Source organism: Pseudaeromonas pectinilytica (assembly GCF_054780855.1).
On the sequence record NZ_BAAGVN010000034.1, the window covers coordinates 1 to 57671 of the forward strand.

General features: G+C 51.3%; 48 protein-coding genes (1 of these 48 running past the window's edge). 38 read left to right on the plus strand and 10 right to left on the minus strand.

Annotation, left to right across the window (positions count from 1 at the left end):
* Positions 1 to 114 precede the first annotated feature (114 nt).
* Complete coding sequence (locus tag ACYVG7_RS03295) at positions 115 to 2025, minus strand: oxidoreductase (protein ID WP_460881822.1); 1911 nt, start codon at positions 2023 to 2025, stop codon at positions 115 to 117.
* 277 nt (positions 2026 to 2302) lie between these two features.
* Between ACYVG7_RS03295 and ndk the strand changes: the two genes are divergently transcribed.
* The 11 genes from ndk (at position 2303) to purL (ending at position 16701) form a co-directional block, all read left to right on the plus strand.
* Positions 2303 to 2734, plus strand: coding sequence for a nucleoside-diphosphate kinase (gene ndk / locus ACYVG7_RS03300; protein WP_460881823.1), 432 nt, complete (start codon positions 2303 to 2305; stop codon positions 2732 to 2734).
* A gap of 233 nt (positions 2735 to 2967) precedes the next feature.
* Positions 2968 to 4086: a dual-specificity RNA methyltransferase RlmN gene (rlmN, locus tag ACYVG7_RS03305; protein ID WP_460881824.1), complete on the plus strand. Its 1119-nt coding sequence runs from the start codon at positions 2968 to 2970 to the stop codon at positions 4084 to 4086.
* A gap of 26 nt (positions 4087 to 4112) precedes the next feature.
* Positions 4113 to 4895, plus strand: coding sequence for a type IV pilus biogenesis/stability protein PilW (gene pilW, locus ACYVG7_RS03310; RefSeq protein ID WP_460881825.1), 783 nt, complete (start codon positions 4113 to 4115; stop codon positions 4893 to 4895).
* Positions 4885 to 5895 carry a cytoskeleton protein RodZ gene (gene rodZ / locus ACYVG7_RS03315; protein WP_460881826.1) on the plus strand — a complete coding sequence of 337 codons (1011 nt, stop codon included), beginning with the start codon at positions 4885 to 4887 and terminating at the stop codon, positions 5893 to 5895. The genes pilW and rodZ overlap by 11 nt, the downstream gene beginning before the upstream one ends.
* A gap of 4 nt (positions 5896 to 5899) precedes the next feature.
* Complete coding sequence (gene ispG, locus ACYVG7_RS03320; protein ID WP_460881827.1) at positions 5900 to 7015, plus strand: flavodoxin-dependent (E)-4-hydroxy-3-methylbut-2-enyl-diphosphate synthase; 1116 nt, start codon at positions 5900 to 5902, stop codon at positions 7013 to 7015.
* Between the two features lie 111 nt (positions 7016 to 7126).
* Positions 7127 to 8404: a histidine--tRNA ligase gene (gene hisS / locus ACYVG7_RS03325; protein WP_460881828.1), complete on the plus strand. Its 1278-nt coding sequence runs from the start codon at positions 7127 to 7129 to the stop codon at positions 8402 to 8404.
* A 3-nt stretch (positions 8405 to 8407) separates the two neighbouring features.
* Positions 8408 to 9064, plus strand: coding sequence for a YfgM family protein (locus tag ACYVG7_RS03330; protein ID WP_460881829.1), 657 nt, complete (start codon positions 8408 to 8410; stop codon positions 9062 to 9064).
* Positions 9057 to 10241, plus strand: a complete 1185-nt coding sequence (gene bamB, locus ACYVG7_RS03335) for an outer membrane protein assembly factor BamB (protein WP_460881830.1) — start codon at positions 9057 to 9059, stop codon at positions 10239 to 10241. The genes ACYVG7_RS03330 and bamB overlap by 8 nt, the downstream gene beginning before the upstream one ends.
* Before the next feature lie 74 nt (positions 10242 to 10315).
* On the plus strand, positions 10316 to 11809 hold the full coding sequence (gene der / locus ACYVG7_RS03340; RefSeq protein ID WP_460881831.1) for a ribosome biogenesis GTPase Der: 1494 nt from the start codon (positions 10316 to 10318) through the stop codon (positions 11807 to 11809).
* 46 nt (positions 11810 to 11855) lie between these two features.
* Positions 11856 to 12089: a zinc ribbon domain-containing protein gene (locus ACYVG7_RS03345; protein WP_460881832.1), complete on the plus strand. Its 234-nt coding sequence runs from the start codon at positions 11856 to 11858 to the stop codon at positions 12087 to 12089.
* A gap of 721 nt (positions 12090 to 12810) precedes the next feature.
* Complete coding sequence (gene purL / locus ACYVG7_RS03350) at positions 12811 to 16701, plus strand: phosphoribosylformylglycinamidine synthase (protein WP_460881833.1); 3891 nt, start codon at positions 12811 to 12813, stop codon at positions 16699 to 16701.
* 166 nt (positions 16702 to 16867) lie between these two features.
* On the opposite strand, the gene ACYVG7_RS03355 is transcribed toward purL, so the two are convergent.
* Together ACYVG7_RS03355 and ACYVG7_RS03360 are read right to left on the minus strand one after the other, a co-directional pair.
* Positions 16868 to 17368 (minus strand): NlpC/P60 family protein, encoded by a 501-nt coding sequence (locus tag ACYVG7_RS03355; protein WP_460881834.1) that lies wholly within the window; start codon positions 17366 to 17368, stop codon positions 16868 to 16870.
* A gap of 72 nt (positions 17369 to 17440) precedes the next feature.
* Entirely contained in the window at positions 17441 to 17983 is a 543-nt protein-coding gene (locus ACYVG7_RS03360; protein ID WP_460881835.1) for a DUF1439 domain-containing protein, read from the minus strand.
* Positions 17984 to 18082: 99 nt separating this feature from the next.
* Between ACYVG7_RS03360 and cls the strand changes: the two genes are divergently transcribed.
* Complete coding sequence (gene cls / locus ACYVG7_RS03365; RefSeq protein WP_460881836.1) at positions 18083 to 19558, plus strand: cardiolipin synthase; 1476 nt, start codon at positions 18083 to 18085, stop codon at positions 19556 to 19558.
* A gap of 146 nt (positions 19559 to 19704) precedes the next feature.
* Complete coding sequence (locus ACYVG7_RS03370; RefSeq protein ID WP_460881837.1) at positions 19705 to 20997, plus strand: DUF945 family protein; 1293 nt, start codon at positions 19705 to 19707, stop codon at positions 20995 to 20997.
* 89 nt (positions 20998 to 21086) lie between these two features.
* Here ACYVG7_RS03370 and ACYVG7_RS03375 read toward each other — a convergent pair whose 3' ends face one another.
* From ACYVG7_RS03375 to tnpA, 3 genes are all read right to left on the minus strand, one after another.
* A complete protein-coding gene (locus tag ACYVG7_RS03375; protein WP_460881838.1) occupies positions 21087 to 21806 on the minus strand; it encodes an SIMPL domain-containing protein in 720 nt (239 codons plus the stop codon).
* A 143-nt stretch (positions 21807 to 21949) separates the two neighbouring features.
* Positions 21950 to 22786: a formyltetrahydrofolate deformylase gene (gene purU / locus ACYVG7_RS03380; protein WP_460881839.1), complete on the minus strand. Its 837-nt coding sequence runs from the start codon at positions 22784 to 22786 to the stop codon at positions 21950 to 21952.
* A gap of 106 nt (positions 22787 to 22892) precedes the next feature.
* Complete coding sequence (gene tnpA / locus ACYVG7_RS03385; protein ID WP_460881840.1) at positions 22893 to 23297, minus strand: IS200/IS605 family transposase; 405 nt, start codon at positions 23295 to 23297, stop codon at positions 22893 to 22895.
* 58 nt (positions 23298 to 23355) lie between these two features.
* Between tnpA and ACYVG7_RS03390 the strand changes: the two genes are divergently transcribed.
* On the plus strand, positions 23356 to 24321 hold the full coding sequence (locus ACYVG7_RS03390; RefSeq protein ID WP_460881841.1) for an RNA-guided endonuclease InsQ/TnpB family protein: 966 nt from the start codon (positions 23356 to 23358) through the stop codon (positions 24319 to 24321).
* A gap of 12 nt (positions 24322 to 24333) precedes the next feature.
* A complete protein-coding gene (locus ACYVG7_RS03395; RefSeq protein WP_460881842.1) occupies positions 24334 to 24582 on the plus strand; it encodes a zinc ribbon domain-containing protein in 249 nt (82 codons plus the stop codon).
* 156 nt (positions 24583 to 24738) lie between these two features.
* Here the strand turns inward: ACYVG7_RS03395 and ACYVG7_RS03400 are convergent, their stop codons facing one another.
* The 4 genes from ACYVG7_RS03400 to ACYVG7_RS03415 form a co-directional block, all read right to left on the minus strand.
* Positions 24739 to 25704: an ABC transporter permease gene (locus ACYVG7_RS03400; RefSeq protein WP_460881843.1), complete on the minus strand. Its 966-nt coding sequence runs from the start codon at positions 25702 to 25704 to the stop codon at positions 24739 to 24741.
* A gap of 2 nt (positions 25705 to 25706) precedes the next feature.
* Positions 25707 to 26810, minus strand: coding sequence for an ABC transporter permease (locus tag ACYVG7_RS03405; protein WP_460881844.1), 1104 nt, complete (start codon positions 26808 to 26810; stop codon positions 25707 to 25709).
* Positions 26807 to 28375, minus strand: coding sequence for an ABC transporter ATP-binding protein (locus ACYVG7_RS03410; RefSeq protein WP_460881845.1), 1569 nt, complete (start codon positions 28373 to 28375; stop codon positions 26807 to 26809). Before ACYVG7_RS03410 ends, ACYVG7_RS03405 begins: the two co-directional genes overlap by 4 nt.
* A gap of 90 nt (positions 28376 to 28465) precedes the next feature.
* Complete coding sequence (locus ACYVG7_RS03415) at positions 28466 to 29464, minus strand: BMP family lipoprotein (RefSeq protein WP_460881846.1); 999 nt, start codon at positions 29462 to 29464, stop codon at positions 28466 to 28468.
* A gap of 806 nt (positions 29465 to 30270) precedes the next feature.
* Between ACYVG7_RS03415 and ACYVG7_RS03420 the strand changes: the two genes are divergently transcribed.
* From ACYVG7_RS03420 to ACYVG7_RS03530, 23 genes are all read left to right on the plus strand, one after another.
* Complete coding sequence (locus ACYVG7_RS03420) at positions 30271 to 31599, plus strand: capsule assembly Wzi family protein (protein ID WP_460881847.1); 1329 nt, start codon at positions 30271 to 30273, stop codon at positions 31597 to 31599.
* An 83-nt stretch (positions 31600 to 31682) separates the two neighbouring features.
* Positions 31683 to 34307 carry an SLBB domain-containing protein gene (locus ACYVG7_RS03425; protein ID WP_460881848.1) on the plus strand — a complete coding sequence of 875 codons (2625 nt, stop codon included), beginning with the start codon at positions 31683 to 31685 and terminating at the stop codon, positions 34305 to 34307.
* A 57-nt stretch (positions 34308 to 34364) separates the two neighbouring features.
* Positions 34365 to 35366, plus strand: coding sequence for a Wzz/FepE/Etk N-terminal domain-containing protein (locus tag ACYVG7_RS03430; protein ID WP_460881849.1), 1002 nt, complete (start codon positions 34365 to 34367; stop codon positions 35364 to 35366).
* Between the two features lie 426 nt (positions 35367 to 35792).
* A complete protein-coding gene (locus tag ACYVG7_RS03435; protein ID WP_460881850.1) occupies positions 35793 to 36011 on the plus strand; it encodes a hypothetical protein in 219 nt (72 codons plus the stop codon).
* A 220-nt stretch (positions 36012 to 36231) separates the two neighbouring features.
* Positions 36232 to 36804, plus strand: a complete 573-nt coding sequence (locus ACYVG7_RS03440) for a YjbF family lipoprotein (RefSeq protein WP_460881851.1) — start codon at positions 36232 to 36234, stop codon at positions 36802 to 36804.
* Positions 36805 to 36815: 11 nt separating this feature from the next.
* Complete coding sequence (locus ACYVG7_RS03445) at positions 36816 to 37568, plus strand: capsule biosynthesis GfcC family protein (protein WP_460881852.1); 753 nt, start codon at positions 36816 to 36818, stop codon at positions 37566 to 37568.
* A complete protein-coding gene (locus ACYVG7_RS03450; protein WP_460881853.1) occupies positions 37565 to 39673 on the plus strand; it encodes a YjbH domain-containing protein in 2109 nt (702 codons plus the stop codon). The genes ACYVG7_RS03445 and ACYVG7_RS03450 overlap by 4 nt, the downstream gene beginning before the upstream one ends.
* A gap of 71 nt (positions 39674 to 39744) precedes the next feature.
* The gene (locus tag ACYVG7_RS03455) at positions 39745 to 41154 is read left to right on the plus strand and encodes an undecaprenyl-phosphate glucose phosphotransferase (protein WP_460881854.1); all 1410 of its coding nucleotides are present in this window, start codon (positions 39745 to 39747) and stop codon (positions 41152 to 41154) included.
* Positions 41155 to 41203: 49 nt separating this feature from the next.
* Complete coding sequence (locus tag ACYVG7_RS03460; RefSeq protein ID WP_460881855.1) at positions 41204 to 42205, plus strand: 2Fe-2S iron-sulfur cluster-binding protein; 1002 nt, start codon at positions 41204 to 41206, stop codon at positions 42203 to 42205.
* Between the two features lie 4 nt (positions 42206 to 42209).
* Positions 42210 to 42983 (plus strand): glucose-1-phosphate cytidylyltransferase, encoded by a 774-nt coding sequence (gene rfbF / locus ACYVG7_RS03465; RefSeq protein WP_460881856.1) that lies wholly within the window; start codon positions 42210 to 42212, stop codon positions 42981 to 42983.
* A gap of 5 nt (positions 42984 to 42988) precedes the next feature.
* Positions 42989 to 44068 (plus strand): CDP-glucose 4,6-dehydratase, encoded by a 1080-nt coding sequence (gene rfbG, locus ACYVG7_RS03470; RefSeq protein WP_460881857.1) that lies wholly within the window; start codon positions 42989 to 42991, stop codon positions 44066 to 44068.
* A gap of 114 nt (positions 44069 to 44182) precedes the next feature.
* Positions 44183 to 45496, plus strand: a complete 1314-nt coding sequence (gene rfbH, locus ACYVG7_RS03475; RefSeq protein WP_460881858.1) for a lipopolysaccharide biosynthesis protein RfbH — start codon at positions 44183 to 44185, stop codon at positions 45494 to 45496.
* Between the two features lie 15 nt (positions 45497 to 45511).
* Positions 45512 to 46381 (plus strand): NAD-dependent epimerase/dehydratase family protein, encoded by an 870-nt coding sequence (locus ACYVG7_RS03480; RefSeq protein ID WP_460881859.1) that lies wholly within the window; start codon positions 45512 to 45514, stop codon positions 46379 to 46381.
* Entirely contained in the window at positions 46378 to 47394 is a 1017-nt protein-coding gene (locus ACYVG7_RS03485) for an NAD-dependent epimerase/dehydratase family protein (RefSeq protein ID WP_460881860.1), read from the plus strand. The genes ACYVG7_RS03480 and ACYVG7_RS03485 overlap by 4 nt, the downstream gene beginning before the upstream one ends.
* Positions 47394 to 48725 carry a lipopolysaccharide biosynthesis protein gene (locus tag ACYVG7_RS03490; protein ID WP_460881861.1) on the plus strand — a complete coding sequence of 444 codons (1332 nt, stop codon included), beginning with the start codon at positions 47394 to 47396 and terminating at the stop codon, positions 48723 to 48725. Before ACYVG7_RS03485 ends, ACYVG7_RS03490 begins: the two co-directional genes overlap by 1 nt.
* Positions 48694 to 49728: a glycosyltransferase family 2 protein gene (locus tag ACYVG7_RS03495; protein WP_460881862.1), complete on the plus strand. Its 1035-nt coding sequence runs from the start codon at positions 48694 to 48696 to the stop codon at positions 49726 to 49728. Before ACYVG7_RS03490 ends, ACYVG7_RS03495 begins: the two co-directional genes overlap by 32 nt.
* On the plus strand, positions 49721 to 50830 hold the full coding sequence (locus ACYVG7_RS03500; RefSeq protein ID WP_460881863.1) for a glycosyltransferase WbsX family protein: 1110 nt from the start codon (positions 49721 to 49723) through the stop codon (positions 50828 to 50830). Before ACYVG7_RS03495 ends, ACYVG7_RS03500 begins: the two co-directional genes overlap by 8 nt.
* 84 nt (positions 50831 to 50914) lie before the next feature.
* The gene (locus ACYVG7_RS03505) at positions 50915 to 52204 is read left to right on the plus strand and encodes a hypothetical protein (protein ID WP_460881864.1); all 1290 of its coding nucleotides are present in this window, start codon (positions 50915 to 50917) and stop codon (positions 52202 to 52204) included.
* Positions 52204 to 52863, plus strand: a complete 660-nt coding sequence (locus ACYVG7_RS03510) for an acyltransferase (RefSeq protein WP_460881865.1) — start codon at positions 52204 to 52206, stop codon at positions 52861 to 52863. Before ACYVG7_RS03505 ends, ACYVG7_RS03510 begins: the two co-directional genes overlap by 1 nt.
* A 1-nt stretch (position 52864) precedes the next feature.
* On the plus strand, positions 52865 to 53692 hold the full coding sequence (locus tag ACYVG7_RS03515; RefSeq protein WP_460881866.1) for a glycosyltransferase family protein: 828 nt from the start codon (positions 52865 to 52867) through the stop codon (positions 53690 to 53692).
* Positions 53692 to 54807 (plus strand): glycosyltransferase family 4 protein, encoded by a 1116-nt coding sequence (locus tag ACYVG7_RS03520; protein WP_460881867.1) that lies wholly within the window; start codon positions 53692 to 53694, stop codon positions 54805 to 54807. Before ACYVG7_RS03515 ends, ACYVG7_RS03520 begins: the two co-directional genes overlap by 1 nt.
* Complete coding sequence (locus tag ACYVG7_RS03525) at positions 54804 to 55901, plus strand: DUF1972 domain-containing protein (protein WP_460881868.1); 1098 nt, start codon at positions 54804 to 54806, stop codon at positions 55899 to 55901. The genes ACYVG7_RS03520 and ACYVG7_RS03525 overlap by 4 nt, the downstream gene beginning before the upstream one ends.
* Before the next feature lie 104 nt (positions 55902 to 56005).
* Positions 56006 to 57671: the 5' portion of a PglL family O-oligosaccharyltransferase gene (locus ACYVG7_RS03530; RefSeq protein ID WP_460881869.1), read on the plus strand. Its footprint extends 29 nt past the window's final position; only the first 1666 of its 1695 coding nucleotides appear in the window; it begins with the start codon at positions 56006 to 56008; the stop codon falls past the right edge of the window.

The window sequence follows — 57671 nt, forward strand, 5'->3', positions numbered from 1 at the left end:
TTAACATGAACCGCCGTATGCGGAACCGCATGTACGGTGGTGTGAGAGGACGGAGGCCGCGAGGCCTCCTCCTACTCGATGGACAACACGATAGACGGCCGAGCGCTGGCGCTATCAGCTGGCACTAAACGGTGGTAGATCATCATCGTCCGCCGCAGGGTCTTCGACCCGCAAACGTGGCAGCGGATCCGGAGTGCGTGCCGACAGGCTCGGTGACTCATCGGTAAAGAGTCCTGCCGAACCCGGACCTGAACTCAGTGGCCGAGTGGAGGGGGGGATGCTAAAGGCGCTGAACTTGGGCTCTTTGCGCTCATCCTCGGTATCAATCTCGGGCAATGGCCCACCCAAGCTTGGTGCCGGATGGGGATCCGATGTATCGACCTGGATGGTGACCCGGCTCTCGGCTCGGGGTGAAAAGGGTGCTGTGGACGTGGTCGCGGGCGTGCTGGTCACAGGGGGTGTTCGTAGCGGCGAGCTCACGCTTGCATGATGGGGCGATGGGCGGCGCGATGGCTCCACTGATGTGGCCGTGGTTGTAGGTGTCACCGATAGTGATGCGGCGGTGCGATTAGCTTCTTTTTGCAGTTGCCAGCGATCCAGGGGCGTTGGACTGCGGAAATTCCCCGCGTTTGTACGCGAGGTTGGTGTGGTACCGACTGTGGAGCGAGCGAGAGCATCCTGCGCAGCTGTCGTCGGGCGCTGGATGGGGCGGGTGGAGATAGGGCCCGACGCGGTGGGCAATGGACTCGGTCTGGGGGTGATACCAGGCGCAGGGTTGGCGGGGCGCGGTGCTGGATTGAGCCCAGTTGCCGAGCTGGGCGTCGAGGCGCGAATGTCGGATCTCGAGCCAGTTACGGGGGCGCTGGGTAACGGTTCGGCCGCTTGGGTGACGGTCAGTGGTCGGGTGTTCAGCGGCATGGCCAGAGGGGCGGCATGAGAGGTCTGGTGACGACCCGCCTGTTGTACCACGGAATCAATATGCTGTTGCCCAACCGGCAAGCGACGACCTTCCCGGTTACTGCGCAGACCCAGCTCTATGAGTTCCATGACAGTCACCACGCCTTCCGGATCGACGGGGACTGGTGTGCCGCGCTGGATGGCATCACACATCTGTTGATAGAAGGCGCGGTAGTCACCGGTTTGATTGACGATGCTCTGCTGGCGTTGTCCTTGTGAGGAGGGCGTGCTCAACAGGCCTGGCCGCGGATCACAGCCAAAACCTGAATCTAAGGGAGAGCGGCCCGCTTTGAGTTGCTCCTCTTGCACATCCAGCCCGAACTTGTGATAGCTGCCGAGACTGCCATGCACCGTGAAGCGTGGCCCTTGGGCTGCCACCTGGGTGCTGGCATGCAAAATGACCCGCCGTGGGCCGTATTGCAGTACGGCATGAAAGAAATCATCGGTCTTGGCACCTGGACGTTGCTGGGCCATATCCAGCCATAAGGTCTCCGGTGCACCGAAGAGTTGAACGGTCTGATCGAGCAAGTGCGCGCCCAAATCGTACCAGAGGCCGCTACCGGGAACTGCTTGTTCCCGCCAGCGATCCCGTACCTCGGGACGAAAGCGATCAAAATGCGATTCCAGATGCAGAATATCGCCCAGACTTCCCGATCGAATCAGCTGCTGTAGGGTCAGAAAATCCGCATCCCAGCGTCGGTTATGAAACACGGATAGCTGCAGGTCATGTTCTTGAGCCAGCGCGATCAGCTCCCGCGCTTCGCGGCTATCCAGGGTAAACGGCTTGTCGAGGACCACATGCTTACCCGCCAGCAGAGCGGCTTTGGCCAGCGGATAATGGGTGTCATTGGGCGTGGCGATGACGACCAGATCGATACTCGGATCCGCCAGCAGCAGCTCACTGGTTGCGACGTGCTCCACGCTGGGCCAGTCGTTCTTGACCTTGGCTCCATCGCGGGAAACTATGCTCTTGAGTCGGATACCGGCAATACTGTTCAACAGCGGAGCATGCAGTGTTTGGCCGGCATAACCGTAGCCAATCAAGCCTGCGTGGATATATTCGAGCATCGCTTCCTCCATGGAATCTGGATCAGGGAATTCAAGATGAATGCTGGGGTGGGTGACAAGGGTAGCAAACCCCATCGGGGGGTGAAAGCGACTTGCAAGCGCGGCAAGCGCAACCTCCAGATCGTGGCGTCGGTGCCGGTTTCTGCCGTTGGGGATCCCTTGTTTGAGAGTTGGTTAAAAGTTTTAACAAAAAGTAACATAAAGCCATGACCTACTGCAGGCTTGCCATATAATCGGGCTGCAAATCGACAATTATCTCGGTCTTAAGGATCTCTCTATGGCTACAGAACGCACCTTTTCCATCATCAAACCCGATGCGGTTGGCCGTAATCTGATCGGCGATATCTATCACCGTTTTGAAAATGCCGGTCTGCGCATCATTGCCGCCAAGATGCTGCACCTGACTCGCGAACAAGCCGAAGGATTTTACGCCGAACACAAGGGCAAGCCATTCTACGATCCCCTGATCAAGTTCATGACCTCGGGCCCGGTCATGGTTCAGGTTCTCGAAGGAGAGGATGCCATTCGTCGGCACCGTGAAGTCATTGGTGCGACCGACCCGAAAAAGGCTCAAGCGGGAACCATTCGCGCCGATTACGCCACCTCGGTAGATCAAAATACCGTTCATGGCTCCGATAGTATCCCCTCGTCTGAACGCGAAATTGCTTATTTTTTCAGCGATGATGAAATCTGTCCCCGCACACGCTAATCTCCGCTTTTAGATAGCTCTATGTTTAATACTTTCGTAGGGAGCTTCGGCTCCCTACATCATTTTTAAGCCCTACACTGCGTCAGTGGAAACCGAACGGTAAAATTTGTACAATGCGCGCCCGTTTTCGGGCTTTGTCCGCAGGATAAGGCCGTCGTGGGTCGTTTGGCGTATTCGTTCGCGGCCGATTCACTGTCACTTCCTTGGTACTATTGGTTATTCCGGAGCCTTTCATGAGCGACACTAAAATCAACCTGCTGGATCTGGATCGCAAGGCGATGCGTGCCTTGTTTGCCGAGATGGGTGAAAAACCATTTCGTGCCGATCAGATCATGAAGTGGATCTATCACTTCGGGTGTGATGATTTCGCCCAGATGACCAATGTGAACAAGCAACTACGTGAGAAGTTGTCGTTGATCGCCGAGATCCGGGCTCCCGAGATCAGCCGCGAGCAGCGCTCGGTCGATGGCACCATCAAATGGGCCATGCAGGTCGGCGATCAGGAAGTAGAAACTGTCTATATCCCGGAGGATGATCGAGCCACGCTGTGTGTTTCTTCCCAAGTGGGCTGTGCGCTGGAATGCAAATTTTGTTCGACGGCCCAGCAAGGCTTTAACCGCAACTTGCGGGTCTCCGAGATCATTGGCCAGGTATGGCGTGCCGCCCAGGTGGTGGGTTTTGTCAAAGATACCGGCAAGCGTCCGATCACCAATGTGGTCATGATGGGTATGGGCGAGCCCTTGTTGAATATGGCCAACCTGCTGCCCGCGCTCGAGCTGATGCTGGATGATCTGGGATTTGGGCTCTCCAAACGTCGGGTTACGGTTTCGACTTCCGGGGTCGTACCGGCATTGGACAAGCTGGGCGATGAAATCGATGTGGCTCTGGCAATTTCCCTGCACGCTCCGAATGACAAACTGCGCTCGGAGATCATGCCGATCAACGATAAGTATGATATCCAGACTCTGCTGGATGGCGTGCGTCGCTATATGACCAAGTCCAATGCCAATAAAGGCCAGGTGACGGTGGAGTATGTGCTGCTCGATCATATCAACGATGATATGCAACAAGCCCATGAGTTGGCCGAGCTGCTCAAGGATACGCCGTGCAAGATTAACCTGATCCCGTTCAACCCGTTCCCGGGCAATCCGTATGGCAAACCCAGCAATAGCCGCATCGATCGTTTCTCGAAAGTTCTGCTGGAACATGGCTATACCGTCATTGTTCGCAAGACCCGTGGCGACGATATTGATGCCGCTTGTGGACAGCTGGTAGGTGACGTCATCGACAGAACCAAACGTACCATGAAAAAACGGATGCAAGAGGAGGGGATTTCCGTCAAAATGCTTTGAAATCCAGTCCGTTATTGCAGCATGTCATGAACAAACGCATGAAAAAAAGCATATTGTTTGTCGCAGCACTTTTGTTGGGGCTGCCTGGATGTGTGACGGAAACGACTTTTGTCGGTAAAGATACGGTACGCAGCGAAGTGGATCGTCAGACCGCAGCCAAGACCCGGCTCAATCTGGGAATGGGATATCTGGACAAAGGGGACATGACCCAGGCCAAATTCAATCTGGAAAAGGCTTACCAGTTTGACCCGCATAACCCGGATATTCACTTGGCAAAGGCTTATTACTACCAAAAAGTTGGTGATTACAAATCAGCTGAAGCCAGTTATTTGTCGCTTATTGAATTAAATGGTGACAATCCAGATGCCCATAACAACTATGGGGTTTTTCTCTGCGGGCAGAAACGCTACGCCGAGGCGGATAGACACTTTCAGTTGGCGCTAGCGCAACCCGAATACATCCGCATGGATGATACCTATGAAAATGGCGCCGTTTGTGCGATACAGGCGGGGAACAAAGCCAAGGCTGCTGAATATTACGATTTGGCACTCGGCTATAGTCCGAGCCGCGGTAAGCTGTTATTGGAAGCCGCAGATTTGGCACTGAGCATGAATAATACGGGTAAGGCTGCGGGTTACCTGCAGCGTTACAGCAAGGGCGGTAAAAATACGCCGCAAAGCCTCTGGCTGCACCTCGAATTGGCTCAAACTCAGGGCGAATTGGCCGAATTGCATAAATTTGGCAATGAACTGGTGCAACAATTTCCGAAATCCGATCAGGCAAAAAGATATTTAAACAATGACTACTGAACAATACGACCAACCCCGTCCCGAGACGGCAACACCCGATAGTCCAGGCCAGCTATTGCGTATGGCGCGTGAAGCCCGTGGACTGACTCAGGCAGAAGTGGCTTCTCGCCTCAATCTTCGTGTGTCGCTGGTTCGGGATATTGAAGAGGATCGCTTTGATCAGCGGACGGCCAGTACCTTCACCCGTGGTTATTTGAAAACTTATGCCAAGCTGGTCGGGGCTTCGGAAGAGCGGGTGGTGGCCGCCTATGAGCGACTGGGTCTGTCAGAAGTCAAATATGCAGAAATGCATAGTTTTTCGGGCCGTACGCGGCTGGAAGCCAATGAGAACCGGATGCGTCTGGGCTCCTGGCTGCTCTTCTTTGCCCTCGGTGCCGGTGCTCTGTACTGGATCCTGGGCCGCCCGGCTGAGAAGCCGGCTGTGGTGACCATGGATGAGCAAACCCTGCTCGAAGCGGCGGGTCAGTCCGTCACCGAAACGTCCAATGCCAATCCGGTCGGTGAGCGCAATGAATTGGCGATTGCTCCGGTACAGAATGATAGCGCCAGCGTGCAACCTGCAGCATCTGCCGCTGCGGTGGCGGTCGCCGTCTCTGCTGCTCAGGCGGTGCCGCCTGCCGTTCAAGCCGCGGTGACTGCACCAGCGACTACTCCAAACGATGCTGCTCAGGCTGCGATTACGGCTACTGATGCGGTTCCTGATAGTGCTGTGAGTGCTGCGGTTGCTCCGGTCGAGGCAACGCCACCAGTCGAAGCGGATGCCTTAGTGATCAGTTATAGCGGCGACTGCTGGCTGGAAGTTACCGATGCATCCGGCAAGAAGGTGTTGTCGGCTACTCGTCATGCCGGTCAGCGCGACGTATTGAAGGGCAAGGCTCCGTTCAAGTTGAACATTGGCGCACCGAAGTACGTGTCCGTCAGTTTTATGGGACAAGCGGTCGATATGAAACGATTCCCGGTTGGCCGTCCTGCTCGTTTTGAGTTGCCGTTGAAGAATTGAGTCTATGAGTCAATCCAGCTCCCCGATTAAACGTCGCTTATCCAAACAGATCATGGTTGGCAAGGTACCGGTCGGGGGCGATGCTCCCATCTCGGTTCAGACCATGACCAATACCCGCACTACAGATGTCGAGGCGACCGTTGCGCAAATTCGTGCCGTAGAGCGCGCCGGAGCCGATATCGTCCGTGTTTCTGTGCCGACCATGGATGCCGCCGAGGCGTTTCGTCTCATCAAGCAACAGGTGTCCATTCCTATCGTTGCCGACATCCATTTTGATTTTCGTATTGCCCTTAAAGTCGCCGAATATGGCGCCGACTGCCTGCGGATCAATCCGGGCAATATCGGTAACGAAAGCCGGGTGCGTTCCGTGGTGGATTGTGCTCGCGATCTGGGCATTCCGATCCGTATTGGGGTCAATGGTGGCTCGCTGGAAAAAGATCTGATGGATCGCTATGGCGAGCCCACTGCCGAGGCCTTGGTGGAATCGGCCATGCGGCATGTGGATATTCTGGACCGTCTGAATTTTGATCAGTTCAAGGTCAGCGTCAAAGCTTCGGATGTCTTTCTGGCCGTTGGCGCCTATCGTCTGCTGGCGCAGAAGATTGAGCAGCCCCTGCACCTGGGGATCACCGAGGCCGGTGGTTTCCGCGCCGGAGCCGTCAAGTCAGCCATTGGTCTGGGGATGTTATTGGCCGATGGTATTGGCGACACGTTGCGTATCTCGTTGGCAGCGGATCCCGTGGAAGAGGTCAAAGTCGGCTTCGATATTCTCAAATCCCTGCGTATCCGTTCTCGTGGCATCAACTTCATCGCCTGTCCGTCCTGTTCCCGTCAGGAGTTTGATGTGATTGGCACCGTGAATGCCCTGGAGCAGCGGTTGGAAGATATTACAACCCCTATCGATGTGTCGATCATCGGCTGTGTGGTGAATGGTCCGGGCGAGGCCCTGGTCTCCGATCTGGGACTGGCGGGCGCCAACAAGAAGAGCGCCTTCTATGAACAGGGCGAGCGGGTTGATCGGCTGGACAATGATACCCTGATCGATACCCTGGAGGCGCGGATCCGAGCCCGGGCGTCCCGGTTGGATGCGGAAAAGCGTATTCCGATCGATGAAGTGTGAGAGCCAAGGCGACCAGGGGTCGCCTTTAGCCCCTTTATTTTACCTGGCTGATGAAAGTTCCTATAATGCGGCCAACTTTTCCCCTGCTTTCTAACGCATTCGAGACTTAACGTGGCTAAACAGATCCAAGCTATTCGCGGTATGAATGATTGTCTTCCTGAGCAAAGCCCGCTCTGGCAGATGGTGGAATCCACTTTACGTCAGGTCGTCGCCTCTTATGGTTATGCCGAAATGCGCATGCCTATCGTCGAGATGACCAGCCTGTTTCAACGGGCGATTGGTGAGGTCACCGACGTCGTCGAGAAGGAGATGTACACCTTCGAGGACCGCAACGGCGATAGTTTGACTTTGCGTCCGGAAGGTACCGCAGGTTGCGTGCGTGCCTGTATCGAACAGGGGCTCATCTACAATCAGGAACGCCGGGTATGGTATATCGGCCCCATGTTCCGTCATGAACGGCCACAGAAAGGACGTTATCGCCAATTCCATCAGTTTGGGGTTGAGGTATTCGGCCTGAATGGTCCGGATGTGGATGCCGAGCTGATCCTGTTGACCGCACGGTTGTGGAAGGCATTTGGCATCAGTGAACATCTGAGTCTGCAACTCAACACCCTGGGCTCTTCCGAAGAGCGGGCCCGTTATCGGGATGCTCTGGTCGCCTTCCTCGAACAGCATCAAGATCAGCTCGATGAAGACTGCAAACGCCGTATGTATACCAATCCATTACGGGTGTTGGATACCAAGGATCAGGGGATCCAGCAGCTGCTGGCAAATGCTCCCCGTCTGGCGGACTACTTCACCGCCGAGACTCAGGCCCATTTTGCCGGGTTAAAGGCGTTGCTGGACGACGCGGGTATCCAATACGAAGTGAATGAACGTCTGGTCCGGGGCCTGGATTATTACAACTACACCGTCTTCGAATGGGTGACCAGTAGTCTGGGATCCCAGGGCACCGTCTGCGGCGGTGGCCGTTATGATGGTCTGGTGGAGCAGTTGGGGGGGCAAGCCACACCCGCAGTCGGTTTTGCCATGGGGATGGAGCGACTGGTGTTACTGCTGGAAACCTTGGGGCGTACCGAAGGTGTTGCCGCGCCGGTGGATATTTATTTGTGCATGGTCGGTGAGGGTACCCTGTCGGCCGGTCTGAAATTGGCTGAGCAACTGCGTGACGCCCTGCCTTCATTGCGACTGATGAGTCATTGTGGTGGCGGTAACTTCAAGAAACAGGTAAAACGTGCCGACAAGGTTGGCGCTAAGATCGCTCTTATTTTAGGGGAAGCCGAGCTGGCCAATGGCGAGGTAGGCATCAAATATCTGCGTGAGCAAGGCGACCAGCAGACACTGAAGTTGGATCAACTCATCCAACTGCTGGCCAGCAAAGGAGAATAACAAGTGGAAATTTACAACAGCGACGAGCAGCAGGCCGAGGCAATTAAGGAGTGGTGGAAAGAGAATGGTAAAGCCATTCTGATCGGTGCCGCTCTGGGTCTGGTCGGCATGTTTGGCTGGCGCTATTTCAACGAATATCGTCAGCAGCAGATGGAAGCGGGCGCTATCGCCTATGATGCCATGGTGAAGCAACTGGCGACCGAAAATGAAAAGGCATTTGCTGCTGCCCAAGCATTTGTCAAAGATCACTCTGGCGATAGTTATGGTGATTTGGCCGCACTGCAACTGGCTGCGGCAGCCGTGAAGGCTGGCAAGCTGGATCTGGCTGTGGAGCAGCTGCAGCAAGTCGCTGATCAAGGAAACAGCGATACCGTCAAGCCACTGGCTGCGATTCGCCTGGCTCGCGTTCTGATCGAGCAGGGGAAGTTTGATGATGCAGCCAAGCGTCTGGACGGCATCAAGCTGCCAGCTTACGAGGCGATTACGGCGGAGGTTCGTGGTGATCTCTTCAGCAAGCAAGGCGATCACGCTAAAGCGTTAGCGGCCTATCAGCAAGCGGCCAAGATCAACGGTGATAAGGTTGGTCCAGAGCTGCAAATGAAGCTTGATGAACTGGCGATCCCAAAGTCTCCTGTAACAGAAGAGAAACCGAATGCATAACTGGTTGAAAAACCTGGCTATGACTCTGATGGCAGGGATAGCACTACAAGGCTGCTCCCTGTTTAATTCAGAGGAAGATGTGGTGAAGATGGCGCCGGTTCCACAAGTGGAATCGCGCTTCGATCCTGAAGTCTTGTGGAGTAAATCGGTAGGTAGTGGCGTCGGCAAGTTCTATTCGCAGCTGAGCCCTGTCGTCGCCGATGATCAGGTTTTCGCCGCCGCACGTGATGGCGATGTGATGGCATTTGACAAGCAAAGTGGCGATCGAAAGTGGACCATCGACTTGTCCGATCAGCCTGAAAATGCCGAAAAGCGCAGTGCCCGTCTCTCCGGTGGCCTGACCGCATTCTATGGCAAGTTGTTCCTGGGTTCTGAAAATGGCTATGTCTATGCCATCGATCAGACGGATGGTTCCTTGTTGTGGAGCAAGCAGGTTCCCGGTGAAGTGCTGGCGGCTCCGGTTGCCGATGCTGGACGTATCGTGGTTGTTACCAGTTCTGGCAAGCTGGTCGCGCTGGATGCCGAGAAAGGGGACATACTGTGGAGCACCGGTGACGATCAGCCCAAGCTGACATTACGCGGTCAGTCGACGCCGGTATTGGCGGCGGGTGGCGTGGTCTATGGCCGTGCCGATGGCCGTATCGGTGTTGTACTGCTCGACAGCGGCATGCTGGCCAATGTCTCCCGCGTCGCTTCACCGCGCGGGGCGACCGAGCTGGATCGGATGGTCGATGTGGATGCGCAGCCGGTGATCATCGGTGATGAACTCTATGCCGTGGCCTATAACGGTCAATTGATGGCGCGCAAGCTCATCAGTGGGGAAGAGTTGTGGAAACGCAAATATTCCTCGTACCAGAATATGGGTGTCGGTCCGATGGAGCTGGTCTTGACCGATGCCAAGAGCCATGTCTATGCGGTGGACCGCAGCAATGGCAGCGAGAAGTGGGCCAATACCCAGCTTTCCTACCGCAACCTGACGGCTCCTGTCACCTTCGGTGATTATGTGGTGGTCGGGGACGGTGAGGGCTATCTCTACTGGCTGGATGATGCCAGTGGCCGGATTGTAGCCATGCAAGAACTGGATAGCGACGGCTTGTATGTCGCGCCGGTTGCCGATGGCGATATCCTCTATGTGCAGACACGGAGTGGCGACTTGGTGGCACTCAAACGCCCCTGAGCCCGGTCAACCAGTAATTTTTTGGCTCCTGATCCGGGATCAGGAGCCTTTGTCATTTAAAAACGAGGTCGTTTATGACTCCAGTTGTAGCCCTGGTGGGCCGCCCGAATGTGGGCAAGTCCACACTATTTAACCGCCTGACCCGAAGCCGGGACGCTCTGGTGGCCGATTTTCCCGGTCTGACCCGCGACCGCAAATACGGTCAGGCCAAAGTGGGCGAAATGGAATTTATCGCTGTGGATACCGGTGGTATCGATGGCTCCGAAGAGGGAATTGAGCTGAAGATGGCCGAGCAGTCCCTGCTGGCCATCGAAGAAGCGGACGTGGTGTTGTTTCTGGTGGATGCCCGTGCGGGCGTCACTCCGGGCGATATCGTCATTGCTGGTCATCTACGCCGTCAGCAGAAGAAGGTGTTTCTGGTCGCCAACAAGACCGATGGCATTGATGCGGATCTAGTGGTCGGTGACTTCTACGAACTGGGATTGGGCTCCGAGATCTACCAGATCGCCGCAGCCCATGGTCGTGGTGTGCATAGCCTGCTCGAGCACGCACTGACCCCCTATCTGGAAGTGCTGCAGAAGAAAAATAACCCGGAAGACGAGTCGGATGACGACGAATGGGATGATGCCTGGGACGAGCCAGAAGTTCTGGAATTGGAAGAAGACGAAGATGAGGAAGATGCGCAACCTTTCGCGGATCTGCCTATCAAGTTTGCCATCGTCGGGCGCCCCAATGTGGGCAAGTCGACGCTGACCAACCGGATGCTGGGTGAAGATCGGGTCATAGTATTCGATATGCCGGGCACCACGCGGGACTCTATCTATATCCCCATGGAGCGAGACGACCAGCAATACATCATCATTGATACCGCCGGGGTGCGGAAGAAGAAGAAGGTGTATGAAGCGGTCGAGAAGTTCTCGGTGGTCAAGACCCTGCAAGCTATCGAAGATGCCAACGTGGTCATTCTGGTGGTCGATGCCCGTGAGGGGATTTCCGATCAGGACTTGAGTCTGCTGGGCTTCATTCTGCACAGCGGCCGCTCTATCGTGATTGCGGTCAACAAGTGGGATGGCCTGGACCAAGACGTCAAGGAAGAGATCAAGGCCGAGCTGGATCGTCGCTTGGGCTTCGTTGATTTTGCACGCATCCACTTCATCTCGGCCTTACATGGCAGTGGTGTCGGTCATCTGTTTGAATCCCTGCAGGAAGCCTATCAATCGGCGACCCGTCGGATCGGTACCTCGATGCTGACCCGTGTCATGCATATGGCGCAGGAAGATCACCAGCCGCCTCTGGTGCGGGGTCGCCGCGTCAAGCTCAAGTATGCACACGCCGGTGGTTATAACCCGCCGCGGATCATCATCCACGGTAATCAGGTCAAGGATCTACCGGACTCCTACAAGCGTTACTTGATGAACTACTATCGCAAGTCGCTGAAGATCATGGGTACTCCTATCCATATCGAGTTCCAGGAGGGTGAAAACCCGTTCGAGGGCAAGAAGAACCAGCTGACCCAGAGCCAGATCCGCAAGCGTCGTCGTATGATGAAGCATGTGAAAAAAGGCTAAATCAGCGCTGTAGCACCGGTTTGATACCAGTAAGGAGAAGAGAACCATGGCTTTTATGCTGCAATGCCCCTCCTGTGAACAGGAGGGACTGGATCCGCGTCATAGTCTCAGCCAGTGCACCGTCTGTAAAGACAACTTCAGCCTGGAGGCCCATTGCCCGCAGTGCGATGGGGTGCTGGAGCGGGTTCAGGCCTGCGGAGCCGTGGATTTCTTCTGCAACAGCTGTAACAACCTGGTCTCCAAACGCAGTGCGCGTTTTGTCATCACCAAGGTGGCGTAGCAGAGGGTTTGCTATTCGTGCGGAACTTTTTCTGCGCACAGAGACTAAAAAAGGAGCCGTCGGCTCCTTTTTTTTGTGTCATGTTTTTGTTTCTTGTTTTTGCTTCTTGGCGTCCGTGCGCCCCTAGACAGGATCTATCCCGATCTCTTACCCGAGTAACTGACAGCTGAATAACACCTGACGACGCAGGCGGATCTTGCGTTTGATAGACGACAAGGCGCTGCGACGATTGGGGGCGCGATTGAGCCGACGTTTTTGCGTCAAAAGTCTTCTTCTTCGAATCATAGTGCGTCCTCCAGCCAAACTAGATGGCCTGTTACCAAGATAACGCTACCATAACCAATCCAGGCAGACAACTTACTAATAAATCTGAAATTTATGAATAAATGACTCCGCCTTTAGCGCTTAGAATTCAGACTGTAAATCGTGATCTAGCACGAATAAATAGCTTCATTTGAGTTGAATTGGCGCTGAGTGCGTGTAAGCCTGAATTTTGGAGGCGTGAATAGCCGGAAATTTGAGTTTTAAAATTGATTAACGATATGAAAAATAACAACTATTAGTTTATACGGGGCGATAATGATCCGTGACTTTCTCGGGCTGGCCCGTGGCAAAGAAAGCCGCTAAAACGTTTGTCTTTGCGGTCGACATCACAGTGTCGGATTCCTATAATACGCGCACTTCCTCATTCCCCCCTTTCAACACTGTGAGAATAGGCAAAATGGAAATCTTACGAGGTGCGCCCGCTTTATCCGGCTTTCGTGTCAGCAAACTGTTACGAAGCTTTGAAGAGATGGGGCTCCCCATCCGGGATGTGTATGCCGAATTCGTGCACTTTGCCGATCTGTCGGCACCGCTGAGTGCCGAGGCTCGAGCGACATTGGGCAAGTTGCTGACGTATGGCCCAACCATCGCCGAACACGCCCCGACCGGTCTCCTGTTTCTTGTTACGCCTCGCCCCGGCACCATCTCTCCCTGGTCCTCCAAAGCTACCGATATCGCCCATAACTGTGGTCTGACCCAGATTTCCCGTCTGGAGCGCGGTATTGCCTACTATCTGGACGCCCCGGAGCTGGATGCAGCCCAGCGCCAGCAGGTTGCCAGCCTGTTGCATGATCGGATGATGGAAGTGGTGTTTGCCGATCTGGACGCCGCCGAAACCCTGTTCTCCCACCATGAGCCGACCCCTCATACCGTGATCGATGTGCTGAGTGGTGGTCGCGCGGCGTTGGAAGAGGCGAATATTCGCCTCGGTCTGGCGCTGGCGGAAGATGAAATCGATTATTTGGTTGCTAGCTTTATCAAGCTGGGTCGCAATCCGAACGACATCGAACTCTATATGTTCGCCCAGGCCAACTCCGAGCATTGTCGTCACAAGATCTTCAATGCTGACTGGACCATCGACGGCATCCAACAGCCCAAGTCGCTGTTCAAGATGATCAAGAATACCCATGAGCTGCATAGCGATTATGTGCTCTCGGCTTATAAGGATAATGCCGCCGTCATGGTCGGCTCCGAGGCTGGGCGTTTCTTCCCGAGCCCCGAGACGGGCGAATATGAATATCATCAGGAGTCCATCGACATTCTGATGAAGGTCGAGACTCACAATCACCCGACGGCTATTTCCCCATTCCCGGGCGCCGCGACCGGCTCCGGTGGCGAGATCCGTGATGAGGGTGCGACCGGCCGAGGCTCCAAGCCGAAAGCGGGGATGTGTGGTTTCTCGGTCTCTAACCTGCGTATTCCTGGCTATGTCCAACCGTGGGAAACCGACTTCGGCAAGCCTAGCCGGATTGTCAGTGCCATGGATATCATGCTCGAAGGCCCATTGGGTGCCGCGGCGTTTAACAACGAATTTGGTCGCCCCAACATTCTGGGGTATTTCCGGACTTACGAAGAGAAAGTCAGCAGCCATAACGGCAGCGAGATCCGGGGTTATCACAAGCCGATCATGCTGGCCGGTGGTCTGGGAAATATCCGCACCGAGCATGTGCAGAAGGGCGAGATCACCGTCGGAGCCAAGCTGATTGTGCTGGGTGGTCCGGCGATGAATATCGGTCTGGGCGGCGGTGCCGCATCCTCCATGACCTCGGGTCAATCTGCTGAGGATCTGGATTTTGCCTCGGTACAGCGGGAAAACCCGGAGATGGAGCGCCGTTGTCAGGAAGTGATCGATCGCTGCTGGCAGATGGGGGAGGACAACCCGATCCTGTTCATTCACGACGTCGGCGCCGGTGGCTTGTCCAACGCCATGCCGGAGTTGGTCAATGACGGTGGCCGTGGTGGCCGTTTCGAGCTGCGCAAGGTCCCGAATGATGAGCCGGGCATGAGCCCGCTGGAAATCTGGTGTAACGAGTCCCAGGAACGTTATGTCCTAGCGGTGGCACCGGAGCAGTTGGCCAAATTCGAAGAGTTGTGCCGCCGTGAACGCGCCCAGTATGCGGTCATCGGCGAGGCCACGGCCGAGCAACAGCTGGTGTTGGCCGATAGCCACTTCGGCAATCAGCCCATCGATCTGCCGCTGGAGGTCTTGCTGGGTAAGGCGCCGAAGATGCATCGCGATGTCACCAGCCTCAAGGCTTCCGGTGAACCGCTGGTGCTGGATTCGGTGACGCCGAAGGATGCCGCCGAGCGGATCCTGCGTCTGCCGACCGTGGCCGAGAAGACCTTCCTCATCACCATCGGTGACCGTACGGTCACGGGCCTGGTGACCCGGGATCAGATGGTTGGTCCCTGGCAGGTGCCGGTTGCTGACTGCGCCGTAACTGCTGCTAGTTATGACACCTATGCCGGTGAAGCCATGTCCATGGGTGAGCGCACCCCGGTCGCCTTGCTGAACTACGGTGCTTCTGCTCGTCTGGCGGTAGCCGAGGCCATCACCAACCTGGCGCCGACCCAGATTGGCGATCTCAAGCGGGTGAAACTCTCCGCCAACTGGATGGCCGCTGCCGGTCATCCGGGGGAAGATGCCGGTCTGTATGAAGCGGTCAAAGCGGTCGGGGAAGAAATTTGTCCGGCGCTGGAGCTGACGGTGCCGGTGGGCAAGGACTCCATGTCCATGAAGACCCGCTGGGAGCAAGATGGCGAGAATCGCGAGGTGATTGCCCCGCTGTCGCTCATCATCAGCGCCTTTGCCCGGGTTGAAGATGTCCGCAATACCGTCACACCACAATTGCGCACCGATCTGGGTGACACCGACCTGATCCTGATCGATCTCGGTAACGGCCAGAATCGTCTCGGCGGCTCCTGCCTGGCTCAGGTATACAAGCAGCTGGGGCAAACCACTCCGGATGTCGACAATCCGGCGCTCATCAAGGGCTTCTTCAATGCCATCCAGGCTCTGGTCGCCGATCGCAAGCTGCTGGCATATCACGACCGCTCCGATGGTGGTCTGTTTGTGACCCTGGCCGAGATGGCCTTCGCCGGCAAGACCGGGGTGACGGTCGCACTGGATCAGTTGGGTAGCGATGATCTGGCCGTACTCTTCTCTGAAGAGCTGGGTGCCGTATTGCAGGTCCGCCGTGAGGACAAGGAAGCGGTGCTGAATCTGCTGGCCGGTCATGGTTTAGTGAACTGTTCCTACGTGATTGGTCGCCTCAATGATGAGGACAGCCTGCGCTTTACCCGCAATGGGCAGGATGTCATCCATGGTTCCCGGGTCCATTTCCGCACCCTGTGGGCGGAAACTACCCACAAGATGCAAGGTCTGCGCGATAACCCGACCTGTGCCGATTCCGAGTTCCAGGCCAAGTTCGATGCTGCGGATCCGGGTCTGCATGCTGCCTTGAGCTTCGATCTGAATCAGGATATTGCCGCGCCCTATATTGCCAAGGGCATACACCCCAAGGTCGCGATCCTGCGTGAGCAGGGTGTCAACTCGCAGAACGAGATGGCGGCGGCGTTTGATCGTGCCGGTTTCACCAGCGTCGATGTGCACATGAGCGATATTCTCAGCGGCCGCATCGTGCTGAGTGACTTCCAGGGGCTGGCTGCCTGCGGTGGTTTCTCCTACGGCGACGTACTGGGGGCCGGTGAAGGCTGGGCCAAGTCGGCACTGTTCAACAGCCGGGCTCGGGACGAGTTCGAGCGCTTCTTCCATCGCAATGACACCTTTGCGCTGGGTGTGTGCAACGGTTGCCAGATGATGTCGAATCTCAAGGATCTGATCCCGGGTGCCGATCTGTGGCCGCGTTTCGTGCGCAACGAGTCCGAGCGTTTCGAGGCACGTTTCAGCCAGGTTGAGATCCAGCCGTCCCCTTCGTTGTTCTTCACCGGTATGGCAGGCTCGCGTATGCCGATCGCGGTTTCTCACGGCGAAGGCCGGGTTGAAGTGCGGGATCTGCATCACCTGGGCGCCATCCAGGGCAGCGGCACCGTTGCGGTACGCTTCGTGGACAACTATGGGGTGCAAACCGAGCGCTATCCTTTCAACCCGAACGGCTCGCCGTCCGGTATCACGGGCCTGACCACTCGCGATGGTCGGGTGACCATCATGATGCCGCACCCTGAGCGGGTGATGCGCACCGTGGCCAATTCCTGGCATCCGGATGAGTGGGGCGAAAGCAGCCCTTGGTTGCGGATGTTCCGCAATGCCCGGGTCTGGCTGGGTTAAATCCGAGTTACAACTACCCTGTTTATGTCATACCCCCTCAGTCGAGGGGGTATTTTTTTATCAGCCATTAGCAACATTTTTTGGATTTGAAGCTCTGGAAACCGAGTGTGGTTTTGCGATTGAGTCGCGGAATTGTGACTGGGACACGCCCTGTTGCTGCACCCGATTAATCGGTCAGGCGGCGGGATTGCCAGTAGGTTTTACGCCAGTAAGGGTTATTCAGATCCGAGATAATGACCCCTTTGCTGGTCGAGGCATGGAGAAACTGGCCATCGCGGATGAAGATACCGACATGCTTGCTCCAACGACCGGTGTTGAAAAACAGTAGATCCCCGGGTTGCAGACGCTGTCCCGAGATCTGTGCGCCGATCTGGGCTTGTTGTTGAGTATCGCGCGGTAATTCCAGCCCGAAGCACTCGCGAAAGGTCAGTTGTACGAAGCCGGAGCAATCCACCCCCCGGCGCGTCTGACCGCCATGGCGATAAGGAACGCCTCGCCATTCCTGATACTGTTCAATCAGCGCTGAACGCACTTCGCTGGGTTCGTCGAGCCGCGAGCTGGGTGCTGGATCCCGGCTGGCTGGCGTCTGACAACCGCTGATCAGCAGCAGGGTTAGCGGCAGCAGCAGAAGGTGCCATAACCGTCCGTTAGCGTTACATAGAGTCACAGGGTCCCTCCCGGCTGTCTGGGGTTAGTATCAACTAACCTCTGGGTTGACTATATTCGCTCATGCGGGCGCTCAGGAGCGGGTCTTGAGGCGCAGCACACCCGGTTGTAATTCGACGCTGGTCACATGGCTCTTGAGCCAGGCCTGATCGGCATTTTTAGCATCGAGACGATAGGCCGGTTGCTTGGCCAGCCGTTGTTCTATGCCCTTGAGCAGGTAGCCCATCATGGGACCAAATTGCTGATTCAATGCTGCGGGCTCCAGCACATAGTTTTTCAAGGTGAACTGATCAAAGTAGACGGCCCCTTCAGCCGGGGCATAACGCGGGAGTGCGGTAAAGTTGGCGGTGATGGTGCCATCCATTGCTGGTTTATCGGGTAAGGTCAGGGTGAACTGGCCAAAGCCTTGTACATCGGCCTGTTTCGGTGCCGAACGGGCTAATTCCACTTGCATCCGTGTCAGTTTGACATGAGCATCAAACAGGCCCGGTAACGCATAGTCCTGTTCATATTTCACCTTGCCATTCACATACTGGGTCAGCTGCTGTTCGCTAATATCGACATTGCCTTGTGCGTCCGCCGTCAGGGCGAGCGCCAGTACGAGAGTTATCATCATGGGAGTGGACCTGCTTCGGATTCGGGGCTGGCGGCATAATATCACTCCTGGGTCTGGACAACAGCCTGCAGCGAACGGAACCCTCATCGGAGATTGATCATGCGACCGCGAACCGATCTACTGGATATGCTGTATGACCTGCTCGGTATGTTGGCCTTTATCAGCTACACGCTGCTGGTGGTGATCATAGTGCTGCGGGTGGTGATGACTCGACGTGCCATCGGTGTCTCCCTGGCCTGGTTGACCCTGATCTTTACCATTCCGATCCTGGGAATTTCACTCTATCTGCTATTTGGCGAAATCCGCCTGGGCCGTAAGCGCGTGGAGCGAGCCCGTGCCATGTATGAACCCTATGCGCGCTGGATCAGCGAGCTGGTTTCCCATTTCCCACGCCAACCGGCCATGGCGACCGAAGGCGCCAGACCCTTGTCGGAGTTGGTGGATAGCCGCTTGGGCTCCCCCATGCTCAGTGGCAACCGGGTTGAATTGTTGACCGAGCCCTATGCCATCCTGTTTGCGCTGGCACAGGATATCCGTGAGGCTTCGGCTTCCTGCTATCTGGAGTTCTACATCTGGCAAGCAGGAGGCTGGGCGGATCAGGTGGCCGAGGCGCTGATCGATGCGGCTGCTCGCGGCGTGGATTGTCGTCTGTTGCTGGATTCGGTGGGTAGCGCTGGATTTTTCAAGGGGCCTTGGCCTGAGCGCCTGCAAGCGGCCGGGGTTAAGCTGGTGGAGGTGTTGCCCGCCGGCGCCTGGCGTATGCCGTTGCAACGCCAGGATCTGCGCATGCACCGCAAGCTGGTGGTGATCGACGATCGGGTGGCCTACACCGGCTCGATGAACTTGGTCGATCCGCGTTTTTTCAAACGTAGTGCCGGGGTCGGCCAATGGATCGATGTCATGTTGCGGCTGCAGGGGCCAATTGTCCCGCTGATCTGGTCGCTGTTTGTGCGTGATTGGGAGATGGAGACGGGTGAGCGGTTGTTGGACTCGCAGCAGCATAACCCGGCGTTTGATGACGAGCGGGATCAGCATCTGCAGTTGATCCCTTCCGGCCCCTTTACCGGGGGCGATTGTATCCAGCAGATCCTGTTGCTGGCTATCTATCAGGCTAGGCGACGGGTGGTGCTGACCACCCCCTATTTTGTACCCGATGATCCTTTAGTGGCGGCGCTGCGCTCGGCGGCGGATCGGGGGGTGCAGGTGCAGCTCATACTGCCGGCCCGAGGGGATTCCTTTATGGTGCGTCATGCCAGCGATGCGTTTTTGACCGAACTGCTCAGCTCCGGGGTCGAAATCTATCGCTTTCGGCGAGGGTTGTTACATACCAAGAGTGTGATGGTTGATGAGCAGTTGGCGCTGGTGGGATCGGTCAATCTGGATCGGCGCAGCTTCTGGCTCAATTTTGAAACCACCTTGTTACTGGATGATCCGCAATTTGCTGCCGAGCTGCTGGCTCTGCAGCAGCACTATATGGCGCAAGCCTCCCGACTCTATCTGAGCCATTGGAGCAAACGGCCCTGGCGCAAGCGGTTGTTGGAAAACCTGCTCTATCTGTTTAGTCCCTTGCTGTGACACTGTGCTGGCCGTTGCATTTAACAGTATGAAAGCTAGACAAATTTCAGCTCGGCAGTAACAGTATTGCGGAAATAATCGACAGCCGGAGTTTATGCCAATACGCATGCCTCGGCGCTGACAACATAAAGCACAGGGATCACCGGATGAACAAGACAGGGATTGCCGCGGTAGTAGGCGTTTTCGTACTGGGCGCGGGCTATTTGGGCGCCTGCTGGTTGACAGGAAATATCTATGACCAGCAGTTGCAACAGCGCATGCAACTGTGGAACCAGCAGCCAGGTACCCAGGTTGAATGGCAGCCCGGTGATGCGGGACTCTGGCATCGGGATGGTGTCTTGCATGTGACACTCTCCGCGGAGCGTGTACAACACTACGCGCCGTTCCTGGCCGATCTGCAGGGTGAGCCACAGCCGCTGGAGCTGTTTATCCAGGTGCAGCAGGGGGTTGGGGCCTTGACGATTCAGGGACAGGCCCAGGTTGATAGCTCCCGCGGCTCACTGGCCAGCTGGCTGAAGAAAGCCAAGCTGCAAAGTCTGCCTCATCAGGTGAACTGGCAGTTCAATGCCATCAACCAACATCTGCAAGGCGATGTGCGCCTGGATCCCTGGAAGGTGGTAACGGACGAGGGGCGTGTCGAGTTTGCGCTGCTGAAATTGCAGGCCAGCGGCACGCTGGATCAGCAGGTGGATATCCAGCTGGAATGGGATGGCATGAGTGCGGGCAACGAGGCGACCCAACTGCTGCACCTGGCGCCAGTACGCAGCGAGATTCGCTTTGAAAACAATGCCGGTATCTGGCTATCTCCCGCTTATCACATTCAACTCGCCGGGGTGCGGTATGTGTCACCGGAGCAGAATTTCACCCTGCAGCAATGGGATGGGCAAGGGGCCATTGCAGAGCAGGGCAGTGAGGCCGATCGGCGCTTGAATATCCAGTTCAACAGCAAGGTGGAACTGGTCGAGATGAAGGGACAGCAGCAGAACTTCACCATCGACAAGATGGCGCTGGGGCTGGATCTGCAGAATATCGATAAACAGGGCTACCTGGCGCTGTTGCAAAGCCAGCAAGCCTCTACGCTGGGACAAATGCAGACGTTGGCGGCGATGCAGCAAATTGCCAGCAAGGGATTGGCGGTGACACTCGATACCCTGACTCTGGATTACAACAAGGCCAATTTCCACGCTCAGGGAAATGTCGCCTTGAGCGCCGATCAGCGTCCTGTGCTCGGTTTGCCGCAGTTGCTGGAACGCCTGCAGGCACAGCTGGATCTGGTGGCCATGCCGGAGTTGGTGGCCCAACTCCCCAACGGTGAGGCGATGCTCAAACCCATGCTCAGCCAGGGTTATGTCAAACAGGGTAACGACGGCAAACTCAGTAGCCAGCTGAAGTTGACCGGCGGAAAAGCCACGGCCAACGGCGTGGCGCTGCCCTTGTAATATTCCTAGTTCTGCTGAATGGCGCGACATAAATGCTAAGGGCGAACTGCAGAGTTCGCCCTTCGTCGTTTAAGCTGGCCACTGCACCGTTAATCGGTCAGGTAATACTCCACGGTGGCGACGATCCGCACCTTCTTGATGTAGGGGGTATTGCTGTCGCGATCTTCGATACTGAATTGCCCCTGATTGGCGCGTTTGATCTTGCCGAGCTTGCTGCCGGAATCTCGGGCAAACTTCTCCGCTACTTCCCGGGCATTGCGGGTGGCTTCTTCAATCATTTGCGGTTTGAGGGCATTGAGACCGGTGAACAGGAACTGGGTCTTGGCATCATAATCCTGGCCGTTGAGGGCGATGCCATTTTGCCCCAGCAGCATCAGACTGCTCATGGCCTTGCGCACCATCTCGATATCGGTGCTGTACACCGTGAGAGTCGAGACCCCGGCGTAGCGACCATTGCGCACCTGCTCCTCTGAGAATCCCTGGGCTTGGCGATCCTGGATGCCGGGCACAGAGACTGAAATTTCATCCGGTTTGAACCCTTGTTGCCGCAAGAAGGCGGTCACTTTTTCGTTTTTACTATCGAGGGAGCCGTACAGTTCACTGAGATCGTTACTGACTTCGGTAAAGCGGATGGGCCAGATGGCAACATCAGCACTGACGTCGCGCTCCGATAATCCCTTCACCGAGACACTGCGCTCCATATCCCGGAACTTGATCAGGCCCTCCGAGAGCAACAAGCCCATGGTCGCCATACCGACGCAGAGTAGGGCACCCAGGAGAACGGCACTGATGATGTTGCGTTCGTTCATAATCTCACCTCATGTGATAGCAGCAAGCCGCACTGTTATGAGTCTAATCGACGGTTCCATCAGAGCACAGCAAAAACCCGGCTGCAGGACGGGCTATTTACCGATGGCAGCAAGAAGAAGGGCTCCCGAAGGAGCCCTATGCATTACTTGAACACTACGGTTTTATTGCCGTAGACAAAGACTTTTTCATCCAGCACATGGGACAGCGCCCGCGACAGCACAGAGCGCTCGACATCTCGCCCGGCCTTGGCCATGTCTTCGGCGCTGAAGGCATGGCTGACATGAATGACATCCTGCTCGATGATCGGACCTTCATCCAGATCGTCAGTGACGAAGTGGGCGGTGGCCCCGATGATCTTTACACCACGATCAAAGGCCTGCTGATAGGGGCGTGCGCCGATAAACGCTGGCAGGAACGAGTGGTGGATGTTGATGATCTTGCGACGATAAGCCGCAACAAAGCTGGCGGTCAGCACACGCATATACTTGGCCAGCACCACATAATCGGGCTGGTACTGATCGACGATGGCGCGAACTTGCTGCTCGTGCTCTTCCCGGGAAAGGCCTTCATGGCTGACGGTATGGAACGGAATGCCGAATTTCTCGGTCAGATCGCCCAAGGTGTCGTAGTTGCCGACCACGGCGGCGATATCCACATCCAGCGCGCCGGAGTAGCTCTTCATCAGAATGTCACCGATGCAGTGTGCTTCCTTGGTAACCAGAATCACCAGCCGCTTGCGGCCAGCGGGAACCAGACGACGATCACTACCTTCCGGCAGCGCGTCATCCAGATCTTCGAGGAGAGTTTCGTCATTGAACCGGCCTTCGAGCTCGGTGCGCATGAAGAAACGGCCCTGTTCATGATCAACAAATTCATCGTTCTTGATGATATTGAGCTGATGCTTGTAGCAAATATTAGTGATCTTGGCGATCAGCCCCTTGGCATCGGGGCAGTCGGTGAGAAGAATCTTGCGTTCCATCTCGTTGCGTATCCTTCACAAATCCTGGTGGCCGAACACTATGCCATCTTTTTTGACGAAAGGGGACTCCCTCCGACGTAGGTGGGAGGGGAATTTCGCCGGGGCGTCAGCCCCGCTGGTTTTGAATGTATTGCTTAATCACCTCCAACGGCGCCCCGCCGCAAGAGCCAGCAAAGTAGGAGCGTGACCAGAGCACGGGCTTGCTGTAAGCCCCTCTCAAGTCCAAAAATTCATTACGCAGTCGCCTTGATGTGACCGCCTTCAATGAGTTGACCAACACAGATAACTGCACGGTCGGCCCGTACTCAATCAGCATATGAACGTGGTCAGCCTCTCCGTCACACTCTTTCAGTTCTGCGCCAAAGTCTTTGCAAACCTCAGATGCATACTGATTGAATGCGGCAATGTGTAAACCACCCAATATTTTTTTTCGATACTTGGTCACAAACACCAAGTGAACATGGAGAAGATAAGCAGTGTGGCGTGATTTATTGATGTGCATGACTTGCATTTGGTGACTCTGTTAGGTGTAATTCCGAGAAGAGATATTGCTACACACTGAGCGTTGAATGCAAATTCTGAAAGCCTACAGATTCCGACTCGAACCGACCGAACAACAAGCGCAACGCCTGCGCCAGTTGGGCGGTTGTGCTCGTTATGTCTGGAATTTCGGGCTTGCAGAGACAAAGCGCATTCTGGATGCTGGCGAAAAACTGCCTTCTGCTTTTGAACTGAATCGAATGCTCACCAGTTGGAAGAAAGACCCAGAAATGGCCTTTCTGGCCGAGGCATATACCGACAATCTCCAGCAGAAACTCAAGGACTTGCACGGCGCGTGGATGCGCTGTTTTGACAAAAAACTCGTCGCCAAGGCTCCCGTTTTCAAGAAGAAAAACGACAACCGAGACTCAATCCGGTTCGTCAACTTCGACAAGTATTGCCGCCTTGAAAAAGGGCGGGTGAAGCTGCCAAGCGGTCTGGCGTGGGTCAAGTTCCGCCAGTCCCGACCAGTCGAAGGGAAGATCAAGAACGCGACCGTCAGCCAATCTGCCGGGCATTGGTATATCTCATTTCAGGTCGAGCAAGAGCTTCCAGAGCCTGCTCACCCGTCCGGCTCAATGGTCGGCCTCGATGCCGGTATCGCCAAGCTCGCAACCCTGTCAGATGGCACGGTGTTTGAGCCTGTCAACAGCTTCAAAACCAATCAGGTCAAGCTGGCCAGGCTACAGCGCCAGTTGAGCAAAAAGGTAAAGTTCAGCAGCAACTGGAAGAAGCAGAAAGCCAAGATCCAGCGCCTGCATTCGCATATCGCCAATACCCGCCGCGATTACCTTCATAAGGTCACAACGACAATCAGCAAAAACCACGCGATGATCGTCATTGAGGATTTGAAGGTTGCCAGCATGTCAAAATCGGCAGCGGGCACGACCAGCCAGCCGGGGCGCAACGTCCGGGCAAAATCAGGGCTGAATCGTTCGATATTGGATCAGGGCTGGTTTGAGCTGCGCCGTCAGCTTGAGTACAAGCAGACATAGCGAGGTGGCCATGTGTTGGCAATCAATCCTGCTTATACCAGCCAGATATGCGCCTGTTGTGGTCACACAGCGAAGGATAACCGCCAGACGCAAAGCCAGTTTAAATGCCTTGTTTGTGGCTATGAGGCGAACGCCGATGTGAACGGCGCTCGCAATATTTTAGCGGCGGGACACGCCGTTTTAGCCTGTGGAGGAGTGGTGCAATCAGGCCGCCCGATGAAGCAGGAACCCGGTACTGCGCGAGCAGCTATCACCCAGTAATGGGAATCCCCCTCCTGATGCGCGAAGCGCGAAGGTGGGGGGAGGATGTCAAAAAATAGGGCTAATTCCAGATGTCAGCCCCGGTTTGGTCACAACTGTTTTGCGGATAATAAAAAGGCCCACACCTGGGTGGGCCTGAAACGTCAGGGTGCAGGGTTATTCTCGCTCTTTGACATAAGGTGTCCCCAATGCCTTGGGGGCGACTGCCTTGCCGATAAATCCGGCCAGCAGGAACACAGTCAACATGTAGGGAACCGCTTCGATAAACTGGACTGGAATGACAAATCCCAGCACTTCGACCCCCTGCAGTCGGATGGCGACCGCATCCAGAAAGCCAAACAACAGGCAAGCGCCCATCGCAGGCCAAGGACGCCACTTGCCAAACACCAGAGCCGCCAGTGCCATAAAGCCTTTGCCAGCACTCATGTTGGGGATGAACTGGGCCGTTTGCGCTACCGCGAGGTAGGTGCCACCAATGCCGGCGAGCAGACCGCCGATCAGCAGGGCGGTATAGCGCAGGCGGACTACCGAGATGCCTGCGGTATCGACCGCAGCCGGAGCCTCACCCACGGCGCGCAAGCGCAGGCCGAAGCGGGTACGGAACAACACCCACCAGGCCAGAGGCACGATCGCCAGCGCCAGGTACTCGAGCATGGAGTGGCCACTGGCCAGCTCGGAATAGAGCTGACCGATCACCGGCACATCCGCCAGCTCCTTCTCGAAGGGGAACTGGATTGGCGCAAAGCGCGCATCACCGGAGAGAGCAGGCGTTTGCCCACCCTGATCGAACCAGTAGCGGCCCAGGGTGACGGTCAGACCGACGGCCAGAATGTTGATGGCCATACCACTGACCACCTGATCACCGCGGTGGGTGATAGTGGCAAAGCCGTGTAGCAGGGCAAACGCCATGGAGACCATTACCCCGGCGAGCAGGCCCATCCAGGCGGAGCCGGTAACCGCGGCGGCGGCGCCACTGGCGAAGGCGGCAGCCAGCAGCTTGCCTTCCAGGGCGATGTTGACCACCCCGGAGCGTTCGCAAAACATCCCGGCCATGGCGGCGAAGATGAGCGGTGGCGCGACCCGGATGGTGGAGTCGAGCATCAGAATCAAGGTTTCGAACATGATTACACCTCGGCCTTATGGGTCAACTTCAGGTAGGCGGCTTCCAGGCGTGGACGGAACATGTGCTCCAGTGCGCCGGAGAAGAGGATGACCAGGCCTTGCAATACCACCACGATGTTACGGTCGACCCCGAACTCGAAACTCAGCTCGGCGCCGCCCTGATATAAAAAGCCGAACAGCAAACTGGCCAAAATGACACCGATGGGATGATTGCGACCCATCAGGGCCACCGCGATACCGGTGAAGCCAAAGCCTTCCACGAAGTTGAGTTTGATTTGGTGCAACTCGCCTTGCAGTACGTTCAAGGCGAAGAAACCTGCCAGCATACCGGAGATCACCATGGCCAGGATCACCACCTTGGAGTAGTGGATCCCGGCGTAAGCGGCGGCGCTTTGGTTGGCGCCAACGGCACGCAACTCGTAGCCCCAGCGGCTGCGCCAGATAAACAACCACACCAGCAAGGCGCAGATCAGCGCCCAGAAGAAGCTGATGTTCAGTGGTGTGGGTGTCATCTCGATGCCAATCGCCGCTAACAGATCGCTGAGCTTCGGCAGCCAGGACATCTCGGCAAAGACCCGGCTTTCGGGAGCCATGGTCCCGGCCGGTTTGAAGATATCGACCAGCAGATAGGCCATCAGCGAGGAGGCGATGAAGTTGAACATGATGGTGGTGATGACGATGTGGCTGCCGCGTTTGGCTTGCAACCAGGCCGGGATAAAGGCCCAGGCGGCACCAAATAGGCCACCGACCAGAATGGCCAGCGGCAGTAACACCACGAAGGGCAGGGTATCACCGAGGAACAGGCAGACCAGTCCCACCCCCAGTCCGCCAATATAGGCTTGGCCTTCGCCGCCGATATTGAACAAACCGGCGTGAAACGCCACCGCGACCGCCAGACCGGTAAAGATAAAGCCGGTGGCGTAGTAGAGGGTAAAACCGATACCTTCGCCGGAGCTGAAAGCACCCTGCCACATGATAGTGGCGGCTTCCAGCGGGTTGATATCCAGGTAATAAAACAGGATTGCCGAGACCAAAAACGCCATCAGGATATTGATAGCGGGTAATAGGACGACGGTGATCCAAGCAGGAACGCGTGCCTGGCTCATGGGGTAACCTCCTCGGTAGCCTGCGCTTGCAGGTGTTCCGGAACAATATTGGCCATCATCAGGCCTATGGTGCGTTCATCTGCCGTTTTGGCATCCAGCTCTCCGACGATGGCTCCGTCGGCAATGACCAGAATACGGTCAGAGAGCGCCAGTATCTCGTCAAGTTCTACCGATACCAGCAACACCGCCTTGCCCTTGTCGCGCATGGCAATCACTTGCTGGTGGATAAACTCGATAGCACCGATATCGACGCCCCGGGTCGGCTGGCCAATCAGCAACACATCCGGGTCCTGCTCCACTTCGCGAGCAATCACCAGCTTTTGTTGGTTGCCGCCGGAGAAGTTGGCGGTTTTCAGGGTCGGCAGGGGCGGGCGGACATCCCACTTGGTCATTTTCTCCTGGCAATCGGTCAGGATCGCCGCCTTGTTTTGCAACAGGCCCTGGTTGTACATGGCTTCGTGGTGATAACCGAGGACGAACGCCTCCTGGGCCTCGAAACGGTTGATCAGACCCATCTTGTGGCGATCCTCGGGAACATGGCCCAGGCCGAAAGCCCGCACACCGCGCGGATCGACCGGATGGGCATGGCTAACCTGATGGGCGCCAATCCAGAATTCCCCTTCGCTCGGCTGGAGGATGCCGCCCAGCAGGCTGAGCAACTCTGATTGTCCATTGCCGGAGACACCGGCGATGCCGACCACTTCACCGCGACGGACATCGAAGCTCACCGACTTGACGCGAGTGACGCCCGCAGCGTCGACATAACTGAGATTTTTCACGCTCAGTTGTGGCTGACCGGGAGCCGCATCGCCCTTGTCGACGGTCAGGCGCACTTTGCGGCCCACCATCAATTCGGCCAACTCTTCCTTGTTGGTATCCTGGGTGGCGACATGAGCCACCATCTCACCGCGCCGCATGATGGAAACCTGATCGGTAATCGCCAGTATTTCCCGCAGCTTATGGGTAATCAGGAGCACGGTGGTGCCCTGATCCCGCAATTTGCGCAGTATGGTAAATAAGTGGTCGGCTTCCTGGGGCGTCAACACGCCGGTCGGTTCATCCAGGATCAGAATTCGGGCGCCGCGATAGAGGGCCTTGAGAATTTCGACCCTTTGTTGCAAGCCGACAGGTAAATCTTCGATTTTCTCATGCAGGGGAACATCCAGCCCATAGCTGGTCGCCAACTGCTTGAGATGCACCTCGGCCTTGCGCAGGCTGGTATTCAAATTCCAGCCACCTTCGGCGCCAAGGACGACGTTTTCCAGAACGGTAAAGTTGTTCACCAGCATGAAGTGTTGGTGCACCATGCCGATACCGGCCGCAATGGCATCCTGGGAGCCGTGAGGACGAAAAGGGGTGCCATCGATGTGCATGTCACCACTATCGGCGTGATAAAAGCCGTAGATGATGCTCATCAGCGTGGATTTACCGGCGCCGTTTTCGCCGACAATACCGTGAATACTGCCTTTGCGAACCTGGAGGTCGATATGCTTGTTGGCGTGTACCTCACCAAAGCGCTTATCGATGCCGCGTAATTCGATGGCATAGCGATCAGTCTGTTCCACGATTCAATTCCTGAATATGCGAGTCATGACGAGAGAATAGGCAATAAAAACCGGCCCCGAGGGACCGGTTTTCAAGCAATGCCAGGTGACTTAGTACTTACAGGTATTGTCAGCCATGTAATCGTGAACCTGGATCTTGCCAGCGATGATATCGGCCTTGATGGCGTCAACCTTGGCTTTCATCTCGGGAGTGATCAGCGCCTTGTTGTTGTCATCCAGAGCCCAATCTACACCGCCCTCGGCCAGACCCAGTGCCTTGACGCCTGGTTTCCAGGTGCCCTTGGCCGCGTCGTCCCAGGTGGTATAGGCTGCCAGACCCACACCCTTGACCATGGAGGTCAGCATGGTGCCCGGTTGCAGGTGGTTCTGGTTGGAGTCGACACCGATAGCCAACTTGCCTTCATCTTTGGCGGCCTGATAGACACCGATACCGGTGCCACCGGCTGCGGCGTACACCACATCCGCGCCTTTGGCGAATTGGGACTTGGCGAGCTCAGCGCCCTTGGCCGGGTCAGCAAAGGCTGCCGGAGTAGAGCCGGTCATGTTCTGGAAGATTTCCATCTTCGGATTGGCGTATTTGGCGCCTTGCTCATAACCACAGGCGAACTTGCGGATCAATGGAATATCCATACCACCGACGAAGCCGACCTTACCGGTTTTTGAGGCCATGGCCGCCAGAGCGCCGACCAGGAAGGAGCCTTCATGCTCCTTGAAGACGATGGACTGGACGTTTGGCTTGTCGACGACCATATCGATGATGGTGAACTGGGTCTTCGGGAATTCAGCGGCGACCTTCTCGACAGAAGAGGCGAAGTTAAAGCCGACAGCCACGATAGGACCGTAACCACGGCTGGCCAGACGGCGCAGACCCTGTTCACGCTGCGCTTCATTCTGCGGTTCGAATTCCTTAACCGTGATGCCCTTGTCTTTTTTGTAGACTTCGACACCGTTACGGAAGACCGCTTCGTTGAAGGATTTATCAAATTTGCCAGCGGAGTCGTAGACCACGGCCGGCTCACTGGCCGCGTTGGCATACATGGCTGACAGGGTCAGGGCTGCAAGGGTGGTAATTTTGAGTCTCTTATTCACGTGGGTGTCCTTATTTTTGTATGATTCCGCAACTTGGGTACGCCTTTCGCGAACCAGTGACAACTCTATGTGAGCCGCAGTTCGGGTCAAGTTTTTTTATGTAGAAAACCGATTGCGGTAATAGTTTGAAAAATGAACAGGGCGGCTGATTGATTCGGAAAACACCTTAAGATTCGTCTATTTTTTGCGCGCAACAAACAGATGCTATAGCACGTCGGCGCCGCCACCAGATTCACTCGAGGCGACAGGCTGCACACCAAGCTTGTTCCTTTATCTAATCGTGGTAATATTGACACCCAGATAAGAGTGCTAGTTGATTTTTTTGTTGTTAATCAGCTGGTTAGTATAAAAACTTTATTTATTTATGCAATGTGGTAGCTGTAAGCCACTGGCGGTAGCCATATCTAAATTTACAAATACTGACGTTTGTTAATGATATGAATGTACTCAATTAGCCGGTTGTTAACCCACTGTGTCATGTCATGCTGTCACGCTTGAGTGGTCATTATAAACGGATGTGATAGCGCGTCGGTGCCGCCACCAGATCCACTCGAAGCTACAGACTGCACACCAAGCTTGTTCCTTTATCTAATCGTGGTAATATTGACACCCAGATAAGAGTGCTAGTTGATTTTTTTGTTGTTAATCAGCTGGTTAGTATAAAAACTTTATTTATTTATTTATTTATTTATTTATTTATTTATTTATGCAATGTGGTAGCTGTAAGCCACTGGCGGTAGCCATATCTAAANGATGTTTCGAGCCCCGAGCACCTCTGCTTTCACTTAAAAACAGGCATCCTTTCTATGTCGCGTTTTGTTGTCTCTGTCTTGATCGTGGGTTGTGGACTCTGCAGTTTGCCATCCAGTGCTTCGCCCTGGATTGAGGCCGAGGATCCATTCCTGCGCAGCGATCTGCAATATCTGGCGGATCGGGGTTTCATCCGTTTGCCGCTGAATACCTTCCCGGTGCGCTGGTCATTGCTGGCGGATCAGTTTGCCAAACTGGATCCGGCAACCCTGAACTCAGCCGAACAGAGCGCCTACCGGCATGTGCAGTACCGACTGGATAGCGAGCGCTTGGGGCGCGGTCGCTCTCATCTCACCCTCTCTTGGGCAAATGATGCGGACGTGGGCCAGAATGGCTTTGGCGGCAGCGAGCATACCGAGTACGGCATCCGTGCCAGCCACGAGATCATGGAAAACCAGTTTGCCATGCGGGTGAGCAGCGGTTATCGCCAAGCGGCGGATAGCAGCGATCACTGGCATTTCGAAGATAGCTATCTGGCCTTCGGGGCCCGTGACTTTACCCTGAGCCTGGGTTGGCTGTCGCGGTGGTGGGGCCCGGGTTGGCAACAGGCTTTTGGCTTTGGCCAACAAGCGGTGTCGGTTCCCGGTCTGTCGCTGAGCTATCAACACCCCTCTGCAGGATGGTTGGGGAGTCTGTGGGCCGAGACGCTGCTAGGTAAGCAAGATATAGATAAGCAGGATAACCAGGTCGATGCCGACTATCTGTGGGCCAGTCGTGTGGCGCTGCGGCCCAAATCCTGGCTGCAATTGGGCAGCAGCTATAAGCAATGGCTGGGTGGCGCCGATACGTTGCCGGGCCAGAGTGCCACCTCTGAACAGAGTAGTAATGGTATGTGGACCCTGGATATGCGCTTGTCGGCGCCCTTACCCTTGGACGGCGCCGGTGGCCTATATGGTGAATATGGCCATGATCGACAAAGCGGCGTGGATTATCAGCTGATGGGACTGGATGCGCGCTGGTTACTGGGGCGTGAGTCCTTGCGTCTGGTTGCCGAAGCTCAGGAGTCGGATCCGGAATCGACCTCGAATGCCGATCTGGGGGTTCAGGCGCTCTGGCAACATAAGGGGAATGCGATTGTCGATGCGGTCGATGGCAAACGTGTCTCGCTAGGTGGCTATCTGCAGTTACATAATGACCACACCTTCTCGGCATTTGTGCATCAGAATAGCCCGGCGACAGCAGAGCGCTATCAAACCCTGGTCGCCCAGTACCGGTTGCCGGTGTTCGCCGGACGGGTCACCGGTAATCTGACCGGCAGTGAAGCCAGTGCGCCCACGGCAGACCGCTTCTCTGGTGGTGTGGTCTACGAGTACCGCTTCAACTAATTCAATCACGATTTTTCTTTTTCAGAGTTGGCAGCAACTCTGCTTTTTTGATGTAAAAGCAACAGCATAGGATTGCAGTGACAATGAGAGCAGCAACAATGCGCATGGCCCTGCTGGGCTTGAGTCTGGGTCTGGCCGTGGGTCAGGCTTCCGCTGAAATTCCCGCCAATGTCATGGCGCAGTTTAGTCAGCTCTCTCCTGCCCAGCAGGAGGCGGTCGCCGCCCAATACGGGATGGATCTGAGCCAGCTAAAATCGCAACAGGGGGCGACATCACAAGCGGCCCCAAATCCGACCACATTAGCTCCGAGAGTAGTCGATAACTCACAGGCGACCCAACGTCAGGGGACTGCGTCTTCTGGACTTGAACCCTTTGGCTATAACGTCTTTGCAGCGCAACCGACCTCCCTGACCCCGTTGAGCGATATTCCGGTACCCGATGATTATGTGGTCGGCCCTGGCGATGAGCTGCGGGTGCAGATGTATGGCAAGGAAAACGCCAGCTACAAACTCAAGGTGAATCGGGATGGCAGCGTCGAGTTTCCGAAACTGGGGCCGATCAGCGTTGCCGGTCTGACGTTCCAGCAGGTGAGCGACACCCTGCAATCACGGATTGCCGAGCAGTTTATCGGTGTCGAGTCCGCGATCAGCTTTGGTGCCCTGCGCACCATGCAGATCTTCGTGATGGGTGATGCCTATCGTCCAGGCGCCTATAACGTCAACGCTTTGACCACGGTGAGCCAGGCGCTGCAGATTGCAGGCGGTATCGATACCGTGGGTTCGCTGCGCAAGATCCAGGTCAAGCGCGCCGGTCAAATCGTGCAGAATGTTGACCTGTACAAGATGCTGATCTGGGGCAATACCGAGCAGGATATTCGCCTGCGCGCCGGGGATACCATCTTTATTCCGACCAAGGGAACCGAGGTGGCCGTCGCTGGACTAGTCAAACGTCCGGCAATTTATGAACTCTCGGGCCCGGCTGCCATTGGTAGTGTGCTGGAGGTAGCCGGTGGCCTCAAGGCCGATGCCTTGCGGGAAGTGAAGGTCACCCGTCGCGGCGAAAACGGCACCCAGGTGTTCAATCTGGATCTGGCCAGCGGAACGGATCGCAACTTCACCATTCGTGATGGTGACAAGATCGAAGCCAAGCCAACCACCACCGAATACTCCAAAGCGATTGCCATCAAGGGCGCCGTGGTTCGCGAAGGGACTTACAGCTACCAGCCAGGCATACGTATCAGCCAACTGCTCAAAGATCCGCGTCGTGATCTGAAAGCCACAGCCGATCTGGATTACGCTCTGGTGGTGCGCGAAATCAATCCGCGCCACGATATCGAAGTGATCCAGTTCAATCTGGGCCGCGCCATCAGCGTACCGGGTGAGAGCGACGATTTGCTGCTGCAACCGCGGGATCAACTGCTGGTATTTTCGAATCAAATCCAGGCCACTTTTTCGCCGACGGCTAGCAAGCAAAACCTGAAGGCCAACATTAAGCAAGCTGAAAACGAATTGAGAAATCCAAGCGTGGTTGATCAAGCGACCGGAGCTGTGGTGGACCGGGATGATGTCACTCAAAACAGTAAGTTATCGCTGTCTAAACTAGAAAACTCCACGGTGACAGAAAATGTCGTTGCAGATAGCCGAGAGTCTTTACTGCGACCTGTGATTGAAAAGCTCAAAGCACAATCCTCCATTAGCCATCCCGTGCAAATTGCAGAAATTCGTGGCGAGGTGAAATATCCTGGTGTTTATCCGGTAACGCGCGGCATGACGCAGTTCGATCTAGTGCTTGCTGCGGGTGGCTTGCAGGAAACCGCATTCGCCGCCGAACTATCCCGAGTCAATCAATCCGCTCAAGGCGATATATCACTCACTTATCAGCGATTAACGATTGAACAGCTGGCAAAGGGGGGGGCCCCTAGCGTGCAATCCAAAGATAGCTTGAATGTACTCGCGAACCCTGATTGGCGTGGGCAAGCTACGGTCCAATTATTGGGTGAGGTGAAATTCCCCGGCACTTACTCAGTCCGTCGTGGAGAAACCTTGGGCAACCTGCTCAAACGAGCGGGAGGACTTACCGAATTTGGCTATGCCAACGGTAGCGTTTTCGCCCGTGAATCCCTGCGTCGCCAAGAGGCTGATCGTCTGGCTTATATCAAAGAACAATTGCAAGAAGAGATTGCTACCATGACCCTGCGTCGGCAGACCGGTAGTCTGGGCGCTCGCACCTCATCGCCTGCAGAGGCGTCCGAATTGGTCAGTCGATTGGACCGGACTCAAGCTGTCGGGCGGTTAAGTATCAATTTACCAAGCATTATTCAGGGTGATAAGCGTGCTGACATGGTGTTGGAGAATGGCGACAAGCTCTATGTTCCCCAATTTCAGAATGTCATCTCGGTCGCAGGCCAGGTGCAGATGCCGACATCCCATGTCTTCGATCCTGCGCTGTCGATCCAGGATTATCTGGATCGCTCGGGAGGCACCAAGAAGCAGGCTGATACCGACCGTATCTATGTCATCAAGGCGAATGGTGCTGTGATGTTGCCAGGCAGCAACTACTGGTTCTCACGCAGTAATCAAGCCCTGGAGCCCGGCGATACCATTGTGGCCCCGGTGGATAGTGATTATCTGGATAGCCTGAGTACCTGGTCGACTGCGACCCAGATGATGTACCAGTTGGGTGTCGCCTGGGCCGCTATCAAGGACTAATCCGCGAGCGGGAACGCCCGCTCGCTTCTTTAGCATCGAATGAATGATCGAGAGAACATGACTCAAGCAATGCAAACCAAATCGGTCGAGCCCAAAATTCCGTCGCTGTCCTATCCGGCAGGCGATGATGAAATCGACCTAGCTGAATTATTTCGTGCCTTGTGGCAGGGGCGTTGGTGGATCCTTGGTTGTGGGTTTTTATGTACGGCTATCGCCGTGGCCATCGCCCTGTGGTTACCCAACACGTATGGCGCGGAAGCCAAGCTGGCACCATCATCGGAGCAGCAAGGCGGGGGCTTGAGTGCTCTGGCCGGGCAATTGGGTGGCTTGGCCAGTCTGGCGGGCATCAATCTCGGCGGTGGTGGCATCGATAAGGTGGGGCTAGCGATTGAAGTGGCTAAATCTCGGCAATTTGTTGCTGGCTTTATTCAGCGCCATCAGTTGGCGGTGCCGCTGATGGCGACCCTGGGGGCCAATAAACTGGGGGATAAGGTCCGCATCGACCCCGATTTGTACGATGAACAGACCCGAACCTGGGTGCGCAAGGTGGATCCACCCAAGCAACCCAAGCCCTCGGATTGGGAAATGTACAAAGCATTTAGCCAGTTGATGACGGCCGAGCAGGATAAGAAGAGTGGGCTGGTCACTATTGGTATCGAATACTATGCGCCTGAGGTTGCCAAGCAATGGGTGGACTGGCTGGTGGCTGATTTAAATGAGGTGATGAAGCAAAAAGATATTGATGAGACCCAACGCAATATTGCCTATCTCAAAGTGCAGTTAGAGAAGACTTCGGTCGCCGATATGCAGACTGTCTTCTATAAGTTAATTGAAGAGCAAACTAAAACTTTGATGCTGGCTGAAGTGAATCAGGAGTATGTTTTTAAAACCTTGGATCCCGCCGTGGTGCCGGAAGAGAAAGCCAAACCCAAGCGCGCATTGATAGTGGTGCTCGGCGGCATACTTGGCGGCATGTTGGGCGTGATGCTGGTATTGCTCCGCCACGCCCTGCGTCGACAAAAGGCTCAGGCTCTTGTAGGTGCGATTAGCGAAGCGTAATCGCACGCATGGTTTATTGTGATTGAAGCATTGCTGGCTTTCGCCGTTGAAGTAGCAAATGAAGCTATTGATTAAAATGCTCTTGCAGTTGTAGGAGCAAATGAAGCTATTGATTAAAATGCTCTTGCAGTTGTAGGAGCAAGCGAAGCTCGCGATTGATGTTCACACCGTTCGCCCTGAGCCTGTCGAAGGGGAATGGTTCGACAAGCTCACCACGAACGGATAAAGGTTCACCACAACGAATAACCACAATCAGGGGATGTGTGTCATGCTCGAATTGTGAACAAGGTCAATTGACAAATCATTTGCGAAGCGTCGTCGATTGACTATACCCTGAGGCATGGTTTTTGCTGCTATTTATCATGCAAGTGATAAATCATGGCAATAACCTGTTTTTACTGAAGTGACTAAATAGAGGAAACACGGATGAAGAAAATCATGACTACCCTGGCAGCAGCCCTGGTGCTGGTAGCGGGTAACGCATCAGCAGCGGCTGGTGCTGATGGCGCCAAGCTGAGCAAGGGTGCGACTGCTGGTATCGCCGGCGTCTCTGCTGCGGCCCTGGCTATTGCCATCGCTGCATCTGATAGCACTAGTAATAGTACTGTCACCACGACCACGACCACGACGACTACTACCAAGTAATCGTATTACCACCCATACCTCTGTGTCTTTGCGATGTCAGAGGTTATGGGTGGTTTCTTGTTTTTGACAATTTACCTGTCATCAATCTCGGGACCCTTGAGAAATTGTGCTCAGGTAAGCTGTCACTGGGTAATTGCTACTAATGAATCAACTGTCATATCGCGCGTTGTACTGCTGCTTGGCTTTCATTGCCGGTTGCAGCCAGCAATCAAACAATTATGTGGAAACTATCAAACTGGTTACGCTCGGTACGCCAGATGTCACTGTTTCTGCTCAGACTATTGCTGATATCCCATATCCCAGCGCTTATTTGACCGTTGGCGATCTTCCGCGGGCTTTTGTGGTCTTGGCTTTTGAAGAACAGCAGCAGCTGAAGTGGATCTCGGCCGATCGCAACTTGTTCGTCTATGAGCAGGGGCGCCTGGTCAAGACGGTCGGCTTGCCAAGCGATTTGCGCTGGATGAGCGACCGGAGCCGGGATCCGCTGCGTTCGGCCTTATCAATACCGGCGACGGGCCAGAGTTGGCAATACAGTGCCGAGTGGTCCAAGGATGATGAGAGTGGGCATCAGCTGCAAGCGACCCTGTTCCGCCGTGAGCTGGAGACCAAAGAGATCCTGGGCAAGTCGGTGAGCCTGTTGCATCTGGAAGAGCAGGTCCAGGATCTGCAGACCGGCGAGCAGTGGTCGAACCACTTCTGGATCGATCCGCAAGCGGGTGATGTGCTGGTCAGCCAGCAACAGTTGGGGCCACAGCTGCCTGTCATCGAATTTACTCTGCTTAAACCGCTGTGAGAATCCAGATTATGAAAGCCACGCTATGTATCATGGGCGCCCTGTTGTGGACCAGCGCTGCTGCAGCGGTTGAAATCCAGGTCCAGGGACCTGCCGCGGATCAGCGCCAAGAGCTGAGCCTTGCTGAAGGGAGCCGCCTGGATGCCGCTTTGGGACAATTAACCCACCCGGAGGCCATCTATTGGCCTGCCAGCCGGATCACCAATGCGGAACAGGATCGGAAAATCCAGGCCGAGCAGCAGGCGTTGATTCAGCGGCTGACGACGCTGATGTTGACGGCGGAGCAGGACTATCAACCGACGCTTGCCTATAACAGTCGGCTGATGTTGCAGTTGGTCAGCGGCCTGGTTGTGGCGGGTCGCCTAGAGGCAAAACTGGATCCGGACTGGGTGCGCATTCGTACTGAAGCCAATCCGCTGCTAGCTGGAAATTACCGGCTGCTGCTGGCTGCCCGTGAACCTCAGGTTCATCTCTATGGCCTGATGGCCAGCCCGGCAAGCGTCAGCTTGGTTCCGGGGCAAGACGTGGCCGCTTATCTTCAGGGACGAGAGTACTTCACCGGAGCTGAGCAGACTCAAGTGATGCTATGCCAGCCCGATGGCCGGGTGCAGCAAGTGCCGATTGCCTACTGGAATAAGCTGCATCGGGAGCCGATGGCCGGAGCTGCACTCCTGGTCGGCTTTGCCGATGGCACACTTCCTGCCGAATATTCTGATCTCAACCTGCGTATTGCCAAGCTGATTGCTGCCCGGACTACCCTATGATGAAGTTGCCTGTATTTTCCTTGAGTCTGATAGCTCTAGCTATTTCAAATACCACACATTCCGAAACAATGCCGTCACGATTCGACCGCAGTGAGCCTTCGCAATCGGATTTTGGTGGTGTGGGTTTATTACAGATGCCATCCGCTCGTATGGCTAGAGATGGTGAATTCAGCGCAAGTTATCACGACAGCAAAGAGTATCGACGTTGGGCAGTTTCTGTTCAAATTTATGATTGGCTGGAAACAACACTTCGTTATACCGACACTAGAACTAAACCCTATAGTTACAATCCAGGTTTTAGTGGCGATCAAAGTCACAAGGATAAAGGCATCGATTTTAAATTTAAGTTACTCGATGAAGGATATTGGGCACCCCAAACCGTTTTTGGTGTTAGAGACTTTGCGGGCACAGGTTTATTTGATAGCGAATATCTCGCGGCGTCAAAGCGTTGGGGGGATATCGACTTCACTTTGGGCATGGGCTGGGGGAATATGGCAGAGAGTGCGAATATATCCAACCCATTCTGTAACTATAAGGAGTCGTTCTGTATTCGCCCTGGATTTAATGGTATTCCGGGTGATTTTGAATTGGGCAATATGTTTCATGGTTCAGCGGCATTGTTTGGTGGCATCGAGTATCAAACACCATGGAAACCATTGCGTGTTAAAGTCGAATATGATGGAAATGACTACAGCCAAGAATATGCGGGTGTTATTAATCAATCAACACCAATAAATGTTGGCCTGGTTTATAAAGCAACAAGCCTGTTGGATACCACAATAAGTTACCAACGTGGCAACACCCTGATGTGGGGATTTTCGTTACAAACAAACTTTAATGATATAGCCAATGTGAATGTTGACGAACCGCGTCACGAATACCAAGCTAAGTCTGACGTAGACAATTCAGTCAATTGGGATGAAGTGGGCTCTGCATTAACAAACAACGCTGGAATTAGTAATCCTGAGATATATGTCGATGACAAAAATAGCGTTGTCACTGTCATGGGTGAACAGAAAAAATATCGATATCGTAGTGAAGCCGATCAACGTGCAAGTATCATACTGAACAATAGCTTAACTGATACGGCCGATACATATAAGTTCATTGACACAAGAGAAGGCTTGCCTGTCGAGCAAAGAACAGTTGTTGCTGAGCAATTGGAAGCTAAATATTCTGGTGAATATCTTGGTCAGCAGGGTACCGAAGTAAAGAATAATAAATCTCCAGAGCCAATAGCTGGCAGCATGGTTTATTCCTCTAATAAATCGCCGTTTGATTATTCGTTCACTCCGACCTTGCAACAATCATGGGGTGGTCCGGAAGCATTTTATTTATATCAGATTGGTTTGAATACGAGTGCTGACTTTCATGTGAATAGCAACATGTGGTTAACCAGTACTATCTATTTGAATTGGGTTGATAACTTCGATAAGTTTAATTATACGGCACCACCGAATGATGGTACGGACCTCCCTCGAGTTAGAACACATGTTCGTGAATATGTTGCATCTTCAGACTTGCTGCTGAACAATTTACAAGCATCGTGGATGGATGAATTAAAGCAGGACCTGTATGCCCAAGCATATACTGGTTATCTGGAAATGATGTATGCCGGGGCTGGTGCCGAATTTTTATACCGGCCATATGGGGCAAGCTGGGCATTAGGTGTCGATGGAAACTATGTTCGCCAACGCGACTGGAATAATACGCTGAAACTGGCCGACTACACAGCTAAGACAGGACACGCTACTCTTTACTGGCAGATACCATTGCTAGAATCAACGCTGGCTAAAATAAGCGTTGGTCAGTATTTGGCCGAGGATAAAGGTTTTACCTTGGATCTTTCCAGACGATTCGATAGCGGCATTATCGCGGGAGCGTTTGCTACTATTACTGATGTGAGTGCCGAAGAGTATGGCGAGGGGAGCTTTACTAAGGGGTTCTACGTAAGTATTCCATTGGATCTCCTTCTCGTTCATCCGACGACACGAGTTGGCTCTATCGTATGGATTCCTTTGACCCGTGACGGTGGCCAAATGCTGGGAAGAAAATATGGCCTTTATACGCTGACGGAGCCTGCAGGTATTATTGATAAAAAATAATAAGAAGTTAGGGAGTCAATGCTGATTAGCAATTGACCTATGACCATATAAAATATAAAGGAGCACTGAATATGCCACCAATTAAGCACGGGGTATTGAGATCAAACGCTTCGACAATAGCTGTTCTCCAGCGGTTCTTTGATGTGGCATTGATCGCGGGTAGCCTGATTGTGTTATTTCAATTGAATGATCAACGTTGGACTATGGCTTCGTGGGTCTGTTTATTGAGCACACTGGTTCTCTTTCAACTTATCGCAGAAGGGAGTGATTTTTATCGTTCATGGCGTGGTATCGGCGTAACCAGAGAAATAAAGCAAGCGGTAATCATATGGTCAGCTAGTTTTTCAGTTTCAAGCCTGATGGGTTTTTACAGTGATTTTTTACCCTCACTGGACTTGCAGCTACAACTTAAATGGTATGTCTCAGCCTTGATCCTGATGAGCATGGTAAGACTGCTTCTCCGCTCCGCTATCGGTTATATGCGCTCAAAAGGATATAACCAGAGAATGGCTGCAATTGTTGGTCTTAATCCGGTTGCGTTTCATCTTGCTGAGCAGATTCAATCCTCTGCGTGGTTGGGTATTAAAGTGCTTGGCTTTTATGATGATCTAGGCGAAGGTCATCGAATGATTGGCACAGAGCCGCTACCTGTTTTGGGTGAGTTGGAACAACTCGTTAATGATGCTAGAGCCGGTGTGCTAGATCGCATTTATATAGCTTTACCCATGAATCAAGAAAAACGAATCCGCTACTTGATTTCAGAACTTTCAGATACTACCTGCTCAGTCTTGCTCGTGCCTGATGTTTTTACCTTTAATCTATTACATTCGCGGGCATTAGACGTGAATGGTGTTCCGTTGATTTCAATTTTCGATACGCCGATGTTTGGCTTAAATGCAATTATAAAGCGAATTGAAGATATTGTTTTGGCTTCTATGATTACAGTTTTAATTTCTCCCGTTCTGATCATAATCGCTGTTGCTGTCAAGTTGACATCACCTGGTCCTGTTGTTTTCAAACAACGGCGATATGGTATCGACGGTAAATCTATAGAAATATGGAAATTCAGGTCGATGTCTGTAATGGAAAATGGTGATAAAGTTGTACAAGCCACTAAAGGCGACAGTCGATTGACCTGTATCGGTGGTTTTTTACGTGCGACGTCATTGGATGAACTCCCGCAGTTTATTAATGTGTTAAAGGGTGACATGTCGATCGTTGGTCCTCGTCCACATGCGGTCGCCCATAATGAAGAGTATCGTAAGTTAATTAAAGGCTACATGCTTCGCCATAAAGTTAAACCAGGAATTACGGGCTGGGCTCAGGTTAATGGATGGCGAGGTGAAACTGATACTCTGGAGAAGATGGAACGTCGAGTAGAGTTTGACCTCGAATATATTCGTAGTTGGAGCTTGTGGTTAGATTTAAAGATCGTATTTTTCACTATTTTTCGTGGGTTTATAAACAAAAATGCATACTAGATTCACAGTTATAGCATCTATATTGTGAGTGGAAGTTGGTGGGCGAGTAATGGATAATTTGATTGAGTTGCACCCTTCTGGTGTCACATTTTATGCTGAAGGCGAACAATCGCTTCTGCAAGCCGCACAGAAAAATAATATTGTGCTGGAACACAGTTGTGGTACCGGACAATGTGGTGCCTGTAAGGCCAAGGTGCTGGCCGGTGAGGTTGAGTTTGTAGATACCTACTCGGTATTAACCGAGGATGAGAAAGCAGAGAATATTGTTCTGACCTGTACCAGTCGGGCGAAAACATCCGTGGAGCTCGATGCAGAATATTATCCCGAGCTGGCAAGTATCGTAAAAAAGACACTGCCATGTAAAATTGCCGATATGCAATTTCCGACGGCAGATGTGGCCATATTACGGCTGCGTGTACCACCTACCGCGAGTTTTAATTACCTGCCGGGGCAATATCTGGATTTAACCGCCAGTGGCATCACCCGCAGTTATTCGATTGCCAGTGCCGCCGTCGAAAATAACCAACTGGAATTGCATATCCGCAAGGTAGTAGGTGGCCAGTTTAGTGAAATGGTGTTTGGCAGCTTCAAGCCAGAACAACTTCTCCGCCTGCATGGCCCACATGGTTCGTTTTTCATCCGCAGTGGTGATCGTCCCTTAATCTTTTTAGCTGGTGGTACCGGCTTTGCTCCGGTCAAAGCCATGGTTGAATCCCTGATCGCCAATCACGACGCTAGACCCATTCATATCTATTGGGGACAGCGGACCGTAGAGTCAATCTATTCGGAGTTGCCAGCCCAATGGGCTCGCGATTATCCCCATATCCAGGCTCATGTCGTGGTTTCTGATGATGAGACATGGAGCGGGCGTCAGGGCTTTGTGCATCAGGCTGTCGTGGCTGACTTTCCAGATATGAGTGGTGTCGAGGTCTATGCTTGTGGCTCCGCCGCGATGATCTCGGTAGCAAAAAATGCGTTTATACAACAAGGGCTGGAAGAAAAGGCATTTCATTCAGATGCCTTCTTACCTGCTGTGACCCAACGAGGATAATCGGATGAAAGCTGTAATTTTGGCGGGTGGGCTTGGTACTCGCCTGAGTGAAGAAACTGTTGTAAAGCCCAAGCCCATGGTCGAAATCGGCGGTAAGCCGATCCTCTGGCATATCATGAAGATGTACTCTGCCCATGGTATCAATGACTTTGTGATTTGCTGCGGCTATAAGGGCTATGTGATCAAGGAGTATTTCGCCAATTACTTCCTGCATATGTCCGATGTCACCTTCAATATGCGTGAAAATCGGATGGAGGTGCATCACAAGCGTGCAGAGCCCTGGAATGTCACTTTGATTGATACTGGAGATGCTTCCATGACCGGTGGCCGCCTCAAGCGGGTGGCCGAATATGTCAAAGATGATGAGGCGTTCCTGTTTACCTACGGTGATGGCGTTTCCGACGTCAACATCCGCCAGTCCATCGACTTTCACCTCAGCCACGGCAAGTTGGCGACCCTGACTGCCACCTTCCCACCAGGACGTTTTGGTGCGCTGGATATCCAGAATAAACAGATCCGCGCCTTCCAGGAAAAACCCAAGGGCGATGGTGCCATGATCAACGGCGGCTTCTTCGTACTGAGCCCCAAAGTCATCGATTTGATTGCCAATGATGCGACCACTTGGGAGCAGGAGCCTTTGATGACTCTGGCCGAACAGGGTCAGTTGATGGCCTTCGAGCACGGCGGTTTCTGGCAGCCCATGGATACCCTGCGTGACAAGCACTACTTGGAAGGCTTGTGGGAAAGTGGCAAAGCCCCCTGGAAGGTATGGGAGTAACAACGGTGATTGACGCAAAGTTCTGGCAAGGCAAGCGTGTGTTTGTCACAGGCCATACCGGCTTTAAAGGCGGTTGGCTGAGTCTGTGGCTCGAAGAGATGGGTGCTACGGTACGGGGTTATTCCTTGCCTGCGCCTACCGAGCCCAGCCTGTTTGCGGTGGCCAGTGTCGGCAGTGGTTTGTTGTCCGAAGAGGGCGATATTCGCGATTTTTTCCATCTACGTGAGGCCCTGAGCGATTTCAAACCCGAGATCGTGTTTCATATGGCGGCTCAACCTCTGGTGCGCCTCTCCTATGACGATCCGATAGAAACCTACTCGACCAATGTGATGGGGACTGTCTATCTGCTGGAAGCCATCCGCCGTGTCGGTGGCGTCAAGGCGGTGGTCAATATCACCAGCGACAAATGTTACGAGAATCGGGAATGGGTCTGGGGCTATCGGGAAGACGAGGCCATGGGCGGTTACGATCCCTACTCCAACAGCAAGGGCTGTGCGGAGTTGGTGGCCTCATCGTTTCGGAACTCATTTTTCAACCCGAAAGAGTATGCCAAACACGGCGTCGCACTGGCCTCAGTGCGCGCCGGTAATGTGATTGGCGGCGGTGACTGGGCGCTGGATCGACTGATCCCGGATATTCTGCGCTCGTTTCAAAACGATCAGCCGGTGGTGATCCGTAATCCCCACTCCATTCGCCCCTGGCAGCATGTTCTCGAACCGCTTTCCGGCTATCTGCTGGTGGCGCAAAAGCTGTACACCGAGGGCTGTGGCTTTGCCGAAGGCTGGAATTTTGGCCCGAACGATAACGATGCCCAGCCGGTGCAGTTTATCGTTGAGAAGATGGTGCAACTGTGGGGCGGCGATGCCTGTTGGCAACTGGATGGTGCCGACCATCCCCACGAAGCCCATTACCTCAAGCTCGATTGCTCCAAGGCCAAGATGCGAATGGGCTGGCACCCGCGCTGGGATCTGGTGACCACCCTGGGCCGGATCGTCAATTGGCACAAGGCCTGGCTGGCCGGTGAAGATATGCGGGCTCTGAGCCTCCAAGAGATCCGCGACTATATGGCCGCCAAGGCCGGTTAAACCGCTTATATCGGCGGGCCAGAGTTGGCCTGCCTTCGTTTTCGCCTCGTCAGCGGCCGCGCCCGAGAGCACGGCCGCGATCTGGCCCAAACCATTGAACAGGAAACAAGACGAATGACAGCTCAAGCTTTGCGTGAACAAATCTCCGGACTGGTTGCCCAATATGCCGAACAGGCATTGGCTCCCAAACCCTTTGTGGCCGGTAGCAGTGTGGTACCGCCCTCCGGCAAGGTGATTGGTGCACGGGAACTGCAACTGATGGTCGAAGCCTCGCTGGATGGCTGGCTGACCACAGGTCGCTTTAACGATGCGTTCGAGAAGAAGCTGGGCGAATACATAGGTGTGCCGTATGTGTTGACCACCACCTCTGGTTCATCCGCCAACCTGCTGGCTCTGACGGCGCTGACCTCCCACAAGTTGGGTGAGCGTGCACTCAAAGCTGGTGATGAAGTGATTACCGTCGCCGCAGGTTTCCCGACCACCGTCAACCCGACCATGCAAAACGGCCTGATCCCGGTATTTGTCGATGTGGATATCCCGACCTACAACATCGATGCCGCCTTGATTGAAGCCGCCATCACCGACAAGACCAAGGCCATCATGGTCGCCCATACTCTGGGCAATCCCTTCAATCTGGCGGAAGTGCGCCGCATTGCCGACAAGTACAACCTGTGGCTGATCGAAGATTGCTGCGATGCCCTGGGCACCAAGTATGATGGCAAGATGGTCGGCACATTTGGCGACATCGGGACCGTCAGTTTCTATCCGGCCCACCACATCACCATGGGTGAGGGCGGGGCCGTGTTCACCAAGTCCAGTGAGCTGAAGAAGATCATCGAATCCTTCCGCGACTGGGGCCGGGATTGCTATTGCGCACCGGGTTGTGATAACACCTGCGGTCACCGCTTTACCCAGCAATTCGGCTCCCTGCCGCAGGGTTATGATCACAAGTACACCTACTCCCACCTCGGTTACAACCTGAAGATCACCGACATGCAAGCGGCCTGTGGTCTGGCCCAGCTGGAGCGCGTGGAAGAGTTTGTCGAACAACGGAAAGCCAACTTTGCCTACCTGAAGGCCGGCCTTGCCAATTGCGTCGAGTTCCTCGAATTGCCAGAAGCCACCGTAAACTCAGAGCCCTCCTGGTTTGGTTTCCCTATCACCCTGAAAGAAACCAGCGGCGTTAGCCGGGTTGATCTGGTGAAGTTCCTGGATGAAGCCAAGATCGGCACCCGCTTGCTGTTCGCTGGCAACCTGACCCGCCAGCCCTATTTCGCCGATCGCAATTACCGTGTGGTAGGTGAGCTGACCAATACCGATCGCATCATGAACCAGACCTTCTGGATCGGTATCTACCCGGGCCTGACCCATGATCATCTGGATTATGTGATCGCCAAGTTCGAAGAATTCTTTGGTGTCAGCTTCTAACGAGAGGTGGGGGAAGTGATTCCCCGTTTAACTATGAAAATCCTAATTACAGGCATTGGTGGTTATCTCGGTAGTCAGCTGGCCAATGCCTTAATCACTGAACATGAAATAGCAGGAACAGTGCGTTCAAGTTCCAAATTAGATCGGATCTGTAACCAAGATAAAATCACCTTTATCGACGTGGATAAGACTGATTGGTCCGAACAGATAAAAAGTTTCAAGTCAGATGTAGTGATTAATACGGCTGCCTTGTATGGCCGCAAGGGTGAATTATTATCCGATCTGATCCACGCCAATATCGCCTTTCCGCAACAGATCTTGGAATGCATTGAACATGATGCCGTATTTATAAACTGCGGTACGTCATTGCCAGCATCGGTCAGTTTATATGCCATGACCAAGAACCAGTTTGTCGACCTGGCAAAGGAATACTGCAAATCTCATAGTATTAAGTTTGTGAATCTACGGCTCGAACATTTTTTTGGTGCCAATGACGATCCGAGTAAGTTTACAACCTATGTCATTCATCAGTGTGTAGCGAATCTACCCTTGCGACTGACCGATGGTAATCAACAGCGTGACTTTATTTACATTGCTGATCTGATCTCGGCATTTAAGTGCATCCTCAGTTCATTGAATCAATTAAACAGTTTTGAGAGTATTGATATTGGTTCAGGAATAGCGTTAAAAGTCCGAGAATTTGTCGAGTTAGTCGCTGCAGTAACAAAAACTAATTCAGAGATTGAGTTCGGTGCCATTCCCATGCGTGAGAATGAGCTGATGTATAGTTGTGCCGATACACATCAAATAGAAACACTTGGCTGGAATTTAAATTATAAACTGCCAGATGCAGTAGCTGACATGATTAATAAGGAACGAGTATGAAACTTTTAATTACGGGTGGTTGTGGTTTTCTTGGTAGTAATCTTGCGTCACATGCCATCCAGTCGGGGATGGATGTGATTGTATTCGACAATCTCTCTCGGTTTGGTTCTACTGAAAATTTAAAATGGTTGCAATCGATAGGTAAATTTACATTTGTTCACGGTGATATCCGCAATAAGAATGATGTGACGCGTCTGATCGCAAAGTATATGCCAGATAATATCTTCCACCTCGCTGGGCAAGTGGCTATGACTACTTCCATCGACAACCCACAAATGGATTTTGAGGTCAATGTTGGCGGCACAGTGAATGTGTTGGAAGCGATTCGTCTTTTTAACCCTGAGTGTGGTGTTATTTATTCATCTACCAATAAAGTCTATGGTGATCTTGAGCAATTTACGTATCGTGAAACTGAAACACGGTATGAATGCATTGAAAAGCCCAATGGTTTTGATGAATCCGTCCAATTGACCTTTCATTCTCCTTATGGTTGTTCTAAAGGGGCAGCCGATCAATATATGCTGGATTATGCGCGTATTTTTGGTTTGAAGACAGCTGTGTTCCGTCACTCATCTATGTATGGCGGACGCCAGTTTGCCACCTACGATCAAGGATGGATCGGTTGGTTTTGTCAAAAAGCAGTTGAGGCTAGTCGAGGGAGCAAGGAGTTATTTACCATTTCTGGTAATGGCAAACAGGTCAGAGATGTCTTGCATGCAGATGATATGATTTCACTCTATTTTTCCACGCTTGGTTCTTTAGATAAGGCGAAGGGGAATGCATTCAATATTGGTGGGACAATCCGTAATAGTTTGTCATTGCTTGAGTTATTTGAATATTTGAATAAGGTTGCTTCGACCGAACTAGTTTTCACAAAATTGCCAGTAAGAGAAAGCGATCAAAAAGTATTTGTTGCAGATACAACTAAGGTGAAGTTGTTGACTGGGTGGCAGCCTCAGGTTTCATTCCAAGATGGAATTGAAAAAATGTATAACTGGTGCAAACAGTTGTGATGAATAGAACACAAAAGCTGTTTAAAAGCATAAAACTATCTTTAGCTGCGAAAGTTTGTGGGATCTTGGTGTCATTGATGATGACGCCGATTCTTTATAAAACCCTCGGCACGGAAAAATATGGAGTATGGGCAACAATTTTGCCCATATTCACATGGTTTACATTTTTTGATTTCGGTATCGGGAATGGGTTGAGAAATGTAATTACCGAATGCGTAGCATTGCATGACTATGCAAAGGCGAGGAAATACATATCTAATGCATTTCTAATGTGTTCTTTATTTGGTGCTGTATTTTTTGTACTATTATTACTGTTTATATTTTTTCGATTGATATTTCCGAATTTGGTAGTCATTGAACTTGATAAAGATGTTCTTTATAGTGTTTATGTGGTTATTGGGGCGGCGATACTTGCATTTGTTTTTGGGTTAATAAATCATTTACACCACTCATTGCAACAATCTTACTATGTCATTTATAGTCAACTTTTAAATAGTGTCATTATTCTGTTGTTGTTATGTCCTGTATATCTACACTTTATAGATAATTCAGTTTTATTTACATCAAGTATCTATTCGTTTTCACTTGTGTCATCTTTAATTGTTTCTGCGTGGCTATTTTTTAGAAAATATAAATTTTTGATTCCGCTTATAGAGGATTTCAACTTGAATCCCAAGTTTTTTGTATTAAAAACGGGATCTGCATTTTTTATCCTCCAATTGTCATCATTAATTATATTTTCGTCTGACAAACTAATGATAACTTCATTCGTAGGTGCAGCAGAAACATCAGGTTATGACATTGCATATAAATATTTCAGTATTGTCGTTTTTTTACAATCAATAATAACAACTCCTTCGTGGGGGGCCGTCGCTGATGCAGTAGCAAGAAAGGATACACCATGGATTGATAAAGCAGTGAAAATTCAATTGGGTGGGTTTGTTTTAATACTGATATTGCTTGTCTCATTGCTACTTATGTCTAGTTATATTTTTCCACTATGGATCGGAACTGATTTTAAAGTGGATAAATCTATGCTGTTATGGATGGTGTTGTTTATTAGTATAATGTCATGGAATAATATATTCTCAGCTATGTTGAGCGGTGCTGGAGTTTTGCGTTTTCAGGTTCTTTTCGCGTTAATGGCTGTAGTTATAAATATCCCACTTTCTATCACGCTGCTAGTATATTTTGAGTTATCAGCTGAGTCAGTGTTGATGTCCACCTCGATTAGTCTTTCCTTATTCGCTATCTTTGCACCTTACGTCTTGCGGAAAAAAATACAAGAGGTTAAATCCAGTGTTGTTAACTGTTGCAATTCCAACATATAACCGGCTTTCCTGCCTTGTCGAAACAATTGATGCAGTAATCCCCCAGTTGTTAGAAATTAATACCAAGGAGCCGGGGCTCGTAGAACTCCTGATATGTAATAATGCATCTACTGATGGCACAACTGAGTATCTGATTACACTTAAAGAAAACTATCCTTTCATTAGTTTACACAATGAAGAGATAAATCTTGGGATCGATGGAAATATTCACAATTGTGCTCTGCATTCAAAAGGGAAGTATGTTTTTTCATTGTCAGATGATGATATCCCTGAAAGCGGCATTATTTTAAAAATTGTAACCAATATTAAAAAATTCAAAGAAGAAGAGAGGGATGGTTTATTTATTTTTCTAAATGGCTATGTGTTCTCTGGTGAATATGCCAACACTCTACCTAAACATAATCGGATATTTAAAGAAGATGTCGAAGACGTAGTATTCAACGATAAGCAAAGTTTTGTTGAGCATGTTGGAGTTTGGGCGACATTTGTGTCATCATTTGTTTATGATAGAGAAAAATGGTTGATAGCAGCTGAAGACCGGAGATTTATAGGCACTGATATTTATTTGTCTTATGTTCTATATTCCATGTTGAGGAATTGCTCCAAAATGATTGTTTTGTCGAATCCGCTAATTGCGATTAGATCTCAATATAGCGGAAATTATAAAATCATTAAGGCATTTTGTGTCGAATGGAGTAATCTTCTTAATAATGTATCTATCGTGGAATGGGGCTACTCAAAGCACATGAATAGAAAAATATTCAAGACATCTTTTTATAGGAATCTCATTAATAAAGTGATAGATGTAAAAAAGTCAAATTCATTTGTGCCGGATGCTGAACTGTCCGCAGTTATGGTTGCATTACAGGACTATCCTTTGGAACGAATTTTAATGAAACTGTTTTTATCGGTAAATTATAGAGTTATTCTTCTTTGTAAAAAAATAATGACTATTTGCGGTGTCAAAACGAATAACTTCATGATCGGTGGCAAAAATGGCTAAGTTTATTGCTTTTTATCTTCCCCAATTTCACCCAATTCCTGAGAATGATCAGTGGTGGGGCAAAGGCTTTACTGAGTGGACCAATGTATCTCAAGCTAGACCGCGTTTTCGTGGGCATTATCAACCACATATCCCAGCCGACCTCGGGTTTTATGATTTACGACTTGCAGAAACTCGGCAAGAACAGGCTAAGTTGGCGGCAGACAATGGTATTTATGGCTTTTGCTATTATCACTATTGGTTCAATGGCCATAAGTTATTAGAACGGCCAACTGAGGATATTCTCAAGTCCCAAGAGCCTGATTTCCCGTTCTGCTTATGCTGGGCCAATGAAACCTGGAGCCGGACATGGAGCGGCGAGGATCGCTATGTTTTGATCAAGCAAGAGCATTCGCGCGAAGATGACATAGAGCACTTTAAGTATCTGCTCTCGTTTTTTACCGATCCGCGATACATCTGCGTTGATAATAAACCAATGTTTATTGTGTATCGCCCGGATCTGATCGCTGATGTTGAAGGAACTTTGCTCTTATGGCGTCAGATGGCGGTGGATGCAGGAGTTCCGGGTCTGCATCTGGTCGCCGTGTATAACAATTTTTCACTGACGGATGAACAAGGCTTTATCAAGAAAGGTTTTGATGCCGTTATCGAATTTCAACCGCACAAGCGATATATACCCAAGCAAGCACTGGTTCGCCGTGTGGCAAACAAGCTGAAGAGTCTGGTGAATGAGTGTTACCGGAAACTACGTAAGACCCATGACGTACTCTTCGTTACGACGCACCGCCACTCGTATCAGAAGTTAAAGGATAATGCGATTCGTGGTTTACAGAAACATCAGCAGCCTGGGGTTAAAGTCTATCCGTCGGTGATCCCGTCATGGGATAACAGTGCGCGCCGTAAAGATGGCTCTCGCGTGATCCAGAATCTGGATCCGCAACCGTTTGGTGAATGGTTGCAGCATGCGGCAACCTCAGTCGCTGATTATCAAGATGATAATTTTGTCTTTATCAATGCCTGGAATGAATGGGCCGAAGGGGCTCATCTTGAACCGGACCTTGTCTGTGGGCATGGATTTATTGATGAAGTTAAAAAAATATAGCTAGTTGCGGAAGGTGATTTATCAGGCATGAATATATCCTATGCCTGATTACCTTATCATCATTTGGTTTATTAAGAAGTCGATATGAATTTTCTAGTGTCGAACAAGTATATATGTTATTTGTTTTTGCTGGCGATGCCTTGGTATTGGGTTGAATCTTTTATTCTTGTACATGCTCAATATTCAGGCGTTGAATTGTATTCTGCGATATTCTTGATGATTAAGTTGTTTATGATTTTTATACCACTGAGTCTCTGGTATTATCATTATGGTGTGGCACGGGGTAGGGCTAAACTTCTTGTTTGTTATTCAATTGTTTTGTTTGTATATGTACTCGTTGGGTTGAAAGCAGGATATGAAATAACAAATATAATTTTGTCTATAAAAAACATATACTTTTGGTTATTTGTTCTCATTGTGTGTTATTCACTCAACGTCAAGTTCCCATCACATCAGTCAATATTTTTGGTCACCATATTATTTTTCTCAGCACTAATGAATGTGGTTTATTCTATATATATCGATTTGACATACTCAGGAAACCCTACGGATTTTTATTTTTATGATCTATATAATGATAAAGGCCTGTTTGTCATCTATAACTTTATCCGTGATGGGAAGGTTAGAGCGTTTGGTTTCGTTGGGTCGAAGCTAACACTGTCCCAATTGTATATTATTCCTGTACTACTGAGTTCCTTTTTGGTTTTATATTTTAAGAGTAATAAACTAAAGTTATCAGCATTTGTGCTTGCTTGTCTTTTTAATTATGGATTGTGGATTACCGCTACGAGAAATCCTTATTTGGCGATGTTTTTTTCCGGCTTGGTTTTCTTGTTTTTTAGCATATTTGGTATTACTAGGTTTAGGTTTTTCGTTGTTTCCATATGTCTCTATGCCTTCAGTATTTATTTAGTACTCTTACTCTCAGATGCGGGAATCGGGGATGAGTCCTCTAAAGCTCGTATACCCATGCTTTTGAGTTTTCTTGAGCAATTAACAGATAAGCCATTTGGACACGGTATTGGCAGCACGGGGATAGCATCTGGCTCTTATCCATTCTTTTTTGAGTCTTCGTTAGCTACGATATTTATGGATTTGGGTGTCATTGGCGGACTGTTTTATTTTGGTATCATTATCTCATTAAGCTTTGAAATGATTAGAACTGCAAAATTTACACACCGTCCAATACTGAAATCTGTGCTGATGACGTCAGGTTTTTCTTTGCTGTCCCTTTTCTTTTTATCGAACTTCACTAACATTTACGATTCAAGTTTATTCGTGTTTGCAATAATTTCTGCATTTGCACTAAATGTTTATAACATGCCATACACGGTTTCTGTTGTTGACACTGCTCGAGTTGGGAAGTTGAAATAATGCTGATGGGGTTTGGAATGATATTTCGAGTTTTAGGTTCTTCTTTAAATAAATTTGATTTGATTAGGCTTTGTGCTGTGAAATTTATTGCAATAATGCGTGGGTTTATTTTCAAAGCAAAACCTATTTTTTTGGGGAAAGGTACAACCATATATTTTAGAAGTAACATTCATATTGAGTCAGGCGTGTCGATTGGTGACTATTCTATATTGAGTGGCCTTGGACGTGATGGACTATATATTGGTAAAAAGACGTCCATTGGTGCTTTTTGTCGAATTGTTGTCTCTACGACGCTCAATAATCCTGGGGCCTATATAAAAATTGGCGAGAAAGTCGGGATTGGTGAATACAGCTCCTTGGGTGGTAGTGGTGGATTGTCGATTGGAAATAATACGATAATCGCCCAGTATTTCAGCGCTCACCCTGAGAATCATAATTTTGATGATCTTTCAAAACCTATTCGTGAACAGGGTACCACACGGGCAGCCATTGCTATCGGCAATGATTGTTGGATTGGTGCTAAGGTAACGGTATTAGCAGGTGTAACCATTGGAAATGGTGTAGTTATTGGTGCTGGATCAGTTGTGACGAAAAGTATTCCTGATAATGCTATTGTTGTTGGTAATCCCGCCAGAATCGTAAAGTATCGTGGGCAATGATATGAATGTAGTTTTTCTGATCGTTGTTTATTCGACAGTGCCTAGTCAAACCAAAACACTTCGCTCATTAACAGCATTAAATTTTGCCTCATCTGGTATAACTCCGCGGATCTGCGTCTGGGATAACTCTATTTATGGGTTTGACGACGAAGAGTTTATATCATCTCATGCAATTCAAAGATTTCATTGTGGGGAAAATACCTCACTAGCTAAGGTATACAATAAAGTAATAAAAGAATTATCGGATTATGATTTTCTGGTCATACTTGACGATGATACTGTAATTACAGATGATTATCTGGCTGGGATAAAATCTGCACATGCAGAAGCCGCAGATATTGGAATTCCAGTTATTAAATTAAATGGAAAAATTATTTCTCCTGGCATCCTCGCTGGCGTTCATGGTAAGTCAATAGATAACATCAATCCTGGTCTTACCCAGATTGGAAATTTCACTGCTATGATGAGTGGGACTTGTATCTCTAAGCAGGTAATTTCTAGTGGCTTGCGTTTTGACGAACGGTTAAGTTTTTATGGTGTCGACACCCGATTTTTTAGAGATTGTTCTAAAGCTAATTACTCTCTATTTATTATGCCTGTCGATGTGGAACATGACTCGGCATTACGAAATGTTAACATCGATGATAAATCCAGACTCATCAGGTTGAACAATCTGATGTCTTCCTGGTTTTTGGTTTTTGATGATATGCCACGCTATAGATTTCGGATTTTTTGGTACTCGCTCTATTTTGTTTTTAAGCAAGTGGTCAAATATAGGAAAATCCGATATCTATCCTTGTTGTCGCAATTAAAGGGTTCGTTACAATAATGCCTCATGAAAAGAATATTTTATGTTTACACCAAAGTGCTGAGTTGTACGGTTCGGATCGCAGTTTTTTTTCTGCCGTTAGTGGGTTAGTATCTGCTGGTTATGTGCCGCAGGTTGTATTGCCATTTACTGGGCCGCTGGCCAAATTATTCGATACTGAAGCCATCAGCACTCAGTTCTATCCGTATGGCATTCTCCGTAAAAATGGTTTGAAAAAGCCATTTTCATATACGTTAGAGTTGATTCGCTCATTTTTTTACTATCTGATTCTGTTTGGTAAATTTCGTTGCATTTATATTAATACCGTGGTGATGCTGGCGCCGCTGGTTGCCGCTATATTTTACCGCTTTAGTTCAAAGTCGATTGTTTGTCATGTGCGAGAAATTCCTGGCAAATGGTTGTTGCGGTTCTTCAAGATTTTATTTCGATTATCAAACGTAAAGTTAATCTATAACTCCAATGCCACTCGGGACGCATTTGGTCTTTCAGGTACCGTTATTTATAACGGCGTATCAGAGCCTGAATTTGGTTCACCCTCAACTCGGGATGATAAGAGCCATTTATTATTAATTGGCCGGATCAATACCTGGAAGGGGCAACTGTTACTGCTACAGGCATTGGCTGGTTTACCCCGTGAGATCTTGAGCCAGATTGCAGTGAAAATTGTCGGAAGTCCATTTACCGGCTATGAATACCTTCTTGACGATATTCGTAGCTTTATCGCGCAAAACCAGCTTGCCGCTTGCGTCACTCTGCATGATTTTGTTGCTGATCCTGCCGATATGTATCGCTGGGCTGACTATGTTCTGGTGCCATCGATCAAGCCTGAACCTTTCGGACGCGTGGCGATCGAAGCATTTTCATATGCCAAGCCGGTCATTGCGGCCGGCCACGGTGGTTTGCCAGAAATTGTTACTGATTCGTTGAATGGGCGTCTTTTCCCGCCATCGGATGTTCATGCCTTATCCAATATTTTACTGGCATTACCATCGGTCATGTCGGATGAATATAAAAAACTGTCTGCAGCGGCATATCAGACATATCAGGACCATTTTTCTGAGCATGCTTATAAAAATTCAATTATTTCTTATTTTGATGGGTTAATGAAACGATGAAGTCTTTATCAATTCTTGGCATCCGCGGTATTCCAGCTGCGCATGGCGGTTTCGAAACATTTGCCGAATTTTTGGCATTATATTTACAATCGCGCGGCTGGCAAGTAACTGTGTATTGTCAGGAGGAGAGTGGTTCATATCGTGAATCCGAATGGCAAGGTATACGACTTATTCATATTCCGGTGACAACCCGCGGCGCGCTAGGTACCATTGAATTCGATTTTAGGACCGTGCTCCATTCGCTGAAAGGCTCTGATCTTTTATTAACACTTGGCTACAATACGGCATTGTTTAATTTATTACACTACGCCGCTGGCCGTAATAATATTATCAATATGGATGGTATTGAGTGGCGTCGAGATAAGTGGGGCGTCATTGCCAAAACCTGGTTTTGGCTTAATGAGCGCTTCGGATGTTGGTTTGGAACTCATTTAGTCGCCGATCATCCTCGCATTGCCGATCACTTGGCTAGCCGAGTATCCCGCAGCAAGATCACTATGATCCCGTATGGCGGTCGACATATCGTAGATGCCGATGTCGCCATCTTGGATCGATATAATTTAAAACCACAGCAATACTTGATTGTTATTGCTCGTGCCGAGCCGGAAAACTCCCTGTATGAAATTGTTTCTGGTTTTGTGCAGCGACCTCGAGATATAAAATTGGTCGTATTGGGGCATTATGATCCCTTGACGAATCCATTTCATGCTCGTGTTATGTCAATCGCCAATGCGGATGTTATATTTCCTGGAGCTATCTATGCGGCTGAGGATATATCAGCTTTGCGTTATTACGCACTAGCCTATATTCATGGTCACCGCGTTGGCGGAACGAACCCTTCTTTGGTTGAGGCGCTTGGAGCCGGCAATGCCATCATAGCGCACGATAACCATTTTAATCGTTGGGTGGCAGCCGATGGTGCTATTTATTTTAGTGATACATCATCTTGTGATTTACGGATCACTGAATTAACAAGCTCCCAAGATTTAGTTCATAAGTTGCAGCGTGAATCTCAGGCTATATTTAGTCAGAGATTCACTTGGAATAAAATTCTTGCGGAATATGAAATAATGTTGGAGCGATATCTGGGTTAATCATTTTCACATTCGATGGTCTGGATTAAACGAACCTTTTTCTCATTGATGAGCAGAGGAGCTTGGCTCCTCATTATATTTTTTCTTTCGTTGGTGTCGGTGATATGCAACAGAATATCAAATTGTTACAGCGCATTTTCTTTGTCATCAGCGGTATTTTCTGGCTGCTGGGTATGCACTATTTTATGCATAATCCGGGTGGTTCTGGCTTATATCTACCATTCAATATGCTCGATTGGGCATTTGTGGCTATCCTGTCGGCAATCGGTCTTTGGGCTATTACGCTCACCGGAATGATTTCAATACCCAGAGCCTACTATTGGTTTTTATTCGGATTCGCTGTTTTGCTGATCCCGCTATTCGCTCATCAGCATATATCCTATACGGCGGGTCTACCGCGGATGCTGGGTATAGCCGCTGGTTTTATATTACTATTCAGTCTTCATCAGCTCCAATTTAGCCGTGAACAGCGCATCTTGCTGGTTTATGTTTTGCTGGGTGCTGTCGCTGTTGAGGCACTATTTGCACTGGTTCAGTATTTTATCTTGCGCCCTGGTAACTGGATTGGCTATAACACAATCATTAATCGACCATATGGCATATTTCAGAAAGATAGCGTGCTCTCCAGTTTTTTGGCCATGGGGGTTGCTATCAGTTTTTATCTTTCCTGTTTTGATTCTTTGTTTGATAAAGTGTTGTGGCGCAGATGTTTAGTCTATTTTGTTCTTTTTGCGTCAGGGCTACTGCTAGTGGTTATCTTCTCTCGAGCCGGGCAGGTGGGCGCTATATTGGTTGTTGCTTGTTATGTGTTAGTTGGCTATGGTCGATCTAACCAAAGATTGCTATTTATTGTGCTAGGTATTGGTTTCCTAATTGGTGTTTTATGTGGCGTATTTTCATCAGGCGGAAGGCCTGAGTCTGCTAGTTATATAGATACTGCTGTTTACCGTTTAGTATACTGGCATCATGCGTTTGAAATGTTTTTAGCCAAACCATGGTTAGGTTATGGTTATGGTGCTTTCCCGGCTTCGTTTTTGACAACCTTTTTTTCTGCGGAGGGACCTACTGGAGAATGGTTTCTGCCAGAAGCTGTGAAAAACCTGGATCACCCCCATAACGAGGTATTTTTCTGGCTGGTTGAAGGCGGGCTGGTTGCTATTTCCGGTCTGTCTATTATCTGCTTTGGCTGGTATCAAATGCTCAAGGGGAATTCTTGGCGTCACACGGTTGCCTTATTTGCCTTACCACTACCACTGCTGTTTCATTCACTGGTTGAATATCCATTTTATCACTCAACTGCTCACTGGGTTGCGTTAATGTGGTTGCTATGGTTTACCTCGGAAGAACAGGATAATTATCTTAGCTATAATGTCCAGTTTACATTTTTATTACGAAGCATGGTTGTCATTCTCACTGTTCCTGTAGTTATGTTTATGCTTAGTGGATTACAGGCGGCATATTTAATAACCCGTTTTGAGCGAGAAGGCATGCAAAATCCTTCTTTGCTGTTGCGTGTGGAAAACCCTATACCATGGCATTTGCGTTATATGTATCATGTGATGTCTTTGCGCCTAAATAATGGTCTAGCAACTCGAAACTCTGCTGAAATACAGGCCTATGTCGATTGGGCTGCCGAGTTTGTGATATTATCACCTAATGCCGCAGTATACTATAATACATATATTGCCTTGTTGTCATTAAATAGAAATAAAGAGGCTATGGAATGGCTTTCTATGGGCAAAAAATTGTTTCCAAACGATCGTATATTTG

Excerpts from the sequence above, each read along its gene's own strand:
- ACYVG7_RS03295 (WP_460881822.1), bottom strand. The coding sequence starts at position 2,025 with ATGCTCGAATATATCCACGCAGGCTTGATTGGCTACGGTTATGCCGGC.
- ndk (WP_460881823.1), top strand. The coding sequence starts at position 2,303 with ATGGCTACAGAACGCACCTTTTCCATCATCAAACCCGATGCGGTTGGC.
- rlmN (WP_460881824.1), top strand. The coding sequence starts at position 2,968 with ATGAGCGACACTAAAATCAACCTGCTGGATCTGGATCGCAAGGCGATG.
- pilW (WP_460881825.1), top strand. The coding sequence starts at position 4,113 with ATGAACAAACGCATGAAAAAAAGCATATTGTTTGTCGCAGCACTTTTG.
- rodZ (WP_460881826.1), top strand. The coding sequence starts at position 4,885 with ATGACTACTGAACAATACGACCAACCCCGTCCCGAGACGGCAACACCC.
- ispG (WP_460881827.1), top strand. The coding sequence starts at position 5,900 with ATGAGTCAATCCAGCTCCCCGATTAAACGTCGCTTATCCAAACAGATC.
- bamB (WP_460881830.1), top strand. The coding sequence starts at position 9,057 with ATGCATAACTGGTTGAAAAACCTGGCTATGACTCTGATGGCAGGGATA.
- der (WP_460881831.1), top strand. The coding sequence starts at position 10,316 with ATGACTCCAGTTGTAGCCCTGGTGGGCCGCCCGAATGTGGGCAAGTCC.
- ACYVG7_RS03345 (WP_460881832.1), top strand. The coding sequence starts at position 11,856 with ATGGCTTTTATGCTGCAATGCCCCTCCTGTGAACAGGAGGGACTGGAT.
- purL (WP_460881833.1), top strand. The coding sequence starts at position 12,811 with ATGGAAATCTTACGAGGTGCGCCCGCTTTATCCGGCTTTCGTGTCAGC.
- ACYVG7_RS03360 (WP_460881835.1), bottom strand. The coding sequence starts at position 17,983 with ATGATGATAACTCTCGTACTGGCGCTCGCCCTGACGGCGGACGCACAA.
- cls (WP_460881836.1), top strand. The coding sequence starts at position 18,083 with ATGCGACCGCGAACCGATCTACTGGATATGCTGTATGACCTGCTCGGT.
- ACYVG7_RS03370 (WP_460881837.1), top strand. The coding sequence starts at position 19,705 with ATGAACAAGACAGGGATTGCCGCGGTAGTAGGCGTTTTCGTACTGGGC.
- ACYVG7_RS03375 (WP_460881838.1), bottom strand. The coding sequence starts at position 21,806 with ATGAACGAACGCAACATCATCAGTGCCGTTCTCCTGGGTGCCCTACTC.
- purU (WP_460881839.1), bottom strand. The coding sequence starts at position 22,786 with ATGGAACGCAAGATTCTTCTCACCGACTGCCCCGATGCCAAGGGGCTG.
- tnpA (WP_460881840.1), bottom strand. The coding sequence starts at position 23,297 with ATGCAAGTCATGCACATCAATAAATCACGCCACACTGCTTATCTTCTC.
- ACYVG7_RS03390 (WP_460881841.1), top strand. The coding sequence starts at position 23,356 with ATGCAAATTCTGAAAGCCTACAGATTCCGACTCGAACCGACCGAACAA.
- ACYVG7_RS03400 (WP_460881843.1), bottom strand. The coding sequence starts at position 25,704 with ATGTTCGAAACCTTGATTCTGATGCTCGACTCCACCATCCGGGTCGCG.
- ACYVG7_RS03405 (WP_460881844.1), bottom strand. The coding sequence starts at position 26,810 with ATGAGCCAGGCACGCGTTCCTGCTTGGATCACCGTCGTCCTATTACCC.
- ACYVG7_RS03420 (WP_460881847.1), top strand. The coding sequence starts at position 30,271 with ATGTCGCGTTTTGTTGTCTCTGTCTTGATCGTGGGTTGTGGACTCTGC.
- ACYVG7_RS03425 (WP_460881848.1), top strand. The coding sequence starts at position 31,683 with ATGAGAGCAGCAACAATGCGCATGGCCCTGCTGGGCTTGAGTCTGGGT.
- ACYVG7_RS03430 (WP_460881849.1), top strand. The coding sequence starts at position 34,365 with ATGACTCAAGCAATGCAAACCAAATCGGTCGAGCCCAAAATTCCGTCG.
- ACYVG7_RS03435 (WP_460881850.1), top strand. The coding sequence starts at position 35,793 with ATGAAGAAAATCATGACTACCCTGGCAGCAGCCCTGGTGCTGGTAGCG.
- ACYVG7_RS03445 (WP_460881852.1), top strand. The coding sequence starts at position 36,816 with ATGAAAGCCACGCTATGTATCATGGGCGCCCTGTTGTGGACCAGCGCT.
- ACYVG7_RS03450 (WP_460881853.1), top strand. The coding sequence starts at position 37,565 with ATGATGAAGTTGCCTGTATTTTCCTTGAGTCTGATAGCTCTAGCTATT.
- ACYVG7_RS03455 (WP_460881854.1), top strand. The coding sequence starts at position 39,745 with ATGCCACCAATTAAGCACGGGGTATTGAGATCAAACGCTTCGACAATA.
- ACYVG7_RS03460 (WP_460881855.1), top strand. The coding sequence starts at position 41,204 with ATGGATAATTTGATTGAGTTGCACCCTTCTGGTGTCACATTTTATGCT.
- rfbF (WP_460881856.1), top strand. The coding sequence starts at position 42,210 with ATGAAAGCTGTAATTTTGGCGGGTGGGCTTGGTACTCGCCTGAGTGAA.
- rfbH (WP_460881858.1), top strand. The coding sequence starts at position 44,183 with ATGACAGCTCAAGCTTTGCGTGAACAAATCTCCGGACTGGTTGCCCAA.
- ACYVG7_RS03485 (WP_460881860.1), top strand. The coding sequence starts at position 46,378 with ATGAAACTTTTAATTACGGGTGGTTGTGGTTTTCTTGGTAGTAATCTT.
- ACYVG7_RS03490 (WP_460881861.1), top strand. The coding sequence starts at position 47,394 with ATGAATAGAACACAAAAGCTGTTTAAAAGCATAAAACTATCTTTAGCT.
- ACYVG7_RS03500 (WP_460881863.1), top strand. The coding sequence starts at position 49,721 with ATGGCTAAGTTTATTGCTTTTTATCTTCCCCAATTTCACCCAATTCCT.
- ACYVG7_RS03505 (WP_460881864.1), top strand. The coding sequence starts at position 50,915 with ATGAATTTTCTAGTGTCGAACAAGTATATATGTTATTTGTTTTTGCTG.
- ACYVG7_RS03510 (WP_460881865.1), top strand. The coding sequence starts at position 52,204 with ATGCTGATGGGGTTTGGAATGATATTTCGAGTTTTAGGTTCTTCTTTA.
- ACYVG7_RS03515 (WP_460881866.1), top strand. The coding sequence starts at position 52,865 with ATGAATGTAGTTTTTCTGATCGTTGTTTATTCGACAGTGCCTAGTCAA.
- ACYVG7_RS03520 (WP_460881867.1), top strand. The coding sequence starts at position 53,692 with ATGCCTCATGAAAAGAATATTTTATGTTTACACCAAAGTGCTGAGTTG.
- ACYVG7_RS03525 (WP_460881868.1), top strand. The coding sequence starts at position 54,804 with ATGAAGTCTTTATCAATTCTTGGCATCCGCGGTATTCCAGCTGCGCAT.